Here is a 57,671-nt window from a genome sequence, read left to right as displayed (position 1 = left end):
ATGAAGCGGCGCGCTTTTGCCGATGCGACACGATGCAATCACGCGCGCAAAAGCAAAAGCCGCGAAGCCCACCGCCGCTTTCAAGCGGCGACAGACCTCGCGGCCTAATCAGACATCAAGCGTCGAGCGTCGAGCAATCCGCGCCGATGCGCTTCAGACAGCCGTCTGCTTCACGCGGCTCACCACCGGACGCAGTTGCGGCAGCACCTGCTCCGCGGCGCGCGTCACGTCGTTGGGGAAGTCGATCTCGATCCACGGCGCGCCGGTCACGTCCGCGGTCTCGAACTCGCTGCCGCGTTCGAGCAGCAGGTCGCGCAGCGCTTCTTCGTGCGGCAGGTTCGCGCGGCCCGTATCGACATAGCCTTCGACGATCTGCGCAAAGCGGCGCGCCGTTGCTTCGTTCAGGCGGAAGAAACCCACCGACTCGCCGATCGTGTCGTATTGCAGACCGACCGCCAGTTGCTTGCGCAGTTCGACGGGCACGCCGTTGCGCAGGCACAGCTTCACGGGCTCGTCGCCGGCTTCGAAGTCGCGGTCGATCAGCAGACGGTTGGCCGACGCGTCCCCTGCCACGAGCGGCGCGAACACGCGCTCGTCGTAGAGCACGTCGGCGTCCATGAGCAGCACGTCGCCGCCGCGCGTGAGCGCCTCGGCCGTGCGATGCACCGTGAGCACGCTGCCCAGGTCGAAGCGCGGATTCATCACGACCTCGACCTTGTGCGGCCAGCTGATGCGCTTGAGTTCGGCCTCGACCAGCTCAGGCTGGAAACCGAGCGCGAGCACGACTTCCGTGACGCCCGCCTCTTCCAGGAATTGCAAATGGCGTTCGAGCAGCGTCACGCCCTCGAACTGCAGCAGACATTTCGGAAACTGATCTCCAGCCGGTTGCTGAAGGCGCAGGCCAAGGCCTGCCGCGAGAATGATGGCGCGCATGCGCAAACGTTCCTTGGGAGAAAAAAGGTCAATCGGCGACTTCGACAGCACAGACGCGCGAGGCGCGGCGGCGTTGCCAGCTACGTTCGCTGAAATGCAGATACAGCAGGCCCGGCAAGCCGAGCAGGATTTCGCGCGCGCGCTTGGCGAGCGAGAGCGCGAGCGCCGCCTCGGGCGGCAGGCCGACGAGCGGCGCGAGCAGCAGGTAACCGCCCTCTTGCACGCCCAGCGAGCCAGGAATGGCGAAAGCGGCACCGCGAATGGCCTGACCGATGCTCTCGAGCAGCAGCGCATCGATCCAGCCTACGGGATGGCCGAGAAAGCGCAGCGCGAGCCACACTTCCACCGTGCCCACGAGCCAGCCCGCGAGGCTCAGCGCGAAGCTGGCCGCCACGCGGCCACGCTCGGCGTAAAGCGACTTCACGGCCTCGTCGACAGCATCGGCGCGCGTGGCAAGCGCCGACCAGTCGCGCTTGCCGAATACCTTCGAAGCCAGACGCAGCAGGCGGCCGAACAGACCACGGCGCTGCGCGACGTAGAACAGCGCGATCAGGCCGCCAAGCACGGCGGTCGCGATCAGCGCCGCGACGCCGAGATCACGCGGCGCGCCGTTCGCGGCATAGGCCGAAAAAAGCACGATGCCGAATACGGCAAAGACGATCTGCGCCACGGCCTGCAGCGTCGTGCTCACGGTGATGGCCGCCGCCGCGTCGCGCATCGACATGCCGCGTTGGGCAAGCTGGCGCACCATCGCCACGGGGCCGCCGATCTGGCCGGCCGGCAACAGGCTGTTGACCGATTCGCCGGTCCAGCGCGCGAGCAGCGCATCACGCTGGTCGACGCGTGCGTCTTTGCCAAAAAGCACGGCGATCGCACCCGCGTCGAGCGCGAGCGGCACGACGTGGAACGCGGCAACGAGCACGAGCCCCCAGCCGGCGGCCGCGAGCGCGCCCGTGACCGAGCCGAGGCCCTGCCAGGCGAGCAGCGCAATGAAGAGTGCCGTGCCGACCGACAGCAGCAGGATGGCAGCACGGCTCACGCCTTGCCTCCAAACGCCTTGCGGAACACCTGGCGGAAACCGAAGTACGCAATGGCGTCCTTCATGTTCGAGATGAAACGCCGCCACGGCCGCATGTTCGGGTTCGTCACGTATTCGAGCGTGAGCGACACGCGCACTTCGCCTTCGAGGCTCGGCGTGACGCGATGGCGAAGCTTGTCGCCGTCGAACACGATGAGCGCGCCCGGCGGGTACTGCACCGAGCCCGGTTCGTCGGCCTTGTTCGAATCTTTCGTGTGCAGCTCGTAGTCGAGCTTGCAGGACGACTCGTCGATCACGCCGAGCAACACCGTATAGCGGCGGCCGTCGTAGTACGACGTGTCGTAATGCCAGCCGATATGGTCGCCGGCGCGCGTGTAGTAATACAGCGCGTACGCGTGCGGGTCGTCTTCGGGCGAAAGCTGCAGGCGGTCGCCCGTGATCTTTTCGAGCCACGCGATCAGTTGCGGCGAGCGGTAAAGCTCGGCGATATACGGCGCGAGGCGGTCGATCGTGTGACGGCTCACGCTGCCGCCCGCCTTGTGGCCCGGCAGATAGTTGCGGTTGACTTCGGGGAGCAGCGCGTTGGCCGCGTCGATCAGCTGTTGCGTGGCGTCGGCGGGCAGGAAATCGGAGAGATACAGGAACGAGCCCTGGCTCTCGTAGTCGGCGCGCAGGCGCGCGGTGTTCAACGGTTGCAGCGCGCGGCCGATCGCGCCGTCCGGCTCGCCGGCCGCAGCGCGTGTGGCGCGAGCCGAAACGGGGACGGGAGGCGCTACGACCGGTTCTTGTTCTGCTTGCAAGCTCATCTGCTGCTCCACACCTGAGGGGTTTCCTTGGCGGGGCGCTGTCGGCGCGTCACGCGCACGTAGTCGAGCACCACCCAGATGGCGAACAACGGCGCCCCGATCGAAGCCGCGATAATGAACGGCGACACCACGCCCGTCAGCGTGACAAGGGGTAGCAGATACAGCACGTCTTCAGTCTCGAAACCGCCGGCGAACGCCTGCTGCGTGCCCGCCTTGCCGGCCATTTCCTCGATGCGCATGCGCAGGAAAAAAATCACGGCGACTGCAACGCCCGCGATACCGCCGAGCACGGCCGGCGGCACACGCCATTCGGCGCCCGTGTGGCCGGCCACGGCGCCAAGGCCATAGCCCATGCCGAAGAACAGCAGGACGGTGACGAGCGCGTCCGCTGCGAGATCGTAGAAATGTCCGATACGGCTGGTTTTGCCGCTGATACGCGCCAGTTCGCCGTCGGTATGATCAACAAAATTCGACAATACGATCAGAAATGCGCCAATATTGACGTGCAGAAAGCCGCCGCGCGCCAGATAGAACCCGCCGGCAACGCCAATCAGCAGTCGCAGCGTGGTCAGGTGATTCGGGGTAACGCGCGTGGGTACGAGCGGAGTGACGAGCCAACGCGCCGCGCGAGCATCCCACGTGCGCGGTAGTGGCACCTCTCGCGGAGCCGTTTTTGCAGGTTTATCTTTTTCGGTCATAACCGCGCAATATATACGCCTTCCAGAAAACTTGCAGGTATTCCGACGTTCGCGCCACATTAACTTTTCGTTTTGTAAGCCAAAGCGCCAGATCGGCCCGGCCAGGTCGGCCCGGCCAGGTTGGCTCGCGCAGCGCCGCAAGCGAGATCTCCCGAACACGCGTAGAGTGCAACCCTTTCGCGCCAGCCCGGGCGTTGTGCGCCTGCCGCATCCGGCCCCGCGCACGCACTTTCGCCAACCATGCAATGAAACGCTTTACGTTTGCCGCCCTTTTTCTCGCTGCGCTGACGCTTCTCGCCGGCACCGCCCGCGCCGCTGTCATCGATGATTCACTGACCTGCAGCGAGTCCGCCCACGACTTCATCTCGGGACTGATCACGCAAAACCTGATCGATCCGAAACCCATGAAGGTCGAAAGCAATTCGATCAACGCGTTCTGGCCCGCGCACGGCCAGCACATGACCGCCTACGGTTTCAGTGTGTTCGCCGTGGTGGGTTTCCAGAAAGACGACCCGCTCTTCAAGACCGGCAACGGCAAGCCCATCGCCCCTTCCGCCTACGGGGCCGTCGTGGTTGGCACCCAGGCCAAGGTGCAGGCGGCGCTCGCGGCGGCAGGCAATACCGCCATCGTCCACCATGCGGGGCCGCTATTGACCGCGATCTTCTGCCAGCAGGACTGAGCGGGCAGCCTCCGATAGTTACTCGATACGCCCGAAGCCGCCTTCAGCCCAGGCCTCGGCGCGCGCCTTCGTCAGCTTGAAATTCGGCGCGACGCGCGCCTGCGCGAGTTGCTCGCCAAACGCGTCGATCGCGCTGACGAGCGCATAAGGCTCGTACTCGTCGGGAACGATATCGAGCGTCACGTCCACATCGCCATCAGCGGTCTGCACGCTCACGCGCTTGTGCAGCAGCGCGCGCAATTGCTGCTCGTGCCTGCGCAATACCTCGGAAGCGGTCTTCACGAGTGTGTTGAATGCCGACGTGTCGAGCGGCTTGGGATTCTTCTTGTCACGGCCCATGGTCCAGGGCCCGACGAGCGCAGGCTCCGGCTCGCCGTCCTTGATCATTTCGACGGCCCAGCCATCGTCGTCCTCATTCTTGATCACGCGCGCGGTCCAGCCGTCCTTGCGCCACAGGCGCGCTTCCTGGATCACCTCGGCCTCGGCGGCGGTGTCGTCGGCGGGGAAATCGGGTTCGGCTGCGGGAGAGGAATCGGTCATGGCGGGGCTTTCATCGGGTTCTGCGCGGGACTTGCCCGTCGCGGGGCAAGGGCAGGATTCTACCCGCATCGCGCCGCGCGTCGAACGCCAAGTCTTCCCCGTGCAAAGTTCCGATTATCCCGCCACCGAAGCAGAATATCTGCCGCGATTTTAATCATTCCGCTTTCCGCAACGCACCATTCCGTTGCGCGCATTAATTGAAAATGATTTTCCGCAGGCAAAAAAAACGCGGCCCGAGAGCCGCGCAAAACAGATGAAAAAAGACCACCCTTGGTCGAGGGCTGAAGAAATTGTAGCGCCGCGCGATGCATGTGTTCAGCCCAGGATCTGGAACAGTACCTTTCACCAAACGACGAGAATCACGCTTGAAAAAGAAGTGCATTCGCGCTAAGCCCGCTCCTGCGCGGCTTTGCCGCATCGTCGCAAATGCGCAACGGATTATTCCCGAGGATCATTTTGCCGCACCGAATAACCGTTTTGTAAATCTCTTTAAATGCAACGACTTACGACGATTAATGCCATTCGAGAAATGAGGTGAATGCATTGTTGCGTCAATCCATGCAAATACTCCGATTACCAGACCTACACTTCGTTGCGAATCAACCGGGCACGAAATCGATTTTCAGAATATTCGGCCTTTGATTTCCCAGGTTCTGACCGGAGAAAAACATGAAAAAAGCACTCATTCTTGCAGGCGTCCTCAGCGCCTTCGCCATCAGCGCCCATGCGCAAAGCAGCGTCACCCTTTACGGCTCCCTCGACGCCGGCATCGTCTACGCGAATAACGCAGGCGGCCACAGCCTTTGGGCTCAGGGCAGCGGCGCTCTCTCCAACAACTACTTCGGCTTTCGCGGCGCCGAAGATCTGGGCGGCGGCCTGAAGGCGATCTTCACCCTGGAAAGCGGCTTCAATCTCAATAACGGCGGCTACAAGAACGGCGACAACGGTTTCAACCGCCAGGCCTACGTCGGCCTGAAGAGCGACCAGTTCGGCACGCTCACGCTCGGCCGGCAATACGACGCGATGGTCGATTACCTCTCGCCGCTCTCGGAAGCCGGCGCGGGCTTCGGCAACAACCTCGCGGGCCACCCGTTCGACAACGACAACCTCGCGCAGAGCGATTCGATCAAGAACTCGGTCAAGTACGCCAGCGCCAATTACGCGGGCTTCCAGTTCGGCGGCCTGTACGGCTTCAGCAACGACGCAAACGGCTTTGCGAATGGCCGCGCATGGAGCGTCGGCGCGTCGTACGGCAACGGCCCGCTGAACTTCGCAGCCGCCTATTCGCAGCAAAACAACTCGGGCGGCCTGGGCGCGGCGAACAGCGCGGCTTCTGCTGACCAGAACATCTCGGCACGGCTGCAGCGCTCGTTCGGCGCGGGCGTGAACTACGCCTACGGCCCGGCACAGGTTGGCTTCGTGTGGACGCACTCGCAAATCGACGGCATGCAGAGTCTCTCGAGTGGCGGCAGCGCGCCGCTGCCGGGCCTCTCCGGCCTGAACCTGCACGTCGACAACTATGAGATCAACGGCGCTTACCATCTGACGCCCGCACTCGCGTTCGTCGGCTCCTACACGTTCACCGACGGCACGGTCACGGGCAACGGCAACAACAACAGCCCGAAGTGGCACACCGTCGTGCTTGGCACCGACTACTCGTTGAGCAAGCGCACGGACGTCTATCTCGCCGGCGTCTACCAGCACGCTTCGGGCTCGCTCGGCTACAACGCCGACGGCTCGGGCATCGCGAACGTGGCTGCGATCAATACGCTCTCGCCTTCCTCGACGAACAACCAGGTGGCCGCAACGGTCGGTTTGCGCCACCGCTTCTGATCGCCGGGATTCGGTCAAACGCGGCGCGACCCGCCGCGCTGCCCTTCCTTCGCGAAACGCACATGCGCCACAAGCGCATGTGTTTTTTTTCTTGCTTGTTGTTGCATCTTTTTACGTCTGCGTGGACCTTGATTCAGATCAGGGTGCGTATACTCATTGGCATAATCCGCTGCTTCGATCCTGTCATGCCGCTTATGAAAACGCTCACGCTACGACTTCTTGCCGCTACCCCGCTCGCATTCATCGCCGCTTGCGGTTCGACACCGCCGTCCGGCACGGCCTCCAACGGCGAACCAATGATCTATGCTTCGTCGGCGCGTTCGGCGTCGTCGATCGCGAGTTGCCTCGAAGGCCGCTTGCCGCACGTTCACGCTTCGCGAGACGGCACGACAACCGAGCTGAGCGTGGGCTCGCGCTCGGATGCATCGTACTTCGTCACGCTCACGCCGAACGGCCACGGCTCGGTCATTCGCGTAACGCATGGCGCTTCCGCGTCGAATGATCCGCCTGAAGAAGAACTGCGCTTCGACGTAGCGCGCTGCACGACCTGACGCGCAAGTAGCAGGCGCGGGCACCGCCCGCGCCGCACGACGTACCGCGTGTCGCCTGCATGTCATCCGCGTTTCACCCCTGTCATAACGGCGACACATCTGCGAAGATTGCGCCCCCTTCGACTTCGCAATACACCGCTTCATGGCATCAGGCACCGCACATCACGCCACGGGTTGGGCCGCCGGCGTCATCGCCGCCGCAATCGTCACGCATCAGGGCGCCGATAGCGCCTGGCATCTTTACGCTGCGCTCGCATTCGCGGCCGGTGTCGCGGGCGGTTCGGCTCCCGACTGGCTGGAAGTCGCCTGGTGGCGCAAGAAGCGACGCCTCTGGATCACGCATCGCACGCTCACGCACTGGGGCATTGGCTGGATTGCATTGCTCGTATGGTCGTATCACAAGCTCGGGCACATGCCGCTCGCAGCGCCCGCGTTCGGCTTCGCTTGCGGCGGCATGATCCACCTGTTCGCTGACTGGCCCAATCCGCTCGGTGTGCCGTGGATCTATCAGCGGCACTCGTTGAACTGGTGGCGCAGCGGAAGTTGCGACCTGATCGTCGTCGCCGCATCGTGGATTGCCGCGTGGTTTTTCGCTGTGCATGGCGTGCCGCACGACTGGTCGCTCGCGCCGTTGCGCCGGCTCGTTTAATTGATCAGGTTTCCCAGGTAATCGCCGCGAACGCACAATCGCATTCGCGATTGAGTCACGCCGATGTGCTATTCGGCACCAGGTTTATTAACGAGTGAATACCGGCGGAAATGAAAAACGGCGTCCCGTTTAAAGGACGCCGCCCCCTAAATCGCTTCACGCGGTATTCAGGCGTTCTCTTCGCACTCCGCGCGGCCCATGCGGTAGCCGACGATCAGCCCGGCGTCATACGCCGACTCCAGCGCGCGGCCAATGTCCTCCACGCTCACGAGGTGGACGTCGGCCGTCGGCTTCCCGGTCAGCTCGAAACTTTCGATCCCAAGCGTTCTTCGCGAGATGGCTAGCAACAATTCGAGTCGTTCGTCATGCATTTTGCTCTCTCCACTTGATCTACATCATCTGATTACAATGATAAATATCAATTTCCGTGTGAGCCGCGACGCATGGACGCATTTTGAAGTGCCACTCTAATATCAAACTCAATAAATCTTTAAAATTTGTCAAATTAGCGGCGGATTAAGTTTTAAAAATCTTTAAATCGAGTTGTTTTAATTCATAATTAATTAGGGCATTAATGGGCGACGGGCTAGCGTCTGCCGCCCACCGGCGCCGAGGCTCCGGCCGGACCGTGCGATGCAGACATGGCTTTCACGCGGGCAAGCGTTTGATATGATCGGTAACACATTGCGCGGCCCAACCAGGGCTTTTCGTCAGTTTCCGAACGCAGCCCATGGACTCCACGCTCACCCCATCCGCCAGCACGGCGACCACCGACCTCGGCCGCCGCGTGCGTGCCGCTCGGGTCGCCCAGGACCTTACACTCGATTCGGCCAGCCGCCTGTGCGGCGTCTCACGCTCGACCTTGTCGAAGGTCGAAAACGGGCTGATGTCGCCCACCTTCGACGTGCTGCAAAAGATCGTTGGCGGGCTCAGGATCGACCTGGCCGAGCTGTTCGGTACCCCGCCCAAGCTCAATGCCGGCGGCCGCCGCGCGCTCACGCGCAACGGCGCCGGCCAGCGCCACGCCTATCGCGGCTATCAAATGGAATTGCTCGCCACCGATCTCGCACACAAGGCGATGCTGCCGTTTCGCATCCGCATCACCGCGCATTCGCTCGACGCATTCGACGACTGGGGCCGCCACGAAGGCGAAGAGTTTCTGTATGTGATCAGCGGCAGCGTGTGCCTGTATTCGGAGCTTTACGCACCCACCTACCTCGAGACCGGCGACAGCCTCTACTTCGACAGCCGCACCGGCCACGCAGCCATTTCGACGAGCGCGGAAGACGCCGAAGTGCTGTGGATGGCCACGAGCGCGCGCCTGCCCGGTGTCGCGCCGGAAGCATCGGCTACGTCGAAGCCGCGCGCCAAGGCGAAGCTCTCTACCGGCTGAATCTGGCGCGGTTTCGCGTCTGCAGGAACAGGAAGCCTCAACGTTTCGCGCCGGGTGAATCCTTGTCAGCGGAAGCGTTCGCGGCACGCGCACGCCGCTTGCGCGGCGCGGCGGAGCCATCCGGCCGCGCTTCACGCTCGCGCGCCGCGCGCCGAACGGCCTCGATCAACGCGCGACCGGCAGGCGTAGGCTGCGTATCGGTCCGCTGAATCACACCTACCGGCTCTTCGCCGCCAGCCGCAGGCAACGGCAGCTGCACCAGCGTGCCGCGCCGCAGGTCGTATTCGACGGCGCCGGCGGGCACGAACCACACCGCGTCGTTCTGGAGCGCAAGCGCGCGCCCCACCGAAACCGAAAGCAACTCGACGAACGCGGACAGCGGCGGCGCGCCCCACGCCGCGAGCAGGCTATCCGCCGCCTGGCGGATCAACGTGCCGAACGGCGGCATCACGAGCGGAAACGATGCGAGTTGCGCCGGCAGGCCCGCCCCCTGCGCAAGCGGGTGCCCCGCGCGCACCACTACGGCGAGCGGCTCGTTATACAACTGCTCGAAGCTCAGGCCCACCATCCGTTCGGGGTCGGCAAGCCGCCCCACCGCAAAGCTGATCGCCCCCGTCTTCAACCGCTCGAGCAGTTCGGTGTTGGCTCCCGTCACGAGCCGCACGCTCACGCGCGGCCATTCCTCGCCGAAATGTCGCAACGCGCCGGGCAGCAGCGCCGTCGCCACCGTCGGCAGCACGCCGATATCGAGCGTCGCGGTCACCGCGCCCTCGTCGCGCGCAAGCAGAGCCACGCCCTGGCGCAGCGCGCTCACGCAGGCGCTCGCGTGCGGCATGAAAAGCTGCCCCTCGCGCGTGGGCACGGCGCCGTGGCGGCCGCGCTCGAACAGCTTCACACCCAGCACCAGCTCCAGCTCGGCGATCGTCTTCGACACGGCAGGCTGCGTGACCGAAAGACTCTCGGCGGCCTGCTGCACGCTGCCCATCTGGGCCACGGCAAGGAAACACTGTAGATGGCGGAATTTGACGCGTCCGTCCGCGAGCCGGTTTTGCATAACGGTTCGTTATACGAGATGCGAAAAAACATCATTTTGCATAACTTTTCGCTTTGGATAAAGTGCATGCATCGGCTCGCCGCGCCAACCGCTTCCGGCGGCGAGTCCTTCCCCCAATAATCCACTCCAGGAGACACCCCATGGACGAGTCCATCCTGTCGCCGCGCGACTTCGACTCGCATCCCGCGTATGTTTATCCGCCGTATCGTTCGTCGGTCAAACGCGGCCCCACGCTCCCGCTCATTCCCCTGAAGGAAAAGCTGCGCAACCAGCATGCGCCCGTGTACGGCACCGACGACCTCGGCGCGCTCGATCACGATCTCACGCGCAACGCCGCGAAAAACGGTGCGCCGCTCGGCGAGCGCATCATCGTGACGGGCCGCGTGCTCGACGAAGGCGGCAAGCCGGTGCGCAACACGCTCGTGGAAATCTGGCAGGCCAACGCTGCCGGCCGCTATGTGCACAAGCAGGACCAGCACGACGCGCCGCTCGACCCCAACTTCCTCGGCGCAGGCCGTGCGATCACCGATAACGACGGCCGCTATCGCTTCCTGACGATCAAGCCGGGCGCGTATCCCTGGGGCAATCACCCGAACGCGTGGCGACCGAATCACATCCACTTCTCGCTGTTCGGCGACTACTTCGGCTCGCGTCTCGTCACGCAGATGTATTTCCCCGGCGACCCGCTGCTCGCGTTCGACCCGATCTATCAGGGCACGCCCGAGGACGCACGCGAACGCATGATTTCGCGCTTCTCGCTCGACACCACCGAAGAAGGCTTCGCACTCGGCTACGAATTCGACATCGTGCTGCGCGGCCCGAACCAAACCCCTACGGAGCGTTGAACCATGGCACTCAAGGAAACGCCTTCGCAAACCGTCGGCCCGTACTTCGCCTACGGCCTGTGTCCGCAGCAATACGACTTCGATCTGAAGAGCCTCTTCACCGCCGACGTCGTCGGGCCTGAAACGCCGGGCGAGCACATCACGCTGATGGGCCGCGTGATCGACGGCGACGGCAACGCCGTGTTCGACGCAATGCTCGAGTTTTCGCAGGTCGACGCAAACGGCCACTATCCGGCTTCGCGCGAGGAAATCGCGAAAGACGGCTTCCGCGGTTTTGCGCGCGTGGGCACCGGCACGGATGCGCACCGCCGCTTCGTCGTGCACACCGTGAAACCGGGCGTCGAGAACGCCGGCGAAGCGCCGCATCTGAATGTGATCGTGATGATGCGCGGGATGCTCACGCACACCTTCACGCGCATCTACTTCGAAGACGAAGCCGCCGCCAACGCCACGGACCCAGTGCTCTCAGCCGTACCGGCGGCGCGCCGCGACACGCTCATCGCGCGCCGCAGCGAGCAGGCCGGCAGCATCGTCTACACGTTCGACATCCGCATGCAGGGCGAACAGGAAACGGTGTTCTTCGATCTGTAATGCATCGACGGATAGACGCGCCGAATCGCGCGGACTTTCACGGGGCTTTCACGAACTGGCCCTATGATCGTGCCGCTGCGATCTGATCGCGGAACTCCGAGCTGTACCTTGCGAAGCCTGCCATGCGCAGGCTTCTTTTTTTGCAGCGCGTGTGCGGTCTGCGGCGCGCTCAGCCGAGTGGCCGCACGCCAATCAGCACGCCGTGTAGCCAGAAGGCGAACACGGCCCAGGCCACGAGCCCGACCACGACGACGATAACATCGCGCGACGCCTGCCCGTCGGGATAGACGACACCGGCCTCGCGATCGCGGCGATTCTCTCCTCTAAGCTCGAACAGCGCCCAGACGAGGAAAACCGCGAAGAGAATGATGGCGTTGAGCGTGCCGTTGGCGAGCAGATGCGCGAACGCCCAAAGTGCAACACCGCTCACGAAGGGCTGGCCGAGCGCGCGCTTGAAGTGATTGCCCGGCACATAGGCCGCGACGATCATGATGAAGGCAATGGCGGTGAGAAGCGCCGCAACGTGGGCCATCCAGAACGGCGGCAGCCAGATCGGCACGGGGTAGCGGCGTGACAGCCCGTAGCCATACACGATCAGCACGAAACCCAGAATGGAGAGCAGCGCGAACGCGCCTCGCCAGGCACGCGGACCGAAATGCTCGATCTGCGCGGCGCGCCAGGGCGCCGCCATGATGCGGATCGAATGGACGCCAATGAAAATCACGAGGCCCAGCACGAGTATCGCCATGACAACCTCCCTGCCGCAGCAAGAACGGAATGGGCGAGATTGTCGCGCAGGTTGATCGCGTGGCCAACCCGAGTTTTCAAAAAAACTGACTAATTACGCGCGTGCAAATGCCAACAAAAACAATGCCTAAACCGGCGCTGCACATTAGCGGGCGCAATTAATCCCCGGCTCGCACCGAAAGGCAATTTAAAACTATGCTGAATAATACTGGGCGCCGCGCCAATGCGCGGGCTTTGCGGCATGCGCCGCGTACGGTCTGGCGGTCGAACGGCAACACCGGCGCGCATTCACGCACCGTCACGGCTAGCAGCGAAAATGCTCGATATCCTGTCCCGCGTGCTTATAACGCAACAGCCAGGCCGGCATATCGCCCTCGCCATTCCATGTATTCCCGTATGCGTCGCGGTACTTGGGTAGTTTTTCGCTTTCGGCAATAGACGCTTCAAGCTCTTCGAACGTAATGCCGTACTCTTCCATGCGGCGTCGAATCCACACGATGAGCCGTTCGCGCGCCTCTCCATCGAGGTCGAACATCGATTAATTCCTCTCGCTTCATCTGGGGCAAGGCACCGATTCAACAATCGGCAAAGAATCGTCTTCCCTGAAAAGACAAAGGCTTCGCGAACAGACTGCGAAGCCTTGCTGCACTGATGAGTTGGTCTGGGTGTGGAGCCCGCGACCGGTTCGGAGGGGATCTGCAGTCCGCTGCTCCGCTCTCAGGTGACGCCGCTACAGGTGAGCGAACGTTTGCTGCAAGCGGAACCCATGATACCTTGCGCTCGCGGCACAGATCAAGCGGTTTCAAGGCGGAGCGGGCCTCTGCGGCCCGCTCCGTTTTCCTATCGCGAACCCGCTGTATCCCTTGCGCGCCGCTCTGATGCAGGTTTCCTTTCGGCACCGTTCGCGTCGCCCTGGCCACGTGCCAGCACGGGCGCGAGCGCCGCGCCGGTATGGCTCGAGCGCACCTTCGCGAGCGCTTCGGGATCGGCAGCGGCGACGATGGTGCCGCCGCCCACACCGCCTTCCGGGCCGAGGTCGATGATCCAGTCGGCCTCGGCGATCACGTCGAGGTCGTGCTCGATCACGACGACGCTATGCCCCGCGTCCGCGAGCCGGTGCAGCACGCTGATGAGGCGCGCCACGTCGGCCATATGCAGGCCCACGGTGGGCTCGTCGAGCACGTAGAGCGTGTGCGGCGCCTTCTGCCCGCGACGCGTGATGTCGTCGCGCACCTTGGAAAGCTCGGTCACGAGCTTGATGCGCTGCGCCTCGCCGCCCGAGAGCGTGGGCGAAGGCTGGCCGAGCGTGAGATAGCCGAGACCCACGTCCTTCATGAGCTGCAGCGGGTGCGAAATGCTCGTGATCGAGCCGAAGAACTCCACGGCCTCGTCGATTTCCATCGTCAGCACTTCGCCGATGTTCCGGCCGCGCCACGTCACAGCCAGCGTTTCCGGATTGAAGCGTTGGCCGTGGCACACGTCGCACGGCACCTTCACGTCGGGCAGGAAGCTCATGCCGATGGTGCGCACGCCCTGGCCTTCGCACGCGGGGCAGCGTCCGTCGCCGGTATTGAAGGAGAAACGCGACGCGCTATAGCCGCGGGCACGCGCCTCGAGCGTATCGGCGAACAGGCGGCGGATCGCGTCCCACACGCCGATATAGGTCGCGGGACACGAGCGCGGCGTTTTTCCGATCGGCGTCTGGTCCACTTCGAGCACGCGGTCGATGCTTTCCCATCCGCTAATCGAATCGCAGCCCTGCCACGCATGCGCAACCTCGAGCTTCGGCTTGGCGCTCGTGCGCGCGAGCACGCTCGAACGGCGCTCCGCCACGCTCGGCGCCTTCTCCTTCACCGCTTTGCGCGCGCGGCGCTCGGCGGGCGAGGACAGCACCGAGCGCCCCACGGCGTCGAGCAGATTGGAAAGCAGCACGTCGCGCGCGAGTGTGGACTTGCCCGAACCGCTCACGCCCGTAATCGCCACGAGGCGGCCCAGCGGAATTTGCGCGGTCACGTTGCGCAGGTTGTGCAACTTGCCGCCGTGGACGGTGAGCCATTGTCCCGGCACCGCTTCACGCCCGGCGCGCGCAGGGCGCACTTCGCGGCGCGGTTGCAGCGGATGCTGGATCGGCTGTGCAAGATAGCGCCCGGTGAGCGAATCGGCCTGCGCCGCGAGATCGGCGACACTGCCTTGCGCCACCACGCGGCCGCCGCGCTTGCCCGCGCTCGGGCCGATGTCGATGATGTGGTCGGCACGCCGGATCGTGTCCTCGTCGTGCTCGACCACGACGAGCGTGTTGCCCTTCTCGCCGAGGCTGCGCAACGCGTCCAGCAAGATCTTGTTGTCGCGCGGATGCAGGCCGATGGTCGGCTCGTCGAGCACGTAGCACACGCCCTGCAAATTGCTGCCCAGCTGCGCCGCGAGACGAATGCGCTGCGCCTCGCCACCCGAAAGGCTCGGCGCGGCGCGATCGAGGCTCAGATAGCCGAGCCCCACTTCCTCCAGGAACTGCAGACGGCTGCGGATTTCGCTCACCACGTCACGGGCGATTTGCGCATCGCGGCCGTTAAGCTTCAGCGTATCGATCCAGCGGCGCGTGTCCGCCACGGTCCACTGCGCGACGTCGACGATAGGATGCGCGTCGAACGTCACAGCGCGCGCCACGGGATTCAGGCGCGTGCCGCCGCAATCGTGGCACGGCTCGTCGACCACGCCTTCGGGCTCCTGCTCCTCCGAAGGCAAGGTTTGCTCGCGGCCACGGCCGTCTTCGGCCACGATCGTATCGTCGTAGGCGGCGCGCTGCTCGCGCGTGAGCGCGAGGCCCGTGCCCACACAGGTCGTGCACCAGCCGTGCTTGCTGTTGTACGAGAACATGCGCGGATCGAGTTCGGGATAGCTCGTGCCGCACACCGGGCACGCGCGCCGCGTGGACAGCACCTTCACCTCGCCGATGCCCGCCGTCGAACCACCATTGCCAATCACATGATCGAGACCGTCGAGCGGCGCGAGCAAATGCACGATGCCCTTGCCCGCTTCTAGCGTCGTGCCGAGCATGGCGCGCAATTGCGCCTCGTTTTCAGGCTCGATTACGAGATCGCCCACGGGCAGCTCGATCGTGTGTTCGCGGAAGCGGTCGAGCTTGGGCCACGGCGCGACCGGCACGAATTCGCCGTCCACTCGCAGATGCGTGTTGCCGCGCGCCTTCGCCCACTTCGCGAGATCGGTGTAGACGCCCTTGCGATTGACGACGAGCGGCGCGAGCAAGCCGACATGCTGGCCGCGATGTTCGCGCAGCAGTTGTGCGACGATCGCATCGACGCTTTGCGACGTCACGGGCGTGCCGTCATGCACGCAGTGCTGCACGCCGAGCTTCACATAGAGCAGCCGCAGGAAGTGCCACACCTCGGAGGTCGTGGCGACGGTACTCTTGCGACCGCCGCGCGAGAGGCGCTGCTCGATCGCGACGGTCGGCGGAATGCCGTACACGGCATCGACTTCGGGACGGCCCGCCGGCTGCACGATCGAACGCGCGTAGGCATTGAGCGATTCGAGGTAGCGCCGCTGGCCTTCGTGAAAGAGGATGTCGAACGCGAGCGTGGACTTGCCCGAGCCCGACACGCCCGTAATGACGTTGAAGCGGCCATGCGGAATATCGACGTCGAGCGCCTTGAGGTTGTGCTCGCGCGCATTCACGATGCGCACCACATCCTCGCCCTGCACTTCACGGCGCGCCTGCGCGGCGCGCAACGCGGTTTGCAGCGCCACACCCTCTTCTTCGGCGAGCAGTTCGGCGCCGCTGCCGAGCGCCGCTTCGTAGCGTTCGAGCGCCGCGCCCGTATGCGAGCGCGGGCACGCGATCACATCCGCGGGCGTACCGACGCACACCACTTCGCCGCCCGCGTCGCCGCCTTCGGGGCCGAGATCGATCAGCCAGTCGGCGGCGCGGATCACGTCGAGGTTATGCTCGATCACGAGCAGCGAATGACCGCCTGCGAGCAGCTTGCCGAAGGCGCGCATCAGCTTGGCGATGTCGTCGAAATGCAGGCCCGTGGTCGGCTCGTCGAACATGAAGAGCCGGCCGCCTGCGTCCTTGCCGCGCGACTGCGCGGTTTCCGCGAGATAGCCCGCGAGCTTGAGACGCTGCGCTTCGCCGCCCGACAGCGTCGGCACCGGCTGGCCGAGCTTCACGTATTCAAGGCCCACGTCCACGATAGGCTGGAGCACGCGCAATACTTCGGCATCCTCAGCGAAGCATTGCACCGCTTCGCTCACCGTAAGGTCGAGTACGTCCGCCACCGAAAGCGAGCGGCCCGCGCGCTCGATCTTCACTTCGAGCACTTCCGGGCGATAACGGCTGCCGTCGCAATCGGGGCAACGCAGATACACGTCGCTCAGGAACTGCATTTCGATGTGCTCGAAGCCCGAGCCGCCGCAAGTCGGGCAACGGCCTTCGCCCGAGTTGAAGCTGAACATGCCCGCCGTATAACCGCGCTGCTTCGCGAGCGTCGCCTTGGCGAACAGCTTGCGGATCTCGTCGAACGCGCCCACGTAGCTGGCCGGATTCGAGCGCGCCGTTTTGCCGATCGGCGACTGGTCGACGAACACGGCGTCACTGATCTGCTCCGCGCCGCCCAGCTTGCGGAACGTGCCCGGCGCTTCCGTCGCCTTGCCCAGATGCCGCGCGAGCGCGGGATACAGCACGTCCTGCACGAGCGTCGATTTGCCCGAGCCCGAGACACCCGTCACGCAAACGAGCCGCTGCAGCGGGATTTGCACGGTCACGTCGCGCAGGTTGTGCTCGCTCGCGCCTTCGAGCAGAAGATGCGGCGTGGACGCGTCGACCGGGCGGCGCTCCCAGTGCGAAGCGTCGGCAACGGCGCGGTGGCCGCCCAGATACTCGCCCGTCAAGGTGCCCGAGGAGCGGATATCGTTCGGCGTACCGTCGTAGACGATCGTGCCGCCGCGCTCGCCGGGACCGGGGCCCATGTCGATAAGGCGGTCGGCCGCGAGCATCACGGACGGATCGTGCTCGACCACCACGAGCGTATTGCCGGCGTCGCGCAGACGCTGCATCGCCTCGACAATGCGGTTGAGGTCGCGCGGATGCAGGCCGATGCTCGGCTCGTCGAGCACGAACAGCGTTTTTGTGAGCGACGTGCCGAGCGCCGTGGTCAGATTGATACGCTGGACTTCGCCGCCCGACAGCGTGCGGCTCTGGCGGTCGAGCGTGAGATAGCCCAGGCCCACGTCGCAGAGATACTTCAGACGCGTGCGCACCTCCTCGAGCAGCAGCTTGAGCGCGTCGTCGAGCAATGCTGAGGAAAGCGAAAGATTGTCGAAGAAGCGGCGAATGCGCTCGATCGGCAGCAGCATCACGTCGTGCACGGTGAGGCCCGGCAGCGCCTCGAGCTGCGCGCGCGTCCAGTCCACGCCGTGCGGCAGGAAGCGCCCCGATGGCGCCAGGACTTCGTCGGCGTTCTGCTGCGTGCCGAGACGCCACTGCAAGGCCTCGGTTTTCAGGCGCGCGCCGCCGCAGGTTTCGCACGGAGTGTAGCTGCGGTACTTCGACAGCAGCACGCGAATGTGCATCTTGTAGGCCTTCGACTCCAGATACTGGAAGAAGCGTTTCACGCCGTACCACTGCGTTTGCCAGCTTCCCTTCCAGTCCGGCGCGCCGTTGATGACCCAGTCGCGCTGCGCCTGAGTAAGCTCGGTCCATGCGGTATCGCGCGGAATGCCCGCCTTTGCGGCATAGCGCATCAGGTCGTCCTGGCATTCCTTCCACGCCGGCGTTTGCAGCGGCTTGATCGCGCCGCCGCGCAGCGTCTTGCGCTCGTCGGGGATCACGAGGCCCCAGTCCACGCCAATCACGCGGCCGAAGCCGCGGCACGCGTCACAGGCGCCGTAGGCCGAGTTGAACGAGAACAGCGCGGGCTGCGGATCGGCGTAGCGCAAATCGCTGTCCGGGCAATGCAGGCCGGTAGAGAAGCGCCAGATCTGCGGCTCGGCCGCCGTTTCGGCGTCGCCGCTTTCCAGCACGTAGATGTTGACGCGCCCGCTGCCGCGCTTGAGCGAGGCTTCGATCGCCTCGATCGCGCGGCTCTTCTCCACGTTCTGCATGCGGAAACGGTCGGCGACCACATCGAGCAGCTTGCGCGTGCCTTCGGCGGTCTTCACCTCGCGCTGCGCCTGCACGCGCGTATAGCCGCTCGCGGAAAGCCACTGCGCGACTTCCTCCTCGGTGGTCGTGTCGGGCAACTCGACCGGGAATGTGACGACGAGACGCGGGTCGCCCGCGGCCGTGCGCGCCATCAGTTCGGCGTAGATCGTCTCAGGCGTGTCGTGCCGCACGGGCTGCGCCGTGACGCGGTCGAACAGATTCGCGGCGCGCGCGTAGAGCAGCTTCAGGTGGTCGTTCAACTCGGTCATCGTCCCGACCGTGGAGCGCGAACTCCGCACCGGGTTGGTCTGGTCGATGGCGATGGCGGGCGGCACGCCGTCCACGCGGTCGACCTGCGGCCGGTCCATGCGATCGAGGAACTGGCGCGCATAGGCGCTGAACGTTTCAACGTAGCGGCGCTGGCCTTCCGCGTAAAGCGTGTCGAAGACGAGGCTCGACTTGCCCGAGCCCGATGGCCCGGTGACGACCGTCATTTCACCGGTGTGCAGGTCAAGGTCGAGGTTCTTGAGGTTGTGCTGGCGGGCACCACGGATTCGGATAGATCGGTTTTCGCTCACTTGCGCTGGCATTCCGGCTGGGATCACACGCGTGGGGCCGGGCGGCGCGCGAATTGGGGCAAATGCCGGCGCGGCCCGGAAACTTGCAGCGCGGCGCGCGCGGAAAATCGGCGCGCGGCCCTGGCTGTCAGGCTAGGATTCTACTGTATATTTATACAGGACGCTGGATGGCCATCTGGCCGAGGACAGGACGCCAGAGGCCCCGTATCTACGGGCCAGATCGCCCTACTTTGCCGCGGCGCGCCACATGCCTTCGTACGCCGCTTCGACGCCGCGCGCGAAACGCTCGCCGTCCATCAGCGGCGAGGCCGCCATGCGCTCGCGCAGCGTCGAGCGCAGATTCGCAAGGCGCGGCAGGTCGTTCGCGAGACTCACCGCCGTCTCCACGAACGCGTCGTCGGAATCGGCGGCCAGTTCGGTCAGGTCAAGGTTCGCCAGCTGGCTCAAGCCCGCGCGCCCCGCCACCGTCGGCCCGACGCGCGTGACGACGGGCACGCCCATCCACAGCGCGTCGAGCGACGTGGTATGGCCGTTGTACGGCAACGTGTCGAGGCCGATATCGATCTCGTGATAGCTGCGCAGGTAATCCGCGCGCGGCCTGAACGGCAGGAAGCGCACGCGCGCCGCGTCGATGCCTGCCTGAGCGAGCCGTTGCACGAGGCGGCGCCGCGCTTCACCCTCGGCGGCCATGAGCACGAGGCGCGCATCTGGCAAGCGGGCGAATACACGAGACCACACATTCAGCGTCGAATCGGTGAGCTTGCAAGGGTTGTTCAGGCTGCCGAACGTGACGTGTCCCGTACTCGATGCAGGCAGCGCATTCACTTCGGGCTCCGAAGCCAGCGCGTCATAACACCAGAACGTATGCGGCAAGCGCCACGACTTTTCGCTGTAGTGGCTGTCGTGCGCGGGCGGATCGAGCCACGGATCGGTGAGCCGCCAGTCCATCGCGCCGATCCCGGTCGTGCCGGGATACGCGAGCCAGGCGACCTGCACCGGCGCCGGCTTGCGTGCGAACAGCAGAGGCCGGCCATCGGACATGTGCATCGTCAGATCGACGAGGATATCGACGCCGTCCGCGCGGATCTGTTCCGCCAGCGCCGTATCGCTCAACGTGCGTACGTCGTGCCACTTTTCGACGTGTGCGGCGAGACGTGCCGTCGTCGCATCGGGCCGCACCACGCTCGAATACGCGTGAATCTCGAAGCGCTCAGCGTCGTGATGTGTCAAGAGCGGCGTCATGAACAATGCCTGGCAATGCTCACGAAAATCGCCTGATACGTAGCCAATGCGCAAGCGCCTTCCCGCCGCGGGTTCGACCCGCGCGTGCATGCGTTCCGCGCTGAGCGGCGCTTCGTGATGCGCAGACCAGCGTCTCGCCTCATCGAGAATCACCTGCGGATCTGTAGCCTGAAACGACAACGCATAGAGCAGGTTGCTGTGCGCGATGAGGTTGCCGGGCTCGCTCGCCACAGCCCGGCGAAAACATTCGATGCCTTCGTCCAGCCCCCCGCTGTCCTTGAGCACGTTGCCGAGATTGTTGAGCGTGGCCGAGCGCGATGGATCGAGGTCGAGGGCCTGGCGCAATAGCGCTTGCGCTTCGTCGAGGCCGCCGAGCGTGCGCATCAGGTTGGCCGCGTTATTGAACGCGTCGACGAAATCGGGCCGCGCGCGCATGGCCGTTTCGTACGCCGCCTGGGCGGCCCGATGTTCGCCGAGATCGCGGCAAACATTTCCGAGGTTATTGGCCGCTTCCGCGTGCGCGGGGTCGAGCGCGAGCGCGCGGCGATACTGCGCTTCGGCCTCGCGCAAACGGCCACATGCCTGAAGCGCGACGCCATAGTTGTAGGCCGCATGCGCGATTTGCGGTTCGATGGCCACCGCACGTTCGAGCAAGGGCACGGCTTCGTCCAGACGCCCGAGGCGTGTCAGGAGCACACCGAGGTTGATCATCGCGACTGCGCTGTCCGGTGCGACAGCAAGCGCCGCCCGCAAACGTTCGAGCGCCTGGTCGTCCCGTCCCTCTTCCTGCAGCAGCGTGCCGAGGTTCGTCAATGCATTGACATCGCCCGGTTGCAAGTCGAGCGCGCGACGATACGCCGCCTGAGCCTCGCCGGAGTCGCCCAGCAAACGCAGGCAATTACCGAAGTTGTTCCAGATGTCGGCCCGGTTCACTTCTCGCTCAAGCGCCCCTCGCCATGCCTTCACCGCCTCCGCGTGCGCACCCAGCGCCTGCAACGCCGAGCCGAGCCCGCACCAGAGATCGGCGGACGAAGCGTCTTCCGTCAACAGGCCGCGATAGGTCTGCGCCGCTTCGGCATGACGCGCGGCCATGGCATAGGCCTGCCCCAACGCTTCGCGGTAGCGCCGCTCGCCGGGGTTTGCGTCGAGCGCACGCTGCAGCCAACCAATCGCAGCGGCCGGCGCACCTTCCTGCAAGCCGATCACGCCGAGGCGAAACATCGCACTCGCGTGCGTTGCATCGACGGCAAGCAGTTGCACGTACAACTGACGCGCACGCGGCAGGTCGCCTGCGAAATGGCTCTCGCTGGCGCGCTCGTAGAGGGACTCGTTGTGCATCGGGCTCACTGAATTCGTGCAACAGAGGGCGTTACCAAACCTTACCCAATATTAACGGCAGTTTCTTTCGAAAACTTCTGCTCATTTTTATTACCAACCATTGAGCACGTTCATCGCACGCGAAAACCCTTTCCTTCAAACTTGAAAGGCAGGCGGGCGTGCGGCGACACCGCGATGCGCAACGCATCCGGCCGCGCGCCGCCATTTCGCTTCGACAGGAGCCCGACGATGAGCAAGACGATGCAAGCCGCAGTAGTCCGCGCATTTGGCAAACCCCTCGTGCTGGAGGAAGTGGCCGTTCCCACCCCGGGACCCGGCGAACTGCTCGTGAAAATCGAAGCGTGCGGCGTGTGCCACACGGACCTGCACGCCGCACACGGCGACTGGCCCGTGAAGCCGCAGCCGCCGTTCATTCCCGGTCACGAGGGCGTGGGTTATGTCGTGGGCGTAGGCGCGGGCGTCACGCACGTGAAGGAAGGCGATCGCGTGGGCATTCCGTGGCTCTATTCGGCATGCGGCCATTGCGAACATTGCCTCGGCGGTTGGGAAACGCTGTGCGAGCAGCAGCAAAACACCGGCTATTCGGTCAACGGCGGCTTCGCTCAATACGCGAAAGCCGACGCGAATTACGTGGGGCTGCTGCCGAAAGATATCGATTTCATCGAAATTGCGCCCGTGCTTTGCGCCGGCGTCACGGTCTACAAGGGCCTGAAGGTGACGGACACGCGCCCGGGTAACTGGGTCGTCATTTCCGGCGTGGGCGGCCTCGGTCACATGGCCGTGCAATACGCACGCGCAATGGGCCTCAACGTCGCCGCCGTCGACGTCGACGATACGAAACTCGAACTGGCGAAACGTCTTGGCGCGACCGTAACGGTCAACGCGAAAACCACCGATCCGGCTGCGTATCTAAAGAAGGAAATTGGCGGCGCGCACGGCGTGCTCGTCACCGCGGTCTCGCCCATTGCGTTTTCGCAGGCGCTCGGCATGGTGCGCCGGGGCGGCACGGTGTCGCTGAACGGGCTGCCGCCCGGCGACTTCCCGCTGCCGATCTTCGACATGGTGTTGAGCGGCGTGACGGTGCGCGGTTCGATCGTCGGCACGCGTCTCGACCTCGAAGAGTCGCTGATGTTTGCGCAGGAAGGCAAGGTCAAGGCGACCGTCTCCACCGACAAGCTGGAGAACATCAACGACGTGTTCGCGCGCATGGAACGCGGCGCGATCGAAGGCCGCGTCGTGCTCGATATGGCAGGCTAGGCCGCGCACGGCGGCCCAATGAAAAAAGCGCCGGACAGCGCTACGTCGCGCTGTCCGGCGCCAGCCGGTCACGAAGACGAATGCGGCGTCAGTCCGCCACGTCCACGCCCGTCAACGTCTTCACCTCCGGCGGCTGCGCCACCAACGCACCGATCTTCGCGCGGTACGCCGCATAGTGGGCGCTGTCGCGATGCGCCTGCACCGCGGCTTCATCGACATAGGCTTCGTAGAGGTAAAAGCCCGGCGCGCCGTCCGCGCGGCGCAGCAGGTCGTAGCGCAGATTGCCTGGCTCCTTGCGCGTCTGCGCGACCATGTCGCGCGTGAACGCTTCCACTTCGGCGACATGCTCGGGCTTGGGTGTGATGCTTGCGATCAGATAGATAGTCATCGGAACTCCCTCATCGTCAACGGATTTGCCGTCAGGTAATTTTCAGCCGACCTTGTAGCGCTCGAGCCAGTGTGCGTACGGCGCGGGCAAGGTCCACGCGGCGCGCTCGACGCCCAGTTCCTGCGCAGCGTAGTACGGCCAGTGCGGGTTGGCGAGATGCGCGCGGCCGACCATCACGACGTCGAGCTGTTCCTTCGCTACCGAGCGCTCGGCGAGTTCCGGCGTGCCGATACCCCACGCGGACGACACCGGCAGACCGGTTGCGCGACGCACCTTCTGCGCGATCGGCGCGAGGAACGCGGGCGCCCACGGAATCTGCGCGGCGGGCGTCGAGAAACCGACGCTCACGCCCAGCATATCGAGACCTTCGCGCTTGAAACCCTTGGCCAGTTCGATCGATTCGGCCAGCGTTTCCTCGTCGCGGCCGTCGTACTCGATCACGCCAAAGCGCGCCGTCAGCGGCAGATGCTCCGGCCAGACCTTGCGCACGGCGGCCAGCGTTTCCAGCAGGAAACGGCTGCGGTTTTCGAGGCTGCCGCCATACGCGTCGTCGCGATGGTTCGAGTGCGTCGAGAAAAAGCTCTGGCCGAGATAGCCGTGCGCAAAGTGCAGTTCGAGCCATTCGAAGCCGGCTTCGAGCGCGCGTTTCGCCGCGGCCACGAAGTCCTCGCGCACGCGCGCGATGTCGTCGAGCGTCATCGCCTTCGGCACTTTCGGCAGATGCGCGCCAAACGCAGCCTCGGAAGGCGCGATGGTCTGCCAGCCGCGCGCGTCGCCTTCGGCAATGTGGTCGTCGCCTTCCCACGGGCGGTTCGCGCTCGCCTTGCGGCCCGCGTGCGCAATCTGGATGCCGGGCACGGCGCCCGCCGCCTTGATTGCGGCAACGGTCGGCTTGAACGCCTCCATCTGCGCGTCGTTCCACAGGCCCGTGCAAGCCGGCGTGATGCGGCCTTCAGGCGAAACCGCCGTCGCCTCGACGATCACGAGGCCCGCGCCGCCGCGCGCGATCTGCGCATAGTGGACGTGGTGCCAGTCGTTGATCATGCCGTCGACGGCCATGTACTGGCACATCGGCGGCACGGCGATGCGGTTGCGCAGGGTCACGCCCTTGAGCTTGAACGGTTCAAACAATGCGGACATCTACAGCTCCTTTCTTGGCGCAGGTCGCGCATCGCGCGGCGCCTGCGCCGGTTGGCAAAATGGGCATTTCCTTGCGGCAACGCGCAGGCGGACACGCGCTGCGAGAACGGCTCGCAGCGTTGCCGAAAGGAAATAGAGGGAAGCGAACGCGCTCGCAGACATGCGACCGCGTTCGCGCGGCATCAACCGCGGCGCAGCGCCGCGAGCAAAGCCTCGGCAACCGGCTCGGACGAAGCCGGGTTCTGGCCCGTGATCAGCAGGCCGTCGGTTGCGACGTGCGGCTGCCAGTCGGGGGCCTTCGAATACTGGCCGCCGCTGGCCTTCAACATGTCCTCGACGAGGAACGGCACGACATCGGTCAGTTGCACCGCCGCTTCTTCGTCATTCGAAAAACCGGTGACCGACTTGCCGGCCACGAGCGGCTTGCCATCCGCACCCTTCACGTGGCGCAGCACGCCCGGCGCATGGCAGACGGCGGCGACAGGCTTGCCTGCGGCGATGGTCTTTTCGATCAGCGCGATCGAAACCGGATCTTCGGCCAGATCCCAAAGCGGGCCATGGCCGCCCGGGTAGAACACGGCGTCGAATGCGCTCGCGTCGATATCGGCGAGACGTTTCGTATTGGCAAGCGCCGTTTGCGCCTCGGTATCGGTTGCGAAACGTCGCGTCGCATCGGTTTGCGCGGAAGGATCGCTGCTCTTCGGATCGAGCGGCGGCTGGCCGCCCTTGGGCGATGCGAGCACGAGTTCAGCGCCGGCGTCGCGCAGCGCGTAGTACGGCGCGGCGAATTCTTCGAGCCAGAAGCCCGTTTTCTTGCCCGTGTTGCCGAGGTCCTCATGCGAGGTCAAAACGATCAGTACCTTCATCGGCGTTCCTTTATCGGTGAGGTTCGGGCGCTCGCGCACCCTTTGGATACCGGCCTCTTCATGATCTATTAGACCGGTCGTCTAGCACTTCCGCACAATGCGCGACAATCGCGCGCAGTTCACGCGCTGCGCACTACCGTCGCTTTGCGTTCGATTAACCGCCCGGAGGCAGGTTCAGCAGAATTCGTGTGGTCGCCATGGCCGCATCGAGCGGCTTGCGGTCGCGGTGGATCTTTTCGAGCAGCGTCGCGCCGAGCCACAGTTCGTAGAGCGTCACTGCCATCGTCGCGGCGTTGTTCACCCCCGCGAGCGAGCCGTCCGCGCGCCCTGCCTCGATACACGCGGCAATGCGCGAGATCGTCGCATCGGTGCCAAGACGCAGCGCCTCGCGCATGGCCTCGGAAAGGTCGCTCACCTCCGCGCCCAACTTGACCGCGAGACACTTGCCTACGGGATCGTCGGCGCACTGGATCAGGCGCCAGTCGTCCCAGTAGCGCATCAGCTTTTCGGCCGCGGTGCCCGGCGCGCGCAGGAGCATGTCGTCGAGACGCTCCGCATATTCGGCGAAATACGACGTGAGCAACGCTTCGCCGAACGCTTCCTTCGAGCCGAAATAGTGATAGAACGACCCTTTGGGCACGCCAGCGGCCGCGAGGATCTCATTGAGACCGACCGCGGAAAACCCCTTGCCCAGCAGAATGGGCATGGCGGTATCGAGGATGTGTTGCCGCACTTCAACGGCTGCCGCTGCATTCATGAGGTGAGATGTTACAGAGCGATTAGACCAGTCGTCTAGTAATCTCCCATGACGAGTAATGGCATTACAGCGGGCATCGCATCGCAACCGGTCACATCAACCCAGAGAGAGGCAATCCATGACGTCACGCACCCTGCTCTGTTACGGCGACTCCAATACGCACGGCACGAAGCCGCTGACCGTGCCCGGCGTGTCCGAGCGATTCGGCCCCGCCGACCGCTGGCCCGGCGTGCTGCGCGAAGCGCTGGGCCCGGGCTGGACGATCATCGAGGAAGGCCTGCCCGCGCGCACCACGGTTCACGACGACCCCATCGAAGGCCGCCACAAGAACGGGCACGCTTATCTGCGCCCATGCCTCGAAAGCCAGTTGCCGGTGGACGTGGTCGCACTGATGCTCGGCACCAACGACCTCAAGGCGCGCTTTTCCGTCACGCCCACCGACATCGCGAACTCGGTGGACGTGCTGCTCGAAACGCTGGTGGCGTGCCGCGCGGGTCCGGGCGGCGCCACGCCACACGTACTGCTCATGTCGCCGGTGCCGATCGAAGAGATCGGCTTCCTCGGCGATATCTTCACGGGCGGCGCGGCCAGGTCGCGCCTGCTTGCGCCGCTCTACGAGCGCGTGGCCGTGAAGTACGGCTCGGCGTTCCTCGATGCCGGCGAGTTCGCCACGGTCAGCACGACAGACGGCATTCACTACGAAGCCTCTCAGCACCATCGCCTCGGCAAGGCCGTCGCGGAAGTCGTACGCCAGCGCTTTAACGCCTAACCGCGCACCAAGCCGCCAAAAAGAAAAACGCCGCCGGCCCGAAGGCCTGGCGGCGTTTTTCGTTTGCGCTTCACTCGCAGCGAGCGAAGCGCACGTCCAGCAACGATGCGCGCTTAACGCGACATCATGTTCATGCTGACGTTGTGCATGACCCACAGCGTACCGACGACCACGATCAGGACCGTCAGCACCGTAAAGCCAAATGCCGTCACGTTCCAGCGCTGGCCCGACGACGTGTTCATGTGCAGGAAGAACACGAGGTGGACCACGATCTGCACCACAGCCAGCACGGCGAGGCCGAGCAGCGCGGTTTCGCGCGGGAAGCCGCCGTGCAGCACGAGCCAGAACGAAGCGGCCGTGAGCACCACCGCCAGGACGAAACCGGCCAGGTAGCTGCCTACGCTGCCGTGGCTTTCTTCTTCATGGATGGAATGAGCACTCATTTAGATCACGCTCGCAAGATAAACAAAGGAGAACACGCAGATCCAGACGATGTCCAGAAAGTGCCAGAAGAGGCTCAGGCACGTCAGGCGGCGGATTTCACGCTCGCCCAGGGTCGGGGCCTTCACGGCCTGAACCATCAGGACGATCATCCAGATCATGCCCATCGTCACGTGGATACCGTGGGTGGCAACCAGCGTGAAGAACGACGAGAGGAACGCGCTGCGGCTCGGGCCGTTGCCCTCGGCGATCATGTTCGCGAATTCATGCAGTTCGAAGTACAGGAACGTTGCGCCCAGCAGGAAAGTGATCGCCAGCCAGACCAGCACTTGACCCTTGCGCTGCTTGTGCGCGCCGATCATCGCGAAGCCGTACGTAATGGACGACAGCAGCAGCACTGCCGTTTCCATCGCGACGCCCTGAATGTCGAACAGGTCCTTGCCCGTCGGGCCGCCTGCAAACTGGTTCTGCATCACGGCGAACACTGCGAACAGCGAGCCGAACAGAATACAGTCCGTCATCAGGTACAGCCAGAAGCCGAACACCGAGTGTGACGGCGGGTGATCGTGGTGATCGTGCTCCGCGAGTGCGGCCGCACTAGTTTTCGTCAACATCAGTTGGCCTCCAGTGCTTCTTCAACCTTGCCACCGCGTTCAGCGAACGCCTTGACCAGTGCGCGGCTACGCGCTTCTTCGTCTGCCCGGACCTTGGCGGCCGGGATGTAATAGCCTTCGTTCTTCTGGAAGCTGTAGGCGATGGCCGTGCCGAGAATGCCGACGAAGCCAACGATCATGAGCCACCAGATGTGCCAGATGCCAGCAAAGCCGAGCACCAGGCTGAAGAAACCGATAAACAGACCTGCGCTCGTGTTCGAGGGCATGTGAATGTCGGTGTACTTCGTGTTCGCGACGTCCACGGTTTCGCGGCCGGTTTCCTTCAGGTGCTGGAACTCATCGAGTTCCGACACATGCGGGATGATCGCGAAGTTGTACGACGGCGGCGGCGACGACATCGCCCACTCCAGCGTACGGCCACCCCACGGATCGCCCGTCAGGTCGCGGTTTTCCGGCAGGTTGCGGTCGCGGATCGACACGTACAGCTGCAGCAGTTGATGCGCGATACCGATTGCCACGAGCACGGCGCCAACCCATGCGATGACCATCCACGGATGCCATGCCGGATTGTCGTAGTGGTTCAGACGGCGCGTTGCGCCCATGAAGCCGAGCACGTACAGCGGCGTGAAGGCGACATAGAAGCCCGAGAGCCAGAACCAGAACGCGCGCTTGCCGAGCTTTTCGTTGAGCTTGAAGCCGAACGCCTTCGGGAACCAGTAGTTGAAACCGGCGAGGTAGCCGAACAGCACGCCGCCGATGATCACGTTGTGGAAGTGAGCAATCAGGAACAGCGAGTTGTGCAGCACGAAGTCCGCGCCCGGGATCGCCATCATCACGCCGGTCATGCCGCCGATGGTGAAGGTGACCATGAAGCCGATCGTCCAGAGCACCGGCGAGGTGAACTCGAGGCGGCCGCGGTAGATCGTGAACAGCCAGTTGAAGATCTTCACGCCCGTCGGGATCGCGATGATCATCGTCATGATGCCGAAGAACGCGTTGACGTTCGCACCCGAACCCATCGTGAAGAAGTGGTGCAGCCACACGAGGAACGAGAGCACCATGATCGAGCAGGTCGCGTAGACCATGGTCTTGTAGCCGAACAGCGGCTTCTTCGCGTAGGTCGCGACGACTTCCGAGAAAATACCGAACGCCGGCAGGATCAGGATGTACACCTCGGGGTGACCCCAGGCCCAGATCAGGTTCAGATACAGCATGGCGTTACCGCCGCCGTCATTCGTGAAGAAGTGCGTGCCGATGTAGCGGTCGAGGCCGAGCAGCGCGAGCGTCACGGTCAGGATCGGGAACGCGGCCATGATCAGCACGTTCGTGCACAGCGCCGTCCACGTGAACACCGGCATCTTCATCATCGTCATGCCGGGGGCACGCATCTTGATGATGGTGACGAAGAAGTTCACGCCGGTCAGCAGCGTGCCGACGCCGGAGATCTGCAGCGCCCACAGGTAGTAATCCACCCCTACCCCGGGACTGTACGCAAGCTCCGAAAGCGGCGGATACGCGAGCCAGCCGGTCATCGCGAATTCACCCACGACGAGCGAGATCATCAGCAGGATGGCGCCGACTGCGGTCATCCAGAACGACAGCGAGTTCAGGAACGGGAACGCGACGTCGCGTGCGCCGATCTGCAGCGGCACGATGATGTTCATCAGGCCGACCATGAAGGCCATGGCCATGAAGAAAATCATGATCACGCCGTGCGCCGTGAAGATCTGGTCGTAGTGGTGCGGCGGCAGAAAGCCCGGCGCGTTGTACGCGAGCGCAAGCTGGGTACGCATCATGATGGCGTCGGCGAAGCCGCGCAGCAGCATGACGAAGGCGAGGACGATGTACATCACGCCCAGACGCTTGTGGTCGACGCTCGTCAGCCACTCAGTCCACAGATACTTCCACTTACCGAGGTAAGTGATGGCACCGAGCACCAATGCGCCGATGACTGCCATGCCGATCATCGTGCCGACGATAATCGGCTCGTGATACGGAATGGCGTCCAGTGTAAGTTTTCCGAACATGCCTGGTTTACCCCTTGGTCACGCACGACGGGTCACTGAAATTCGTGACGTGGCCGTTGTTGTACTTCGCGATGATGTTGTTGAAGAGCTTCGGGTCGACCGTCGAGAAGTACTCAACCGGAGCCTTTTCGCTCGGCTTTGCGACCGTCGCGTATTGATCCATCGAAAGCTGCGTCTGCGACGCCTTCACCTTCTGGACCCACGCGTCGAAGTCTTGCTGGCTCGTGGCGAGCGTGCGGAACTTCATGTCCGAGAAGCCCGCGCCGCTGAAGTTCGCCGAGAGGCCGGCGTAGTCGCCAGCGTGGTCGGCGATCAGGTGCAGACGCGTCTGCATGCCAGCCATCGCATAAACCTGGGTGCCAAGCTGCGGGATGAAGAACGAGTTCATCACCGAGTCCGACGTGATGCTGAAGTTCACCGGCGTGCCAACGGGCACGGCCAGCTGGTTCACCGTCGCGATGCCGAGATCCGGATAGATGAACAGCCACTTCCAGTCGAGCGCCACAACTTCGACGTTGATCGGCTTGACGTTGGATTCGAGCGGCTTGTACGGGTCGAGCTCGTGCGTGGTGTTCCACGTGAGCACGCCGAGGAACAGAATGATCAGCGTCGGGATGGTCCAGACGACGACTTCGATCGCCGTCGAGTGCGACCACTTCGGCGCATAGGTGGCGCTACGGTTCGACGCGCGATAGCGGTACGCGAACCAGAGCGTCAGGACGATCACAGGGATCACAACAATCAGCATGGCCCATGTGGAGGTTGCGATCAGCTGCTTTTCCGCCACGCCCACACTGCCCTTGGGGTCGAGGAGCTCCATGTTGCATCCGGAAAGACACAAGGCCAATCCGGCGCTTACGGGAAGCAGTAACCTTTGAAAGGTCGTTCTTTTCATCACGTTTGCCTGAATTTCATTCATTGAATAGTTCCGGACGCGTCCCCTGACATCCGACAAAGGAAGCGCGCCCGCATCATACAGCCGCTTTGATATTTCGCAATCAATGAATGTGGAAAATGACCTTTGTCAAAAGAAGATTGAGACACTTTGTCGCATGTGTTCGCGAGGTTTGTCGCGCCTCGGAAACACACGCACATCGCGCCCTTCTCCGCCCTTGACAGCAGTCCGCCGCGGCTATTTTTCGAACCGAAATTCGAAACCATCTGGACGCACAAACGCGCCGCGCCGCCCGAAAGGCGGTGCGGCGCGTTGGTTGCGCCGTCAATCTTTAGCGATCACGTCGGCGAGTGCTGAGCACGAACGTCCGTGCCCGCGCGCACTGCGTCGGCAGGCGCTGCTTCGTCGACAGGTTGCTTGCTGCGACCGGCCTGGGTGACGAGGTTCGCCGCCGAGAGCTCGATCGCGTCGGTCATCGGCTTCGGGTAGAGGCCGATCGCGAGCACGAACGCTGCGAGCGAAGCGAAGATCAGCGTTTCGCGGCGGCCGATGTCGGCCAGCTTCGCAACGCCCTTGTTCGCCACAGCGCCAAAGATCACGCGCTTGTACATCCACAGGGTGTACGCAGCGCTCAGAATGACGGTCGTCGCGGCGATCGCGCCGACCCAGAAGTTCACGCGGATCGCGCCCATGATGACCATGAACTCGCCCACGAAGCCCGACGTGCCCGGCAGGCCGAGGTTGGCCATGCAGAACAGCATCATGAAGGCGGCGTAGCGCGGCATCACGTTGACGACGCCGCCGTAAGCCGAGATCGTGCGCGTCTTGGTGCGGTCGAACAGCACGCCGATCGAGAGCAGCATCGCGCCCGACACGAAGCCGTACGAGATCATCTGCACGATCGCGCCTTCGGTGCCGATCTGGTTGAAGAGGAACAGGCCCAGCGTGACGAGACCCATGTGGGCGACCGTCGAGTACGCGAGCAGCTTGGTCATGTCGGTCTGCGCGAGCGCGAGCAGGCTCGAGTAGACCACGGCCACGAGCGAGAGCGTGATGATGGCCGGCGCGAAGAAGTGCGCGGCGTCAGGCGTGATCGGCAGCGTGAAGCGCAGGAAACCGTAGCCGCCCAGCTTCAGCATGGCCAGCATCACCGTCGCGCCGGTCGGCGCTTCGAGGTGGACGTCGGGTAGCCAGGTGTGGAACGGCCACATCGGGACCTTCACCGCGAACGCCGCAAAGAAGCCGATGAATACCAGGATCTGCGGGATGAAGCCGAGCGTGAGGTTGTGCCACACCGACATGTCGAAGGTGTGCGACTGGCTGTACAGGTACAGCATCGACACCAGCATCATCAGCGAGCCGCCGAACGAGAAGAAGAAGAACTTGACCGCGGCGTAGGTGCGGCGTGCATTGCCCCACGAGCCGATCAGCAGATACAGCGGAATCAGCGTCGCTTCGAAGAACACGAAGAACAGCATGCCGTCGGTCGCCGCGAAGGTGCCGACCATCAGGCCCGAGAGAATCAGGAACGCGCCGAAGTACTGGGCGACGCGCACCGTGATCGATTCCCACGAGGCGATCACGATCACGAGCGTCGTGAACGCGGTGAGCACCACGAGCCACATCGAAATACCATCGATCCCGAGACGCCATGCAACGCCGAACTCAGGCAGCCATTCGCGGAATTCGACGAACTGCATGCCGGCCGCGTGGTTGTCGAAGCCGGTAATGAGCGGGAGGGTCAGCAGCAGGCCGACGACGGCGCCAACGAGCGCCAGCCAGCGGGCGCGCTGCGGATGACGATCCGACCCGACGCGCAGCACGGCCACGCCGAACAGGATGGGAATCCAGATCGCCAGACTCAGGAATGGAACGGATTGCATTTCAACAGGACCTCAAAAATGCGGAGCAAATAGCTTCCACGGCGCACGTTCAGGTGCGCAAGCAACTTGAAAGATTGACGCGGGGTGAAAATCGAACCAGGCTGGCTGTAATGTATTTGTCAGCGACGAGGCGAAATGCAACACACGTTCAAGGGTTAACGAGGGTAAACGGAATACGGAAGTTTTGCAGCGCAACAACACGGGCCGGATCGATGATTGACGCAAGTCATTGTTTTTATTCAGAAACGTACTAAGAGAAAAAACAACAAACAGGCCGTTACAGCCCATTTTTGATCGCGAAAACAGCGCTTTCGACCGCCGGGGCGCGATGACGCGCGGCAGGCTGTCGCGCTGCGCGGCCCGAATAATACCTTACTTGTTTCTTTCGGTTCAATGACTTATGCATCGGGGTGTGGCCCCCTTCGGCCTCCAGGACGCGTGCCAGGTCCGCCCCGCGTGCCCTTGCGCGGTGCAAAAAAAAGCCCCGGCCTTCATGGGGCCGGGGCCAACTCTCACGTTGCGCCAGAACACTGGAACACGCATGGCCGGCACTTTAGCGGCTTGTGTCCCTGTCATTAAGGGCGCGGGCTGGAACAGTCCCTTCCCGGTTCTGGCAGGCCGTGTTTTCGCCGCACTCGATCTCTCTTTACAAATGAGAATCATTTGCATTTACTGGAAATTTGTCCCAGAATAGAGCCCATGCCGGACGACCCGGCGCCACCCGAATGATTTGTGCGGGACCGGAGGCTCCATGAACTACACCGCCCCTTTCGCAAGAAATGACACGCTGATCGACGACACCTTCGTCCATCACCCCGACACCGCCGAGCAAACCGTGCTGCGCGCAGTGCGCACCTGGCTGCGCCCGCATTGCGACGCCTACGCCAAGGCCGAAAGCTGGCGCGGCGTGCTCGCCGACGCCGGGCTCGGCGCAGAAGGCTTCGGCTATTTCGATCTGCTGATGGGCACGCTGTGCCGCGCCTCGTGCCGCCCGTTGGACACGCGCTGCCGCTGCGCCTCCGAACTGGCGAAGGACGAAGGCTCGCTGCTGCAGGTAATCGCGCTTTTGCAGTCCACGCGCAGCGAAGCCGCCGTGCAACTCCTCAACGACTGGCTGCCGATGCAAAGCGTAAGCGGCATGCTCAAGACCGCGCGCTGGTTCGCCATCGCGCTGCTCGACGCGGGATTGCAGTTGAGCGACCGCTCGCGCCGCGTCACCTACATGCACTGACTGGACACTGGCATGCACGAAAACTTGCACAAGGTTGCAGGACACCCGCGGCACGGCATGAGCTCATAACCAAAAACGATTTGGGCGCGAACCGCGCGGGGGTTAGCATCACGCGCTTTGCCGCTAATCGCGCGCCCGCTCGCGCCGCCTCGCATGTCTGCCTCAGCTTCCCCCGCTTCGTTCAGCCCTTCCGGCCGCCCGGTGATCCGCAGCGCAGCCGACGTCTCACAGCTCGTCAACGCAGGGGCCGCCACTGGCAGCAACGCGCGCATCGTCGTGGCCATCGCGCTGGGCGGTGTGTTCCTCGATGCCTACGATCTCGGCGCCCTCGCCTTCGGCCTCAAGGACGTGGCGCGCGAGTTCTCGCTCACGCCGGCGGGCACCGGCTTCGTCGCTTCGGCCATCACGTTCGGCGCCATCGTCGGCGCGTTTCTCGGCGGCTTCCTCACCGATCGCATCGGGCGCTATCGCGTATTCATGGCCGACATGTTCTTCTTCGTCGTGGCCGCGATTGCCTGCGCACTCGCGCCCAACGCCTGGGTGCTCGGCGGCGCGCGCTTCGTGATGGGACTGGGCGTCGGCATCGACCTGCCCGTGGCCATGGCCTTTCTCGCCGAGTTCTCACGGCTCAAGGGCCGCGGCAACAAGGCCGCGCGCGTGGCGATGTGGTGTCCCGTCTGGTATGCCGCGATCAGCGTGTCGTATCTGCTCGTGCTCGCGTTCTATGCAGGCTTGCCCGCCTCGCACTCGCACCTGCTCTGGCGTCTCACGCTCGGCTTCGGCGCCGTGCCAGCGCTCGTCATCATCGCGATCCGCAGCCGCTATATCAGCGAGTCGCCGGTATGGGCCGCGAACCAGGGCGACCTCGCGGGTGCGGCGCGCATTCTCAAGCGCTCCTACGGCATCGATGCGCAGGTCGCGCCCGAAGCCGCCGCTGGCACCGCTGCCAAACCGGCGCGCGTGGCGTCGTGGAAGAACTACGGCGCGCTGCTGCGCGGCGTCTACACACGGCGCACGGTGCTCGCCACCGTTATCGGCGTGGCCTCTTCGTTTGCGTACAACGCGGTCGCGTTCGGCCTGCCTGTGATCATCTCGAGCTTCCTCGCGCAGTCCATGCTCACGACGATCCTCGCCTCGCTCGTGCTCAATCTCGGCTTCGCCTTCGTCGGCGGGCTGATCGCCGTGCGGATCGTGCCGCGCTTCGGCGCGTGGAAGCTTACCGTCTGGGGCTACGCGATCCAGTTCGCGGCACTCGTCGGCCTGGCGATCGTCGGCAAGCCGGCGACGACGCCCGAAGTCGTCAGCGCAGTCGCCCTGCTCGCCGCCTTTCTGTTCGGCCAGGGCGTCGGCCCCGGATCGCACAGCATGACGTTCGCCTCGCTCGGCTACCCGACCTCGCTGCGCGGCGTGGGCGTCGGCTTCAACCAGACGCTGATGCGCGCCAGCTCCACGGTCTCGCTGTTCCTGTTCCCTGTGCTCGCCGCCGCGCTCGGCACGCGCGTGTTCTGGATCATCGCGGTCGCGCCGCTCGCGGGACTCGCGGCGCTGCTGTCGATTCGCTGGGAGCCTTCGGGCTATGACGTCGATGCGGAAGACTTCGACGCCGCAACGCCCGCGCAAGCGCTAGCCGGGCGGGACGTAGAAACGGTGCAGTGAAGGTGGATGAAGGGCGGTGCATGTGGAGCACCGCCTTTTTTTTGTTTGGCCGAGCGGCACTTGCCAGGCGCTAGTTCCGCTTGCTCCGCCGCTCGCGCAGATAACGCCGCACGGCGCGCGCCATTTTCGGATACTGCTCGCCGGGCACGGCGAACAACACGAGCGCACAGAGCGCGAGCAGGCTGCAAAAAACAAACGTGCCGCGATAACCGAACGCCTGCACGAGCATGCCGGAAAGCACGCCCGAAAGAATCGAGCCAAGCCGCGACGCATTGAAGAAGAGCGCCGTCGCCCGCCCCGGCGACGAGGGCATCAGATCCTGCACGAAGGTCATACCGAGGCACGACGTGACGGCCACCACGAAGGCGTTGAGAATCTGCATCGGGATCAACGCTTGCACGCCGGGCGCCAGCGACATCGCGACGAAGTAGACCGCATGCACCACGGCGCACGCGGCCAGCCACCATGTCTTGTTCAGCACCGAGGCGCGCGCGCCGAGCGCGAGCATCATCGGGATCTCCATGAACGCGCCGAGGCCGAGCATGATCGACACATCGATGCGCGTGCCGTGCAGGCCATGCACGATGTAGAGCGGCAGCACGATCATCGTCGCATTGGCCGCGAGGCCGATGAGTGTGAGCGCAACGATCGCGCGCATGATGTCTTTCTGCGAGCCCTCCGCGGCGGGCGCGGCCTTGGCCTTCGCTTTTGGCGTGCCCGCCGCTGTTGCAAGCGTTGCAGAGTCACGTGGCGCACCCGGCTGCACTTCGGCCTGGGTCAGCGGCTGGCCCTCGTACTGCGCAGCGCCTTCGGCGCTCATCTCCTGCGCGACTTCGGTGGCGGTGGGACGCGCCATCAAATGCTGCGTGGCGTGTTCGTCGTGGCGCGGCTCGCGCATGCGCCAGACAATCGTGCCGCACGCCGCGAAGCTCGCCGCCGCAAACAGGAAAAGCCCGTAGAAGTTCGTGGCCGCGAGCACGAGCGCGCCAACCGCTGGCCCGAAGACCCAGGCAGCGGAGAGAATCGTGCGCAGCGTCGCGCTCGCGAAGGTCCGCTCGGCGTCGTCTCTTGCAGGCAGCGCCGCGCGGCTGAACGAGAACACGAGCGAAAGCGCGCAACCGCCCGCGCCGATGAACGCAACGCCCACCAGGAGCAGAAGCCGGTAGTCGCGCACGACGCACAGGCAGAGATAGCCGAGCGTGGCGGCGCACAGCGAGACGAGCAGCAGGGTTCGGTGCTTGCCGGTGGCGTCGCTCCAGCGGCCCGCGACGGTGCTCGCGATGACGCCGCTCGTGGCAATGGCGGTCATGAACACGCCGAGGCGGAACGGCGTCATGCCGACGCGCTCGACGCCGAATAGCGAGAGATAAGGCGCGGTGAAGGACATCGCCACGCCCAGCATCAGGGTGGCGCCAGCGAGCGGCAGGAAACCAGGAATATGCAGAAGACCGGCAAAGCGCGAGTTTTTGAGCACGGCGCGGCGGGTAGTGGCGAGGAGAAAATTGCCCGTGCACGCGCGGTCACGCGACGGCCATATCGACGAAGATTATCGGGGCGAACTCCCACACTGTGCAAGGTTGATTGGGCAACGATCAACATTTGGGTGCGCTATCCACAGGTTTCGTGGACAGGGTTGTGCGTAACCTTTGGACGACTACGCCAAGTGCTTGACGCGATTCGGTTTGTCCGCAAAGTTGCCGATTGCGGCACTGACGGCGCAGCGCGAGAAAACGCGCTGGGGCGTTGTCCACAGATTCCGTTGACAGCCCTGTGGGCAACTTCTGGACATCCGCACCAACCCCCTGATTAGAAACGGAAAGCTCGCAAACGACACAGAAAATGCATGTTTTTTGCGCAGCAAAGTTGTCCACAGTTTTTGGTGACAAACCTGTTGATAACCGCCTGGAGAGCGCGCCAACTCATTGATCGGATGGAAAGTTCGTCGCTTGTGTCGCGCTTGCATCAATTTGCGTTTCCGATGGGCAACCGGGGGCGGCGGCGCAAACGTTTCGCGGCAGCCACCGCCCCTTCCCCATCGATGCGCGCAGCACTCAGGCCAGATCGAGCGCCGCCGTAAGATCGCCTGGCGGCGTCTGCTCTCGCGAGACGAACGCCTGATCGCGCGCGGCCACGCCGTCGAGCGGCGCGAGCCCATGCACGCGGCTGATGAAGCGCAGGACCGAGACCGTGTCGTAGAACGTGTGATCGACATAGCCCTTCTTCGCGAACGGCGCGATCACGAGCGCCGGAATGCGCGAGCCCGGGCCCCAGCGGTCGCCCACGGGCGGCGCGACCGGATCCCACCAGCCGCCGTTCTCGTCGTGCGTCACCACGATCATCGTGTTCGCCCATTGCGGCCCGCGCTGAATGTGCTCGATCACGGCCGTGATGTGGCGGTCGCCCGATTCGACGTCCGCATAGCCCGCGTGCATGTTCAGGTTGCCCTGCGGCTTGTAGAACGTGACGGCAGGCAGCCGCCCAGCGTCGATGTCCGCAATCAGGCGGTTGGTCGACGGATCGTCGCCCACGCCCGCATCGCGCAGGTGGCGCGAGCGCGCGGCCGTGCCGGGCGCGAAGTTGGCGAAGTAGTTGAACGGCTGATGGTGGTACTGGAAGTCGGGCACCGCGCCCGTGTCCTGATGATCCAGCGCGTACTGCCAGGCCCCGCTGTACCAGGCCCAGTCGACGCCCTTCGCCGAGAGCCTGTCGCCGATCGTCGCGTAGGTCTGCGGGCGCAGCACGCGCGGATTGGACGGATCGGCGAGCGCGGGATTGCCGTCTTGCGCCGGGCGCACGTTGCTCGGCTGATACGGCGGCGCCATCGTATTGACGGCGTAGCCGTCGGGCGTGAAGAGGCCATCGTTCACGAACTTCGGCGGGCCGTCGAGCGCCGACGCCGGCGACTTCGCCGCGACCTTCAGGCGCGTGCCGGTGGGATCGTCGCCCTCCACGACCGAGGCGAGATGCTTGGCGGCGCTCGTCTGGATATCGGCGTATTGCGGCACCTGCGCCGAGATCAGGAAGATGTGGTTGAGCCACGAGCCGCCAAACGCGGCCATGAAGAAGTTGTCGCAGAGCGTGTATTGCTGCGCGATATTCCAGAGTCGCAGCGTCTGCGCGGAATTCTCGTAGTAGCCCATGACAAGGCCGCCCGAATCGCCCCACGCGGCGAACTGGTTGTTGCGCCCCGCGTTGATCTGCATCTGGTTCTGATAGAAGCGATGAACCAGATCGCGCGTGATGATGCCGTTCGGCAACGGATTGCCGTGCGTATCCACGATCAGAAACGGACCGTTCGAGAGGCCCGTGATCTGATGCTCCGCAATCATGTAGCGCTTGCCATCCAGCTCCTGCGCCTGGGGCACGAGGCCGCCCCAGATCTTCGGCAGTTGCGGCAGCGGTGTCTTGCCGTCGCGATCGAGCTGCGCGTAGCGCTCGGCGCTCACGCCCGCCAGCGGCGTTTGCACGCCGGGATAGTTGCCGTACAGATTGACGAAGCTGCGATTCTCCGCGTAGATCACCACGATCTGGCGCACCTGGTCGCGCAGCGCCGCATCGACACGCGCGTCGGCGGCGCTGCGCGGCGCGCTCGCCGCGCTCTGCACCGGCGTCTCGCAGCCGCCGAGCGCGAGGCCCACGCCAACCGCCGCCAGCCCGCCGAGCACACGGCGGCGCGCGGGGTCGTCCGGACCAGCGGGAATGGAAGGTTCTTCGGGGCGCCCGTTCTTTGGGTCGTCGTTCTGCTTCATCAGCCTGCCTCCATGGTCGAGGGGACGCGCATGACGCGCGGCATACCGCGAATATTACGCAGGAGGATACCGGTTCGGCAGTGAGCGCGGCAAAAGGGAACGGAAGCCGTCCTTTTAACCGTCGCGCGGCATGCGCGGCGTGGTCGAAGCACCTTGCGGCTGGGCTTGCGCGAGCGTTTGCGCGGGCCGCGGTTCGTTCACGTGCCCGTCATGCGCGGGGCGCGGCGCGCTCGGCAGCGTCGTGCGCTCGTGGCGCGGCACGTTGCCTTCGTCGGTCCACAGCGGATCGGGAATCTCGCCGAACACCTGGCGCAGCCGCTCGCCCCAGGTCGAATGAATCATCTGGAAATACGCATTCGACTGGTCGATCGACGCGTATCGCGTGACACGCAGCGCGTCGCGCTCGTACACGAGCAGGTCGAGCGGCAGGCCGACCGAAAGGTTCGAGCGCAGCGTCGAGTCCATGGAGATGAGCGCACACTTTGCAGCCTCGTCGAGCGGCGTGTACGGCGTCAGCACGCGGTCGATGATCGGCTTGCCGTACTTCGACTCGCCGATCTGGAAATACGGATTGACGCTCGACGTCTCGATGAAATTGCCGGCCGCGTAGATCTGGAACAGCCGCATGGCATGGCCGCCGATCTGGCCGCCGAGGATGAAACTGCAGTTGAAGTCGACGTTGAACGTCTTGAGCGCCTCCGCGTCGCGCCGGTGCACTTCGCGCACGGCTTCGCCCACCACGCGCGCAGCCTCGACCATGGTTGGCGCGTTCCAGAGCGTGGCGCGCCCCGCTTCCTGCGGCTCGGTCAACACCTGGAGCGTAGCCTGAGTAATGGCCAGATTGCCCGCGACGAGCAACACCAGCACGCGCTCGCCGGGTTCTTCGAACACGGCCATCTTGCGCGACGTGCTGATGTGATCGACACCCGCATTCGTGCGCGTGTCCGAAAGAAACACGAGCCCCTCTTCCACCGCCATTGCCACACAGTACGTCATGCGCCTCCTTGCCCGTCCCTGTCTTCGCCGCTGTATTTGTTATAGCGGGAAAACTACTGCTGCGACTGCTGCGCGCTCACTTGCACGCTGACATCGAGCGTTTCCCCCGCACCGCCAACGCGACGGCCGCGAACCGGCGCGGCCGCGTCGTAGTCGCGCCCCACCGCGATCCGGCAATATTTTTCGCTGGCGAAGCACGCGTGCGTGACGTCCACCGTCACCCAACCGTTGTCTAGCCACACGTCTACCCACGCGTGGCTCGCCATCTCGGGCACGTCGCCTGGGTCGATATAGCCGCTCACATAACGCGCCGGCACGCCGCGCGCGCGGCAGACCGCGAGCATCACATGGGCATGATCCTGGCACACGCCACGCCCTAGCGCCAGCGCGTCCGCCGCACTGTGCGTCACATCCGTGACACCGGACTCGTAGCGCACGCGTTCCGTAATGCGCGAAGCCGCGTGGAGAATCGCCGCTGTGTCGTCCAGCGGCGGCAGGCTGAACGCGAATTCCGTGAGGGCCGCGTCGGCCTCGGTAAGACGCGTGGGCGACGTGAAATGGTGCATCGGCACCGTGCCCTCGCCTTCGGGCAAGCGGCCATCGGGCAGCGCCACCGTCTCGACTTCGCCGCGCACGCTCAGGCGAATCTCCCGATGGGGTCGCGTGAGCACGAGCGTCATCAGTGCATTGCCATAGGCGTCGCGGCCCGCGTCGACCTTACCCGGCGCCTCGACATGCCACTGCTTGACGATCTGCGTGGGCGTGGTAAGCGGCGAAAGCCGCAACTGCTGGATCGAATAGTGCACGGGCGCTTCGTAGCGGTACACCGTGTCGTGCCGGATTGCGAGTTGCATGAGGTGAATCCTCCATCGAGACGTTCTGGATATCGATGAGCGCGCAATCGCGCTAACCAACCGGCAACATCAAATAGGTGCGCGCAACCTGGTTGCCCAGCTCGTACACGCGCGCGAGAAACTGCGTGAGAAACGTATGCACGCCCATCGAGAAAATCTGCCGCAGGTCCGCGTAAAGCAGCTCGGCGCGCAACTTGCCCGCGGTGCGCTCGACTTCGCGCGAGCTATCTGTGCGCAGCATCGCGAGATTCGTGCAGACACCGTCCAGCGACGCCAGCAGCGAGCGCGGCATTTGCTGGTTGAGTATGAGCAGCTCGACCACGCGCGCGGGCGTCACCACGTCGCGGTACACCTTGCGATAGATTTCGAGCGCCGAAACCGAGCTGAGAATCGAAGTCCAGTAATAGAAGTCTTCGAGCTGACGCGCGGCCGAGCGCGAGTCGGCGTTCTCCACGTCGACGAAACGCACATCGAGAATGCGCGCCGTGTTGTCCGCGCGTTCGAGGAACGTGCCGAGCTGCGTGAAGAACAGCGCGTCGTCCTGCAACGCCGTGCCGAGGCGCACGCCGCGCGAAAGATGCGAGCGGAACTTCACCCACTCGAACAGCGCATCGGGACGGGACTCCAGTTCGCTCCCGCGCAACAGTTCGACGAACTGCAGCCACGTGTCGTTGATCGTTTCCCACCATTCCGTCGTGAGCGTGCCGCGCACCGCGCGCGCGTTCTCGCGGGTCGCCTGCAGGCACGAGTAAATGCTCGACGGATTCGTTGGGTCCGCAACGAGAAACTTGAGCACATTGCTGCTGGTCGTTTCCTCGTGGCGGGCGTCGAAGGCGGGCTCGAGCTCCGAGATGCGCAGCATCGCGCGATGCGTGCGCGCCTCCGCGTCCGCGCTGCCAGGCAGCAGGAGCGCCTTCAGGTTGATGTCCAGCATGCGCGCGGTATTCTCCGCGCGCTCCATGTAGCGGGCCATCCAGAACAGATGATCGGCGGTGCGGCTCAGCATGATCGAACCTCTTCTTGTACGTGCATCATGGCAATGGAAATCATTCGAGCACCCAGGTGTCCTTGGTCCCGCCGCCCTGCGACGAGTTGACGACGAGCGAACCTTCCTTGAGCGCCACGCGCGTGAGGCCGCCGGCCGCCATCTGGATCGTCTTGCCGGAGAGCACGAAGGGCCGCAGATCGATGTGACGTGGGGCGATGCCCGCCTCGACGAAAGTCGGGCAAGCGGAAAGCGACAGCGTGGGTTGCGCGATGTAGTTGCCTGGCCGCGCGAGCAACCGCGCGCGAAACGCCTCGATTTCGTCGCGCGTGGAAGCGGGCCCGACGAGCATGCCGTAGCCGCCTGCACCGTGCACCTCCTTCACGACGAGGTCCGGCAGATGTTCGAGCGTCCATGCGAGATCGTCAGGCCGGCGGCATTGCCACGTCGGCACGTTCTTCAGGATCGGCTTTTCGCCGAGATAGAACTCGATCATGTCGGGCACATACGGGTAGATCGATTTGTCGTCGGCCACGCCCGTACCCATGGCATTCGCGAGGACGACGCGGCCCGCGCGATACGCCGTGAGCAGCCCCGGCACGCCGAGCGCGGAGTCGGGACGAAACGCCAGCGGATCGAGAAAATCGTCGTCCACGCGCCGATAGATCACGTCCACGCGGCGCGGTCCCTGCGTCGTGCGCATGAATACGTAGTTATCCTCTACGAAGAGATCCTTGCCCTCCACCAGCTCGACGCCCATTTGCTGCGCGAGGAACGTATGCTCGAAATACGCGGAGTTGTACATGCCGGGCGTGAGCAGCACCACGGTCGGATCGTCCACGCCTTCGGGCGCCACCGAGCGCAGCGTATCGAGCAGCAGATCGGGATAGTGCGCGACCGGCGCCACCTTGTGCTGGACGAACAACTCGGGAAAAAGCCGCATCATCATCTTGCGGTTTTCGAGCATGTACGAGACGCCGGAGGGCACGCGCAAATTGTCTTCGAGCACGTAGAACGCACCGTCGCGCCCATCGCGCACGATGTCGATGCCCGCGATATGCGCATACACGCCGAGCGGCAAGTCGATGCCCTGCATCTCCGGCCGGTACTGCGCATTGGTGTAGACCTGCTCGGCCGGAATCACGCCGGCGCGCACGATATCGCGCTCGTGATAGACATCGTGCAGGAACAGGTTCAGCGCCTGCACGCGCTGGCGCAATCCGCGCTCGAGCAGCGCCCATTCGTCTGCAGGAATGATGCGTGGAATGAGGTCGAAAGGAATCAGACGCTCGGTGCCGGAGAGGTCGCCATTCACCGCGAACGTAATACCGACCCGCCTGAACAACAGGTCCGCCTCGGCGCGCTTGCGCGCCATCGTCTCGCCAGTCTGCCTCTCCAGCCATTGCTGGAAGCGTTCGTAGTGCGGGCGCACCGCGCCCTCGTCGCGCATTTCGTCATGGACTTGCATCGGTTCGTTCTCGCGCGTGAGTGCAACTGCGTCAGCGGCGCTGCCTCGTTTCGTCTCATGATTGACGCGAGAGGCATTGCGCGCTGCGGTACAGGCTAAAAAGCAAGGCGTATGCCATCGCGATCGGGCCTTGTTTCATGCGCTCGATTGGTGCAACTCGGGCATGATCGGCAGTATCGAAACAGGGCATGTCAATGCTGTGTCACATTTGCGCTTCACGCTGGTGCAGCGCGCTTACGCGGCACGGTATATGCAGGAACGACGGGCAACCGAACGCGCCCTGGTCCCCCATGACCGAAGCGACCTGCGTGAACGAGCGTCCTACGAAAATCGCCGCGTGGCAAGCGTTTGGCGCGATCGTGTTCGTGCTCATGCTCGGCGCATGCACGAATGTGGGCGGCCCCTTGTCCGCCGCGATCGCCCCTGTGGCCGATGGCCCAGCGCGCCCGTACGCTTGCGTGCGCACGACGTCGATGCCGGGTCGCCGACCTTGCGAGCGGCCTCGATGGCGCCACGGTTCTGTGCTTGGGCTTTGGGGAACAGCAGTATGTGGTGGAACGCCGCCGCGCGCCTGGCGCGGCCGGCTAACGTGGGAGCTTGCGTAGCAGCAATCCGAACGCCGCGGAAATCAGATCATTGCGACGCCGCGCTCTCGCGGTTGCGCGCAGCCGCGAGGCCCGTGCGGTTTTGCACGCCCCACTTGCGCCGCCCGAGCAGGAAATGCAGCCAGCCGAGCGCCGCGCCGCTGTGGCGCATCAACTGGAACGAGAACGGCTCGAAGATGGCGGCAAGGAACGCCATGCCGAAGCTCGAGTGAGTGCGGTCGCCGCTCCAGCGCCGGTAAAGATGGACCGAGTACATGTGAAACGCGAGGTCGATCGCGATCTTGCCGACGATCACGCCGAGCACCGGCAGCACGATCGTAAAGCGGCCGTCGAACAAGAAGCCGATCAACAGCGCGAACGCGGTCAGTCCATAGATGGGCTGTACGGTGTCGAACGCCTTCACGGGCAGCATCATGAGACCGAGCTTGCCATACAGGCGATTGCCGGTCATGTCGCGATACCAGTACTGCGTCTGCAGGAAGCCCGCGAACCAGCGGCGGCGCTGACGCAGGAAGGTCGTGAGCGTGCCGGGCGCGTCGGTGCGCGCGCGGGCCGTGCCGAGCACGCGCACGTCCCAGCCCAGGCCATTGCGCGCCGAGTAACGGCGCAAGCGGTGAATCAGTTCGTAGTCCTCCACGAGACAATCCGCATCGAAGCCGCCCACGGCCATCACGGCATCGCGGCGAAAGCCGGCAAACGCGCCCGAGATCAGCAACAGGCTGTCGGCGCGCATCCACGCGAAGCGCGAGATGAAATTGCGGATGTACTCGTAGGTCTGGAACCACTGGAAAAAGCGCCCGCTGAGCGTATGGTCGCAAACCGGCGTGAGCAGGCCCGCCGCTGCGACCAGCGCCGGCTCGCGGCCAAATGCGCTCGCCATCGCCGCGCAGGCGTCGGGTTCGAGCAGCGTGTCGGCGTCCACGGTCATGACCGTTTCCGTTGCGATTGCAAGCAACGCCGCGTTGAGCGCGCGCGCCTTGCCGCCGTGCGCGAGCTTCAGCCAGCGCAGGTTCGGATACTGGGGCGAAGGCGCGCTCATCTGTCCAACGCCTGGATCGGCCAGTCCATAGCGCTGCGCGAGCAAGGCAGCCGTGCCGTCGCTCGAGCCGTCGTCGGCAATCACGATCTGCTGCGGGGCGCGGGTTTGCGCGAACAGCGCGTCGAGCGTAATCGGCAGCACGGCCGCTTCGTTGTGCGCGGCAACGATCACGCCGAGCGTCGGCAGCTTCGCCTCGCCCGCGGCGGCCGGCGTGGCCGCAGGCGCAAGCAGCACGCGCGCCTTCCAGGCGACGAACAGCAGCAGCACCGTGTCATAGACGACATAGGCAATGCCGGTGGACCACGCCACCACGCCTTGCAGGAAGAACGCGCGCGCGAACAGCACGAACCAGAGCGCCATGACGCCCAGATGAATCGCAATGCTCGCGAACGGCGTGGGAGGCGGCACGAGGCGCGGCGACGTGCGGGCGAGCGCCTCTTCAAGCGTGTTTTTCAAGTCGTACCCTTCTCGTGTTGCTCACGGCATCATCCGGCGCAGCACCGAATGACGATCGATCCATTGATGCTTGAGCGCGCCCGCCACATGCAGCGCGAGCACGCCATAAAGCGCGTAGCTGCACGCCGTGTGCAGCGCGCCGAACTGGCTGTGCAACTGTTCCTTCGTGGCCGCATCGAGATTCATGATGAAGCCGATGCGCGGCCATTGCACGAGGCCGAACAGATACATGGGATGCGAGGCGGCGGCGACCCAGGCGGAGTCGTGCAGCCACCCCGAGAGCGGCATCGCGAAGATCAGCACGTAGAGCGCGACGTGCGCGGCGTGGGCCGACGCGCGCTCCCAGCCTGGAAACTCGGCGGGCAGCGGCGGCGGGCGATGGGTGAAACGCCACAGCACGCGCAGGATCGCCAGCCCGAGCACGGTAATGCCGATCGACTTGTGCGTGTCGATCACGAAGCGGATGGCTGTATCCGATAACGCGCCGTCGGGCAGCAGCGCGGCGCTCAGGCCCAGCGCGACGTTCGTGAGAATCAGTAGCGCGATCAACCAGTGCAATAGCACGGCAACGCGCGTGTACTTCTGCGCGCGGGTGGCGGCATCGACAAACGGGGATTCGGCGGAAAGGGAGGTTTTCACGTGGGCTTGGCCGTTGCGGATCAGTACGGATAACGCACGGCGCGGCAGATTTATTCCGGCCGCGCGTGGCACGCCGGCGGGGTTGCGCAATGCTGCCCACACAGCGACCCGCGCATTATGCCCCCTCGTCCCTGACGCTGCAGAATCCGCTAGATGGCGGTTCTGCCAGTTTGGCGGTGGTCGACCGTCATGTAGCGCCGGTGAAATGACGTGGCGCACAGGAGAAGCCGGATCGGTCGTGAAGACGGCTCCGGTTCGTTCGCAGCCCGAGCTTCGATCTGGCCGCCCCCACTTCGGTGTCGATCGTCTTCCAGCTGCCAAACACGCGCTCGCGCACAGGCCTGCCCACACCATTCAGGCGCGCTGCTTGTCGTTGCAGACGTTGCGAGCCACCCTGTTGGAAATTTCCACCCAAAATCAGGCGTTTACATAATTGTTGCGACGCACAAAAACTTCTTGACACGATTTATGGATGGGTTACCATGAAGTCGATTGCTGCATCGCACAAAACCTTCTCTGCGCGAACCGGTGATCGAACCGAAAGTTTTCGCATTTTCGTAACCGAAACCGACGCGTAGCGTCCATCTAAAGGAAAGAGACATGAACCTGCCGACCCCCGAACAATTCGCCGCCAACCAGAAAGCCGGTCTAGAGGCCCTCTTCGGCCTGACGAGCAAGGCATTCGAAGGCGCGATCAAGCTCGCCGAACTCAACATCGAAACGGCCCGCTCGGCGTTCGCCGAAGGTCAGGAACACGCCCAGCGCGCGCTTTCGGCCAAGGACCCGCAAGGCTTCTTCGCCGTGCAAGCCGGCTTTGCCCAGCCCGCCGCTGAAAAGGCGCTCGCCTATGGCCGCAGCGTCTACGGCATCGTCTCGGCCGCGCAAGCCGAATTCGCTACCGCCGCCCAGTCGCAGTACGAAACGCAGCAGCGCGCGCTCGAAACGCTCGTGGACAACGCCGCGAAGAATGCGCCGGCCGGCTCGGAAGCCGCTGTCGCCGCGATCAAGTCGGCACTGAGCGCCGCCAACAACGCGTACTCGTCGGTGAACAAGGCTGCGAAGCAGGCTGTGGAATTCGCGGAAAGCAACTTCGACGCCGCCGGCAAGGCCGCAACGAAGGCCGTCGCCCAAGCGTCGGCACGCGCCACCAAGCAAGCTGCTTAAGCGTTACGCTTCGCTTTCCGCTGGCGGCGGCAACACCTGCCGCCGGCTGGACTGAAAACGGGCGTGAACCTCGTGCAATGCGAGGTTCACGCCCGTTTGTTTATTCGGCTCCGCGCGACGCCGCGTGAGCCGTCAAGGCGCGCAGCCTGCCGTATCGAACATCGTCGCGAGTGCGCAACTCGATGTGAGCATGCGCGCGCCGTCGTGCCCCACGCCAGGGACGACGTGAAACGTCTGGTTCAAGCCGTCCGTGTGACGGGATTGCAGGTAGCGATAGAACCCCTGCGCGCGCGCCACGCGTTGCGCGCCCTGCGCCTGCGCGGCGCAACGCTTGTCGAGTGAGACCGAGGCTGGGTCGTCGTCATTGCCGCCCACGAGATAAACGATGCGCCGCTTCACGTAGTCCGCTTCGAGCTGCGCGGGCGTGCGGTCGGCGATGAACGCGGGCCGGTTCTCCATACCGTATTTCCAGTGGTCGAAGGCCGCGCAGCGCGAGGCGTCGAATGCCGCTGGCGCGCCGTTCGCGTCGGGCCGCTGCGCATCGAAATACGCGTACGACGACGGACTCGCCACCACGAAACGCACGTCGATCCCCCTGGCGGCAAGCGCGTCCGCGCGAGAGGCGATCGCGTAGCGCTGCAACACCTGGGCGCCGCCCGAATGCCCCGCGAACACGATCGTTTTCAGATTGGGAAAGAGACGCCGGTCGGCGAGATGCCGCGCAATGTCGTCGAGCACGGCGTATGAACTCACCGGCGCCCCGCTCCTGGCGTTCGACCCGGCCATCCACGCGTTGCCGCGCCAGCTCAGGAGATCGCTGGGCGCGTGGTGCGCGCTCACGTCGTCGGTGGCGAGAAACTGCGGCGCAACGAGCAGCGTGCTAGCGGGATCGACGCCCGCTCGCTCGCGCGCATGCTGTGCGGTGCGAAAGTAGGTATCGGCGTTACGCAGCCGCCCATGGACGATGATCACCGCGCGCTGCACGGCGGGCTGCGGCGTGTTCCAGTCGGCGCTCACATACAGCGGAAATTGCGCGTGGCCTTGCGGGGTATCGACGGGCATGCGCGCGTCGGCGATCACGCTGACGGGGCGCACGGGACGCGCCTGCGCGAGTGCTGATGCAACGGCGAACGCGCTCGCCGCGAGCGCGACTGCCAGTTGCCGCACAACGTTTGAACGCATGAAGGCACTCGCCGCGAATTTCAGCCCAAGGGAAGCTGCGCGCGAGAGGAGAAGCGCGCGAGCGCGTACGGGCGGCACGCGCGCCGCCCTGACAAGCCGGCAAAAAGCTCAGGAGCCGAACATCCGGTTCACGGCGCGCTCGAGATGCGCGCGCATGGCGGTCGCTGCGCGCTCGGCGTCGCGCGCCTGAATGGCTTCGAGCACTTCGAGGTGTTCCTGCTGCACGAGGCGCTGCCGCTCGATCGACTTCACGAGCGAGAGGTTGCGCGACAGGTTCATGCTGAACACCATCTGTTCCTGGATGCCCGAGAGCGCCGTGATGAAGAACTGGTTCTTCGAGGCGCGCGCGACGGCCATATGGAACGCGAAGTCGTCCTTCGCGCCAATGCCCGAGGTCTCGATGATGGTCTGCAGGTTGTCCCACTCGCGCTGGATCGCGGCGATGTCTTCGTCTTCCGCCTTTTGCGCGGCGAGCGAGGCCGCCCCGGCTTCGACCACCACGCGGTATTCGTAGCAGCGGCGAATATCCGACAGCGTTTCGAGCGGCGCGAAGCGGCGCACGTCCGGATCGGGGCGCCGCATGACCGTCGTGCCCGAACCGTGGCGCGTGGCGATGATACCGTCCGCGCGCAGCTGGGCGAGCGCCTCGCGCACCGTGGGGCGCGAGGTCGCGAAGCGCTCCGCGAGCATGTGCTCGGTCGGCAGGCGCTCCCCTTCCTTGTACTCGCCTTCGATGATGCGATTGAGGATGTCGCTGTAAATCCGCGCCGGCATATTCGGCGCTTTCTGCTCAGACATGATCGGACGGTGCACTTTGGGTTGTCAGGAGTGTCGTCAATTGTAAGTCATATGGCGGGCCGATAGCGCTCTTGCGCCCCCGGCAAGCCCCGTTTTGCGGCTGTTTCAGCCCGCTCGGGCCCGTTGCGGCCCGCTTTACCACTTTGTGGCCAATTTACGGCCGGTCCCGCTTTTGCACTGCTTAGCCCTGCCGCAGCGCGCTCACACGGATGCGCAACTCCGCTTTCTGTGTCTGCCCCGGCTCCAGCCAGCGCAGGCCGAGCCCGGTATGAATCGCGTCGGGCAGGCCGAGCCACGGCTCGACGCAGTAGAAGTCCGAATCGGGCGCGAGCGTCCAGGTCGTCACCGCATACCACGACGCCGATCCGGGCCGCCGCAGATCGATTTCGATCGCGCGCTGTTGCGCCGGCATTTCGATACGCACCGGCACCTCCGGCTCGCCGTCGAGGCAATGAAAGCGGTCGATGATCTGCGCGTCGTCGAAGCGGTATTGCGTCGCGCCCGGCGCGGCTGCGGTCGTCGTGCCGTCCGGCAATTGACGCCGATGCACGTTGCGCGGCAGCGTGATCGTCGCCTCGCCGCGCTGCGCGTGCGGCAGCGCGAAATAGAAGTGATGGCCCGCGTAGTACGGCATGCGGGCGTCGCCCGTGTTCGTCGTGGTCAGTTCCACCTCGAGCGTCGTTTCGTCGGCAAGGCGGTAGGCGGCCTCTAAGCGAAAACCGAACGGGTACATCACGCGCGTCGCCGCGCTGTCGCCAAGCGTCATGCGCACGGCGTCGCCTTGCGGCTCGATCTGCGCCACGAACGGCAGATCACGTGCGAAGCCGTGCAGCGGAATCTCCCGCACGACGCCCTGCGCGTCGCGCCACCGGCCCACCTGACCATCCACCCACTGCCGCGCGATAAACGGAAACAGTAGCGGATTGCCGCCGCGGATCAGCCCCGGTTTGCTCCAGTCCGGCGCGTCGGGCCAATGGATGATGGGCGCGCCGCCGATCGTCCACGAAAGCAGACGCCCGCCTGCCTGCGGCGCGAGCAGCAGCCGCGAAGCGCCGCGCTCGAGTTCGACGACGTCCTGGTTCTGAAATTGCGGCATATCGTGTCGCTTAATCAGCAAAAGTCTGGGGCAAGGGTCAGGCAGCCGCGCGCAACGAGCCCGCGAAGTCCGGTTCGGGCAAACCGCGCACACCGGCGTCGATGGCGAACACGAGGCCATCCTGCTCGCCGGTTTGCGGCGGGCAGATCGTCGTGACGTAAAGCACGTCGAGATTCGCACCGCCAAACGCGCACATCGAAGGCTTCGCAACCGGCACGGCCACGCTGCGCTCGAGCCGCCCTTCGGGCGTGAAGCGCAGCAACCGGCCCGCGTCGTTCGCGCAGATCCAGTAGCAGCCGTCGGCGTCCACGGCCGCGCCGTCCGGGCGCCCCGTGTAGTCGTGCAGATCGGCGAACACGCGGCGATTGGTGGGCACGCCGTCGTCGATGTCGTAGTCGAACGCCCAGATCAGGCGGCTCGACGCATGCGAATCGGAGAGATACATCGTGCGGCCGTCCGGCGACCATGCGAGGCCGTTCTGCGTGCACAGGCCTTCGACCACCGGCGCCGACAAGCCTTCTTGCGCCGTGTAGCGATAGAGCTTGCCCGCCGGGTTCGGCTCCGCCGCGTCCTGCACCATCGTGCCGGACCAGAACCGGCCCTGGCGGTCGCAGCGGCCGTCGTTGAAACGCATGCGCGCGGCCTCGTGCGCCACGCTCGCGAGCGGCCGCACGCTCACCTCGCCTGCCCGCGCGTTCGTGGCCGGTTCGTGCAGCGTCACCGCGAAAAGTCCCGTCTCCAGCGCCGCGAGCACGCCGCCATCGCGCGCAAACGCAAAGCAGCCAATGCGCTCCGGCAGCGCCCACTCCGTGCGGCGCGCCGTATCGAGCGCATAGCGCACCAGTGTTTGCGCGGGAATATCGACCCAGTAAAGCGCGCCTTCCTTGGCGCCCCACACGGGGCACTCGCCCACCGACGAGCGGCGCGCATCCTGCGCTTCAAGCGCACGCACTGGCGGTGTCGACACAGCGTCTGCCGTCACTTCCTGCTGCGTGCTCAACGCTGCTCCTTCTTCCAGGCTTCGTAGGCGGCAAGCGTGGCCTCGTTCGGCGGATAGGTGCCCGGCAGCGCCGCGCCCGCCTCGATGCGCTCGGTAATGAAGCGTTCGAGCGTTTCCTGCTCCGTGGCGTCGCGCGCGACTTCCTCGGCGAGATGGCGCGGAATCACGACCACGCCGTCCGCGTCGCCGACGATGATGTCGCCCGGAAACACGGCCACGCCGCCGCAGCCGATCGGCACGTTCAGATCGACCGTGTGGTGCTTGCACAGATTGAGCGGCGCCGAGGCGCCCGCGCAGAACACCGGAATGCCGAGCGCCGCGATGGTCGCGCTGTCGCGCACCGGGCCGTCCGAGACCATGCCGGCCACGCCGCGCACCTTCATGCGCGTGGCGAGGATCGAGCCCATCGAGGCGGCGTCGGTCACGCCGCGGCAGTCCTGCACGAGCACCGCGCCCGCGGGCACGGTCTCGACGCCCTTGCGCTGCGGATGCTCGGGGTTCTGGAACGCGCTCAACTGATCGAGGTCCTCGCGCGCCGGGATGTTGCGCATCGTGAAGGCCGGGCCGACCAGGTTCGGCGCGCCGGGCGCCGGTGCGGCGAGCGGCTTCACGCCCTGCAGGAAGACATTGCGCAGGCCGCGCTTGAAGAGCTGCGTGGTGAGCGTGGCGTTGGAAACGTGGCGCAGTTGTTCGAGCGCGGCGTCGCTCACGGGGATGGCGGGGGAATTCATCGTGTCTCGTCCGTTGTCGTGTGTCGTGGGGCGCGTGGCGCGGGCGGCGGCTCGAAAAAACTGTCGAGCGGATGGGTCGCATTGTTGTAATACAACACGGAAATTGTCAACCCACCATTGCCCTGCGGCTCGCACGAGGATGTATGACGACCAGCCTTCGGACAGGCGCGAAATACATCGTAAAATTCGGCGCGCGCGACAGGAGACAACACGATCCAGGTCAAGAAACCCGCGCCCAGAAGCCTCCGCGGGCGTCCGACCCCGACTTCACACTAGGGAAACCCCCAGCACATCAATATTTGCTTTACAACTTTGCTCCAAATAGAATGATGTCTTACATGAAGGGCCCGATGCGCACCGGCACCGCCCTTCATCCCGGCCAGCGGGAGACCAGCAACGCGGCTACCAGGCTACCAACGGACGCCACGCACAGAAACACAGCCATTCGGGCTCACCTTCCGGCACAGCTTCACGCCAGAGCCCGCCAACAGCAGGAGACGAGCAGTGCAACGCAAGACAATCAAGGGGGTGCGGTGGTGGATCATCGGCCTCATCATGATCGGCACCATCTTCAACTACCTCGCGCGCAGCTCGCTCGCGGTGGCCGCCCCCACGCTGACTGAAACGCTTCACATGACCACGCAGCAGTACTCGTACGTGGTCACGGCTTTCCAGGCCTGCTATGCCCTCGCGCAGCCGGTCGCCGGTTTCGTGCTCGACTCCGTGGGCGTCAAGATCGGCTTCGCGATCTTCGCGTTCGGCTGGGCCATTGCCAACATGCTGCACGGCCTCGCCGGCAGCTGGCCCGCACTCGCAGTTTTCCGCGGCATGCTCGGCATGACCGAAGCCGCGATCTTCCCGGCCGGCATGAAGTCCATCAGCGCATGGTTCCCGGCCAAGGAGCGCTCGGTCGCGACCGGCTGGCTCAATACCGGCACCTCGATTGGCGCGATGCTCGCTCCGCCGCTCGTCGTGTGGTGCATTCTCAAGTTCAACTGGCAGTTCGCGTTCGTGCTGACCGGCGGCGTCGCGCTCATCTGGGTGGCGCTGTGGCTCGTGTTCTTCAAGATGCCCGCCGAACACCCGCGGCTCTCGCAGGAAGAAGCCGACTACATCCGCGAAGGCCAGACCGAAGCGCAGAAGTCGACCAAGGGCCGCCGCGCCTCGTTCAAGGAAGTGCTCAAGACGCGCCGCTTCTGGGGCATCGGCATTCCGCGCATGCTCGCGGAACCGGCATGGCAGACCTTCGGCGCGTGGATTCCGCTCTACATGGTCACCGTGCGCCACATGAACCTGAAGGAAATCGCGCTGTTCGCGTGGATCCCGTTCCTCGCCGCCGACCTCGGCTGCCTGGTGGGCGGTTACCTCGCACCGCTGTTCATCCGCTGGTTCGGCTGCTCGCTCATCACCTCGCGCAAGCTCGTCATCACGACCGGCGCGCTGCTGATGATCGGACCGGCCTGCGTGGGCCTCGTTGCGAGCCCGTACGCTGCCATCGCCCTCTTCTGCGTCGGCACGTTCGCCCACCAGACCATTTCGGGCGCGCTGTTCACGCTGGCTTCGGACGTGTTCGGCCAGCATGAAGTCGCCACCGCCACGGGTCTCTCGGGCATGTTCGGCTACCTCGGCGCGACGGTGTTCTCGCTCATCGTCGGCATCGTGGCCAGTACCATCGGTTATAACCCGTTGTTCGTGTGCCTCATGCTGTTCGACATCATCGGCGCCTGCGTGGCATGGCGACTGATCTCGAACGAGCAGAACGACAACGCGGCCAACCCGGCGCTTCAGTCCTCGCATAAAGTGAAGGCCTGATCGCCCTGTTCACCGGCCGGCGCCCGCGAGGGTGCCGGCTTTAGGCATTTCTACGTGAGGACAATCACAGTGAAGAAAGTTGCATTGACCGGCGCAGCCGGCCAGCTCGGCACCGTGTTGCGCAAGGGCCTGCTCGAACGCGGCGTGAACCTGCGCTCCGCGGCCGGCTCGAAGCCGCTTGAACCGCTCGTCGCGGGCGAAGACGTGATGCACGGCGACCTGCGCGACCCCGCCGTGGTCGACCGCCTGCTCGACGGCGTGGACGTGCTGATCCACATGGCCGGCACGAGCGTCGAGCGCCCGCTGCCCGAGATCATCGAAAACAACCTGCGCGGCCTCGTCGAAGTCTACGAAGGCATGCGCCGCCACGGCACGAAACGCATTTTGTTCGCAAGCTCGAATCACGCGATCGGCATGTACCCCGTGGAAGAAAAGCTCACGCTCGACTGCGCGTTCCGCCCGGACGGCTTCTACGGTCTTTCCAAGGCATGGGGCGAATCGCTCGCGCGCCTGTACTGGGACAAGCACGGCATCGAGACCGTGAACGTGCGCATTGGCAGCTGCCTGCCGAAGCCCACGGAGTTCCGTCAATTGAGCACGTGGTTCGGCCACGAGGACCTGTTCCATCTCGTCGATCGCGTGATCAACGTGGATGAGATCGGCTTTGCCGTGGTGTGGGGCGTGTCGAACAACACGCGCAGCTACTGGATTCAGGAAGGCGCGAACGACGACGCGAAGCGCCTCGGCTATGAGCCGAAGCAGAACTCGGAAGACTGGGCCGCTGAAATTCTCGCGCAAAAGAATCCGCTCGACGCCACGGCGCAGCGCTATCAAGGCGGCAGTTTCGCCAGCTTCGATTTCACGCCGGTGGACAAGCGCGGCAAGCATTCGTGAAACGCCGCTTCTCCGGTGTTTGCGTTTTGGCGCCCCATGCGGGCGCTTTTTTTTGGTTCTTCGCGGATTTTCGGGGAGACCGCGTCAACGGGAACGATTCCGACTCAAGAAATTGCGCTGCTGCGCCGTTAGTCAGAGAATCACGCCGCGATCGGCAAGCGTCGCGGGAACTGCGTCGACACATGACTGGAAACAGCGAACGCTCGTCGACAGCGCACGCCCTCGGCGACCTTATCGGGTACACCCAACATATAACAACGCATCCAACCCTGTGATCAACCCTGCAACTTCAACGTCGCGCGCAACGGCCGCCTCTTCCGTCTTGTGCCTGCTGCTTGCCGCCTGCGGCGGAGGCGGTTCGACTGCCTCAAAAGCAGGTTCCTCGGCGGCAGCCCCTGTGACTGCCTCCTATACCATCGGCGGTTCCGTTAGCGGCCTGTCCTCGAACGCAAAGCTGACTCTGCTGGACAACGGAACCGATCTGCTGATGCTGGCCGCTTCCGGCGCCTTCACCTTCGCCGCGCCGGTCGCCTTGAACGCTGCCTACGCCGTGACTGTCGGCACGCAGCCTCTCTGGCAATATTGCGCGGTGAGCAACGGCAGCGGAACCGCGACAGCCAATGTGTCCAACGTGGACATCGCGTGCGCGACGGCTCTAGCCGATGTCGCGACATTCGCGGGTTCCGGCGCGCACGGCTCGGCCAACGGCATAGGCGCCGCTGCTTCGTTTGATTTACCTGACGACGTCGCGGTGGACACCGCGGGCAACGTCTATGTGGCGGACACAGGAAACAATCTGATCCGCAAGATCACGCCCGAAGGGAACGTCACCACGCTTGCCGGGTCAGGCGCCGCAGGCGCGGCCGACGGCACGGGTGCAGCGGCTTCGTTCAATGGTCCTAACGGCCTCGCGGTTGATGCGGGGGGCAACGTGTATGTCGCCGATACGTTCAACCATGAGATCCGCAAGATCACGCCTGCGGGTGTCGTCACCACCCTCGCGGGGTCTACAACTGCGGGCTCGGCCGACGGCACGAGCACGGCCGCTTCGTTCAACTCCCCGTTTGGGGTAGCGGTGGATACGGGCGGCAGCGTCTTTGTCGCGGACACTGTCAATAACGAGATCCGCAAAGTCACTTCCGCTGGCGTCGTCACGACCATCGCGGGATCGCCAACTGCAGGTTCGGCAGACGGCGCGGGTGCCGCTGCATCGTTCAACACGCCGTTTGGGTTGGCGGTCGATAGAAGCGGCAACATCTATGTCGCGGATTCCTCGAACAACGAGATCCGCAAAGTCACGGCATCAGGCGTCGTCACAACGTTTGCCGGAAGCACGACTGCCGGCGCGGCAGACGGTAACGGCACCGCTGCGTCATTCCACCTGCCGTACAAGGTGACGTTCGATGCGAGCGGCAACCTGTACGTTGGCGACACCATGAACTATGCGATTCGCCACATTACGCCCACCGGCGACGTCGCGACGATCGCAGGTTCGGGATCGCGCGGCTCAGCTAACGGCATTGGAACCGCTGCCTCGTTTGCTGGCCCGACCGGCGTGGCCGTCGATGCGAACGGCAATCTCTACGTCAGCGACTACAGCAACAGTGAAATTCGCCTCCTCACGCCAGCGGCCGCAGCCAAGTAGCGAATCGTTGGCCAGGCCGGGTTCCGTTCTCGATAAGCGGTTTGGCGACTTCCGGACGTATTCGTCCACGGTATGCGCGCGTGGACGACTCGGCCCGTCAACGGAAAGTGCGCATCAGGCTAGCACTGTCGTATCGGTGATTGATTTACAGGCTTGGCGCAGCTTTCGCGAATTTTCGTTGATGAGCCTGGTATTGTGAGTTTTACTATTCCAACGTTGCCGGTGGAATACGCCGACGTCGTGACCGACCCCAAAAGCACGCCCGCGCGAGGTCTTGCCGTGCCCCCCTCTGAGTTCACAATCAGATGCCTACAGCGAGACGAATGGCGTTTATTGAAGGCGCTTCGTTTGAGGGCGCTTGCGTGCGACCCTCAGTCTTACTGGGAGAGTGTGGAAGACGCCAGCGCTCGCGACGACGCGTACTGGAATACCTGCGCCGGCATAGTCACGACGCCGGCGGGGTCCCGAATGTTCCTCGTCGAGCATCCTGAAAGCGTTGCCGCATTCGTTTTCGGCATTAAAAAGGACGATGACGCATATAGCGTCGGGGGCCTTTGGGTCGATCCGGTTCACCGACGAAAAGGATTGGGCAGCTTGCTGGTGCAACAGGTCGTCACAGGGGCAAGAGCAGATTCGCATGCTGCGAAAATCCGCCTCTGGTGCCATACAGGACCGCCGCTATCGTTCTATCAGCGAAACGGCTTTCAATCTTTGGACAGATTTCGGACCAACGACCTGGATGGCCGCCAGATAGTTGAGATGGAGTGGCGCGGCACTTGATGGTTCTGCGCGCCATCGTCGATCACGCAACCGTGCTCGATCGGCCCATCGACATACTGAACGTCCTGCCGCTTGTTCACACGGTCAACTCGCCGTCACGCACGACGACGCGTCCGTTCGCGACGACAAGCTTGCGCTTTGGCCGCGCGACGACGGCATGCGCAACGCTCTCCGCCT

General features: G+C 64.4%; 51 protein-coding genes (1 of these 51 cut by a window edge). 16 read left to right on the top strand and 35 right to left on the bottom strand.

The window, feature by feature from the left end; translation table 11 throughout:
* Positions 1-153 precede the first annotated feature (153 nt).
* Genes U5A57_RS11290 through U5A57_RS11275 form a run of 4 tightly spaced genes read right to left on the bottom strand, consistent with a single transcriptional unit; the run spans position 154 to position 3,476 of the window.
* On the bottom strand, positions 154-933 hold the full coding sequence (locus tag U5A57_RS11290; protein ID WP_321910819.1) for a phosphocholine cytidylyltransferase family protein: 780 nt from the start codon (positions 931-933) through the stop codon (positions 154-156).
* A gap of 28 nt (positions 934-961) precedes the next feature.
* On the bottom strand, positions 962-1,972 hold the full coding sequence (locus tag U5A57_RS11285) for a flippase-like domain-containing protein (protein WP_321910816.1): 1,011 nt from the start codon (positions 1,970-1,972) through the stop codon (positions 962-964).
* A complete protein-coding gene (locus U5A57_RS11280) occupies positions 1,969-2,778 on the bottom strand; it encodes a 2OG-Fe(II) oxygenase (RefSeq protein ID WP_321910814.1) in 810 nt (269 codons plus the stop codon). The genes U5A57_RS11285 and U5A57_RS11280 overlap by 4 nt, the downstream gene beginning before the upstream one ends.
* The gene (locus U5A57_RS11275; RefSeq protein WP_321910881.1) at positions 2,775-3,476 is read right to left on the bottom strand and encodes a CDP-alcohol phosphatidyltransferase family protein; all 702 of its coding nucleotides are present in this window, start codon (positions 3,474-3,476) and stop codon (positions 2,775-2,777) included. Before U5A57_RS11275 ends, U5A57_RS11280 begins: the two co-directional genes overlap by 4 nt.
* Positions 3,477-3,721: 245 nt before the next feature.
* Here U5A57_RS11275 and U5A57_RS11270 point away from each other — a divergent pair, with 245 nt between their 5' ends.
* The gene (locus U5A57_RS11270) at positions 3,722-4,156 is read left to right on the top strand and encodes a hypothetical protein (RefSeq protein WP_321910812.1); all 435 of its coding nucleotides are present in this window, start codon (positions 3,722-3,724) and stop codon (positions 4,154-4,156) included.
* 18 nt (positions 4,157-4,174) lie between these two features.
* On the opposite strand, the gene U5A57_RS11265 is transcribed toward U5A57_RS11270, so the two are convergent.
* Positions 4,175-4,696: a hypothetical protein gene (locus U5A57_RS11265; RefSeq protein WP_321910810.1), complete on the bottom strand. Its 522-nt coding sequence runs from the start codon at positions 4,694-4,696 to the stop codon at positions 4,175-4,177.
* A gap of 669 nt (positions 4,697-5,365) precedes the next feature.
* On the opposite strand from U5A57_RS11265, the gene U5A57_RS11260 reads away from it, so the two are divergent.
* The 3 genes from U5A57_RS11260 to U5A57_RS11250 all read left to right on the top strand — a co-directional run bounded on the left by U5A57_RS11260 (position 5,366) and on the right by U5A57_RS11250 (position 7,729).
* Positions 5,366-6,529 carry a porin gene (locus U5A57_RS11260; protein WP_321910809.1) on the top strand — a complete coding sequence of 388 codons (1,164 nt, stop codon included), beginning with the start codon at positions 5,366-5,368 and terminating at the stop codon, positions 6,527-6,529.
* A 185-nt stretch (positions 6,530-6,714) separates the two neighbouring features.
* A complete protein-coding gene (locus tag U5A57_RS11255) occupies positions 6,715-7,080 on the top strand; it encodes a sugar ABC transporter ATPase (protein ID WP_321910808.1) in 366 nt (121 codons plus the stop codon).
* A gap of 142 nt (positions 7,081-7,222) precedes the next feature.
* Positions 7,223-7,729, top strand: a complete 507-nt coding sequence (locus tag U5A57_RS11250) for a metal-dependent hydrolase (RefSeq protein ID WP_321910807.1) — start codon at positions 7,223-7,225, stop codon at positions 7,727-7,729.
* Between the two features lie 167 nt (positions 7,730-7,896).
* Here the strand turns inward: U5A57_RS11250 and U5A57_RS11245 are convergent, their stop codons facing one another.
* Positions 7,897-8,100, bottom strand: a complete 204-nt coding sequence (locus U5A57_RS11245; RefSeq protein WP_321910806.1) for a DUF6900 domain-containing protein — start codon at positions 8,098-8,100, stop codon at positions 7,897-7,899.
* A 359-nt stretch (positions 8,101-8,459) separates the two neighbouring features.
* Between U5A57_RS11245 and U5A57_RS11240 the strand changes: the two genes are divergently transcribed.
* Positions 8,460-9,122: an XRE family transcriptional regulator gene (locus U5A57_RS11240; protein ID WP_321910805.1), complete on the top strand. Its 663-nt coding sequence runs from the start codon at positions 8,460-8,462 to the stop codon at positions 9,120-9,122.
* A gap of 37 nt (positions 9,123-9,159) precedes the next feature.
* Here the strand turns inward: U5A57_RS11240 and pcaQ are convergent, their stop codons facing one another.
* Entirely contained in the window at positions 9,160-10,176 is a 1,017-nt protein-coding gene (gene pcaQ / locus U5A57_RS11235) for a pca operon transcription factor PcaQ (protein ID WP_321910804.1), read from the bottom strand.
* Positions 10,177-10,316: 140 nt separating this feature from the next.
* Here pcaQ and pcaH point away from each other — a divergent pair, with 140 nt between their 5' ends.
* Together pcaH and pcaG are read left to right on the top strand one after the other, a co-directional pair.
* Entirely contained in the window at positions 10,317-11,021 is a 705-nt protein-coding gene (gene pcaH / locus U5A57_RS11230) for a protocatechuate 3,4-dioxygenase subunit beta (protein WP_112177053.1), read from the top strand.
* Positions 11,022-11,024: 3 nt separating this feature from the next.
* Positions 11,025-11,612 carry a protocatechuate 3,4-dioxygenase subunit alpha gene (gene pcaG, locus U5A57_RS11225; protein WP_321910799.1) on the top strand — a complete coding sequence of 196 codons (588 nt, stop codon included), beginning with the start codon at positions 11,025-11,027 and terminating at the stop codon, positions 11,610-11,612.
* A 169-nt stretch (positions 11,613-11,781) separates the two neighbouring features.
* Here the strand turns inward: pcaG and U5A57_RS11220 are convergent, their stop codons facing one another.
* From U5A57_RS11220 to U5A57_RS11205, 4 genes are all read right to left on the bottom strand, one after another.
* Positions 11,782-12,360, bottom strand: a complete 579-nt coding sequence (locus tag U5A57_RS11220; RefSeq protein ID WP_321910796.1) for an NnrU family protein — start codon at positions 12,358-12,360, stop codon at positions 11,782-11,784.
* Between the two features lie 303 nt (positions 12,361-12,663).
* Positions 12,664-12,894: an H-NS histone family protein gene (locus U5A57_RS11215; RefSeq protein ID WP_069267441.1), complete on the bottom strand. Its 231-nt coding sequence runs from the start codon at positions 12,892-12,894 to the stop codon at positions 12,664-12,666.
* A gap of 305 nt (positions 12,895-13,199) precedes the next feature.
* Positions 13,200-19,109, bottom strand: coding sequence for an excinuclease ABC subunit UvrA (gene uvrA / locus U5A57_RS11210; protein ID WP_415774604.1), 5,910 nt, complete (start codon positions 19,107-19,109; stop codon positions 13,200-13,202).
* A 213-nt stretch (positions 19,110-19,322) separates the two neighbouring features.
* Positions 19,323-21,677: a tetratricopeptide repeat protein gene (locus U5A57_RS11205; protein WP_321910792.1), complete on the bottom strand. Its 2,355-nt coding sequence runs from the start codon at positions 21,675-21,677 to the stop codon at positions 19,323-19,325.
* A 228-nt stretch (positions 21,678-21,905) separates the two neighbouring features.
* Between U5A57_RS11205 and adhP the strand changes: the two genes are divergently transcribed.
* A complete protein-coding gene (gene adhP / locus U5A57_RS11200) occupies positions 21,906-22,934 on the top strand; it encodes an alcohol dehydrogenase AdhP (protein ID WP_321910791.1) in 1,029 nt (342 codons plus the stop codon).
* Between the two features lie 88 nt (positions 22,935-23,022).
* Here the strand turns inward: adhP and U5A57_RS11195 are convergent, their stop codons facing one another.
* From U5A57_RS11195 to U5A57_RS11180, 4 genes are all read right to left on the bottom strand, one after another.
* Positions 23,023-23,322, bottom strand: a complete 300-nt coding sequence (locus tag U5A57_RS11195) for a putative quinol monooxygenase (protein ID WP_321910789.1) — start codon at positions 23,320-23,322, stop codon at positions 23,023-23,025.
* 42 nt (positions 23,323-23,364) lie between these two features.
* Positions 23,365-24,462 (bottom strand): NADH:flavin oxidoreductase/NADH oxidase, encoded by a 1,098-nt coding sequence (locus U5A57_RS11190; protein ID WP_321910787.1) that lies wholly within the window; start codon positions 24,460-24,462, stop codon positions 23,365-23,367.
* Between the two features lie 182 nt (positions 24,463-24,644).
* Entirely contained in the window at positions 24,645-25,328 is a 684-nt protein-coding gene (locus tag U5A57_RS11185; RefSeq protein WP_321910785.1) for a type 1 glutamine amidotransferase domain-containing protein, read from the bottom strand.
* Between the two features lie 154 nt (positions 25,329-25,482).
* Positions 25,483-26,085: a TetR/AcrR family transcriptional regulator gene (locus U5A57_RS11180; protein WP_321910784.1), complete on the bottom strand. Its 603-nt coding sequence runs from the start codon at positions 26,083-26,085 to the stop codon at positions 25,483-25,485.
* Positions 26,086-26,203: 118 nt separating this feature from the next.
* Between U5A57_RS11180 and U5A57_RS11175 the strand changes: the two genes are divergently transcribed.
* Entirely contained in the window at positions 26,204-26,854 is a 651-nt protein-coding gene (locus U5A57_RS11175) for an SGNH/GDSL hydrolase family protein (protein ID WP_321910782.1), read from the top strand.
* Positions 26,855-26,967: 113 nt separating this feature from the next.
* Here the strand turns inward: U5A57_RS11175 and cyoD are convergent, their stop codons facing one another.
* From cyoD to U5A57_RS11150, 5 genes are all read right to left on the bottom strand, one after another.
* The gene (cyoD, locus tag U5A57_RS11170; RefSeq protein ID WP_158759630.1) at positions 26,968-27,297 is read right to left on the bottom strand and encodes a cytochrome o ubiquinol oxidase subunit IV; all 330 of its coding nucleotides are present in this window, start codon (positions 27,295-27,297) and stop codon (positions 26,968-26,970) included.
* The gene (gene cyoC, locus U5A57_RS11165) at positions 27,298-27,909 is read right to left on the bottom strand and encodes a cytochrome o ubiquinol oxidase subunit III (RefSeq protein WP_158759629.1); all 612 of its coding nucleotides are present in this window, start codon (positions 27,907-27,909) and stop codon (positions 27,298-27,300) included.
* Positions 27,909-29,936 (bottom strand): cytochrome o ubiquinol oxidase subunit I, encoded by a 2,028-nt coding sequence (gene cyoB / locus U5A57_RS11160; protein ID WP_321910779.1) that lies wholly within the window; start codon positions 29,934-29,936, stop codon positions 27,909-27,911. The genes cyoC and cyoB overlap by 1 nt, the downstream gene beginning before the upstream one ends.
* Before the next feature lie 7 nt (positions 29,937-29,943).
* Entirely contained in the window at positions 29,944-30,831 is an 888-nt protein-coding gene (gene cyoA / locus U5A57_RS11155) for a ubiquinol oxidase subunit II (protein ID WP_321910777.1), read from the bottom strand.
* Positions 30,832-31,169: 338 nt separating this feature from the next.
* Positions 31,170-32,714, bottom strand: coding sequence for an NADH-quinone oxidoreductase subunit M (locus tag U5A57_RS11150; protein ID WP_321910775.1), 1,545 nt, complete (start codon positions 32,712-32,714; stop codon positions 31,170-31,172).
* A gap of 751 nt (positions 32,715-33,465) precedes the next feature.
* On the opposite strand from U5A57_RS11150, the gene U5A57_RS11145 reads away from it, so the two are divergent.
* Both U5A57_RS11145 and U5A57_RS11140 read left to right on the top strand, forming a co-directional pair.
* Positions 33,466-33,945: a hypothetical protein gene (locus U5A57_RS11145; RefSeq protein WP_321910773.1), complete on the top strand. Its 480-nt coding sequence runs from the start codon at positions 33,466-33,468 to the stop codon at positions 33,943-33,945.
* 153 nt (positions 33,946-34,098) lie between these two features.
* Positions 34,099-35,601, top strand: a complete 1,503-nt coding sequence (locus tag U5A57_RS11140; protein ID WP_321910770.1) for an MFS transporter — start codon at positions 34,099-34,101, stop codon at positions 35,599-35,601.
* 70 nt (positions 35,602-35,671) lie between these two features.
* On the opposite strand, the gene U5A57_RS11135 is transcribed toward U5A57_RS11140, so the two are convergent.
* The 9 genes from U5A57_RS11135 to U5A57_RS11095 form a co-directional block, all read right to left on the bottom strand.
* Positions 35,672-37,075, bottom strand: coding sequence for a sugar efflux transporter (locus U5A57_RS11135; RefSeq protein WP_321910769.1), 1,404 nt, complete (start codon positions 37,073-37,075; stop codon positions 35,672-35,674).
* A 577-nt stretch (positions 37,076-37,652) separates the two neighbouring features.
* Positions 37,653-39,350 carry an acid phosphatase gene (locus U5A57_RS11130; RefSeq protein ID WP_321910767.1) on the bottom strand — a complete coding sequence of 566 codons (1,698 nt, stop codon included), beginning with the start codon at positions 39,348-39,350 and terminating at the stop codon, positions 37,653-37,655.
* Between the two features lie 114 nt (positions 39,351-39,464).
* Entirely contained in the window at positions 39,465-40,346 is an 882-nt protein-coding gene (locus tag U5A57_RS11125; RefSeq protein ID WP_321910765.1) for a proteasome-type protease, read from the bottom strand.
* A gap of 53 nt (positions 40,347-40,399) precedes the next feature.
* Positions 40,400-41,200, bottom strand: a complete 801-nt coding sequence (locus U5A57_RS11120; protein WP_321910763.1) for a transglutaminase family protein — start codon at positions 41,198-41,200, stop codon at positions 40,400-40,402.
* 52 nt (positions 41,201-41,252) lie between these two features.
* Positions 41,253-42,206 carry an alpha-E domain-containing protein gene (locus U5A57_RS11115; protein ID WP_321910761.1) on the bottom strand — a complete coding sequence of 318 codons (954 nt, stop codon included), beginning with the start codon at positions 42,204-42,206 and terminating at the stop codon, positions 41,253-41,255.
* 40 nt (positions 42,207-42,246) lie between these two features.
* Entirely contained in the window at positions 42,247-43,653 is a 1,407-nt protein-coding gene (locus tag U5A57_RS11110) for a circularly permuted type 2 ATP-grasp protein (protein ID WP_321910760.1), read from the bottom strand.
* A 202-nt stretch (positions 43,654-43,855) separates the two neighbouring features.
* Positions 43,856-44,026 carry a hypothetical protein gene (locus U5A57_RS11105; protein WP_321910758.1) on the bottom strand — a complete coding sequence of 57 codons (171 nt, stop codon included), beginning with the start codon at positions 44,024-44,026 and terminating at the stop codon, positions 43,856-43,858.
* Between the two features lie 260 nt (positions 44,027-44,286).
* Positions 44,287-45,753 carry a glycosyltransferase gene (locus tag U5A57_RS11100; protein WP_321910756.1) on the bottom strand — a complete coding sequence of 489 codons (1,467 nt, stop codon included), beginning with the start codon at positions 45,751-45,753 and terminating at the stop codon, positions 44,287-44,289.
* Between the two features lie 21 nt (positions 45,754-45,774).
* Positions 45,775-46,392, bottom strand: coding sequence for a cytochrome b (locus U5A57_RS11095; protein ID WP_321910754.1), 618 nt, complete (start codon positions 46,390-46,392; stop codon positions 45,775-45,777).
* 600 nt (positions 46,393-46,992) lie between these two features.
* Here U5A57_RS11095 and U5A57_RS11090 point away from each other — a divergent pair.
* Complete coding sequence (locus tag U5A57_RS11090) at positions 46,993-47,556, top strand: phasin family protein (RefSeq protein ID WP_321910752.1); 564 nt, start codon at positions 46,993-46,995, stop codon at positions 47,554-47,556.
* A 132-nt stretch (positions 47,557-47,688) separates the two neighbouring features.
* Here U5A57_RS11090 and U5A57_RS11085 read toward each other — a convergent pair whose 3' ends face one another.
* From U5A57_RS11085 to U5A57_RS11065, 5 genes are all read right to left on the bottom strand, one after another.
* Positions 47,689-48,738: an alpha/beta hydrolase gene (locus U5A57_RS11085; RefSeq protein ID WP_321910751.1), complete on the bottom strand. Its 1,050-nt coding sequence runs from the start codon at positions 48,736-48,738 to the stop codon at positions 47,689-47,691.
* A gap of 108 nt (positions 48,739-48,846) precedes the next feature.
* Entirely contained in the window at positions 48,847-49,536 is a 690-nt protein-coding gene (locus U5A57_RS11080) for a FadR/GntR family transcriptional regulator (protein ID WP_254340484.1), read from the bottom strand.
* Between the two features lie 181 nt (positions 49,537-49,717).
* Entirely contained in the window at positions 49,718-50,632 is a 915-nt protein-coding gene (locus tag U5A57_RS11075) for an aldose epimerase (RefSeq protein ID WP_321910747.1), read from the bottom strand.
* A gap of 37 nt (positions 50,633-50,669) precedes the next feature.
* The gene (locus tag U5A57_RS11070; protein WP_415774603.1) at positions 50,670-51,632 is read right to left on the bottom strand and encodes an SMP-30/gluconolactonase/LRE family protein; all 963 of its coding nucleotides are present in this window, start codon (positions 51,630-51,632) and stop codon (positions 50,670-50,672) included.
* Positions 51,629-52,363: a ribonuclease activity regulator RraA gene (locus U5A57_RS11065; RefSeq protein WP_158759609.1), complete on the bottom strand. Its 735-nt coding sequence runs from the start codon at positions 52,361-52,363 to the stop codon at positions 51,629-51,631. Before U5A57_RS11065 ends, U5A57_RS11070 begins: the two co-directional genes overlap by 4 nt.
* Positions 52,364-52,918: 555 nt before the next feature.
* Here U5A57_RS11065 and U5A57_RS11060 point away from each other — a divergent pair.
* The 4 genes from U5A57_RS11060 (at position 52,919) to U5A57_RS11045 (ending at position 57,494) form a co-directional block, all read left to right on the top strand.
* Positions 52,919-54,175: an MFS transporter gene (locus tag U5A57_RS11060; RefSeq protein ID WP_321910877.1), complete on the top strand. Its 1,257-nt coding sequence runs from the start codon at positions 52,919-52,921 to the stop codon at positions 54,173-54,175.
* 69 nt (positions 54,176-54,244) lie between these two features.
* Positions 54,245-55,069, top strand: coding sequence for an NAD(P)-dependent oxidoreductase (locus U5A57_RS11055; protein ID WP_321910744.1), 825 nt, complete (start codon positions 54,245-54,247; stop codon positions 55,067-55,069).
* 322 nt (positions 55,070-55,391) lie between these two features.
* A complete protein-coding gene (locus U5A57_RS11050) occupies positions 55,392-56,714 on the top strand; it encodes an NHL repeat-containing protein (RefSeq protein ID WP_321910742.1) in 1,323 nt (440 codons plus the stop codon).
* A gap of 195 nt (positions 56,715-56,909) precedes the next feature.
* A complete protein-coding gene (locus U5A57_RS11045) occupies positions 56,910-57,494 on the top strand; it encodes a GNAT family N-acetyltransferase (protein WP_321910875.1) in 585 nt (194 codons plus the stop codon).
* A 76-nt stretch (positions 57,495-57,570) separates the two neighbouring features.
* Here U5A57_RS11045 and U5A57_RS11040 read toward each other — a convergent pair whose 3' ends face one another.
* A protein-coding gene (locus tag U5A57_RS11040) for an amidohydrolase family protein (protein WP_321910741.1) crosses the window boundary here: on the bottom strand, positions 57,571-57,671 show its end. Its footprint extends 1,090 nt past the window's final position; only the last 101 of its 1,191 coding nucleotides appear in the window; its start codon lies off the right edge, out of view — the gene reads right to left on this strand; the stop codon is at positions 57,571-57,573.

The sequence above is a fragment of the Paraburkholderia sp. J11-2 genome, from assembly GCF_905220185.1.
Classification (GTDB): Bacteria; Pseudomonadota; Gammaproteobacteria; order Burkholderiales; family Burkholderiaceae; genus Paraburkholderia.
Note: the sequence above shows the minus strand (reverse complement) of the source record. Positions and strands in the feature narration are given on the sequence as shown.

Excerpts from the sequence above, each read along its gene's own strand:
- U5A57_RS11290 (WP_321910819.1), bottom strand. The coding sequence starts at position 933 with ATGCGCGCCATCATTCTCGCGGCAGGCCTTGGCCTGCGCCTTCAGCAA.
- U5A57_RS11280 (WP_321910814.1), bottom strand. The coding sequence starts at position 2,778 with ATGAGCTTGCAAGCAGAACAAGAACCGGTCGTAGCGCCTCCCGTCCCC.
- U5A57_RS11275 (WP_321910881.1), bottom strand. The coding sequence starts at position 3,476 with ATGACCGAAAAAGATAAACCTGCAAAAACGGCTCCGCGAGAGGTGCCA.
- U5A57_RS11270 (WP_321910812.1), top strand. The coding sequence starts at position 3,722 with ATGAAACGCTTTACGTTTGCCGCCCTTTTTCTCGCTGCGCTGACGCTT.
- U5A57_RS11265 (WP_321910810.1), bottom strand. The coding sequence starts at position 4,696 with ATGACCGATTCCTCTCCCGCAGCCGAACCCGATTTCCCCGCCGACGAC.
- U5A57_RS11260 (WP_321910809.1), top strand. The coding sequence starts at position 5,366 with ATGAAAAAAGCACTCATTCTTGCAGGCGTCCTCAGCGCCTTCGCCATC.
- U5A57_RS11255 (WP_321910808.1), top strand. The coding sequence starts at position 6,715 with ATGCCGCTTATGAAAACGCTCACGCTACGACTTCTTGCCGCTACCCCG.
- U5A57_RS11250 (WP_321910807.1), top strand. The coding sequence starts at position 7,223 with ATGGCATCAGGCACCGCACATCACGCCACGGGTTGGGCCGCCGGCGTC.
- U5A57_RS11245 (WP_321910806.1), bottom strand. The coding sequence starts at position 8,100 with ATGCATGACGAACGACTCGAATTGTTGCTAGCCATCTCGCGAAGAACG.
- U5A57_RS11240 (WP_321910805.1), top strand. The coding sequence starts at position 8,460 with ATGGACTCCACGCTCACCCCATCCGCCAGCACGGCGACCACCGACCTC.
- pcaQ (WP_321910804.1), bottom strand. The coding sequence starts at position 10,176 with ATGCAAAACCGGCTCGCGGACGGACGCGTCAAATTCCGCCATCTACAG.
- pcaH (WP_112177053.1), top strand. The coding sequence starts at position 10,317 with ATGGACGAGTCCATCCTGTCGCCGCGCGACTTCGACTCGCATCCCGCG.
- pcaG (WP_321910799.1), top strand. The coding sequence starts at position 11,025 with ATGGCACTCAAGGAAACGCCTTCGCAAACCGTCGGCCCGTACTTCGCC.
- U5A57_RS11220 (WP_321910796.1), bottom strand. The coding sequence starts at position 12,360 with ATGGCGATACTCGTGCTGGGCCTCGTGATTTTCATTGGCGTCCATTCG.
- U5A57_RS11215 (WP_069267441.1), bottom strand. The coding sequence starts at position 12,894 with ATGTTCGACCTCGATGGAGAGGCGCGCGAACGGCTCATCGTGTGGATT.
- uvrA (WP_415774604.1), bottom strand. The coding sequence starts at position 19,109 with ATGCCAGCGCAAGTGAGCGAAAACCGATCTATCCGAATCCGTGGTGCC.
- U5A57_RS11205 (WP_321910792.1), bottom strand. The coding sequence starts at position 21,677 with ATGCACAACGAGTCCCTCTACGAGCGCGCCAGCGAGAGCCATTTCGCA.
- adhP (WP_321910791.1), top strand. The coding sequence starts at position 21,906 with ATGAGCAAGACGATGCAAGCCGCAGTAGTCCGCGCATTTGGCAAACCC.
- U5A57_RS11195 (WP_321910789.1), bottom strand. The coding sequence starts at position 23,322 with ATGACTATCTATCTGATCGCAAGCATCACACCCAAGCCCGAGCATGTC.
- U5A57_RS11190 (WP_321910787.1), bottom strand. The coding sequence starts at position 24,462 with ATGTCCGCATTGTTTGAACCGTTCAAGCTCAAGGGCGTGACCCTGCGC.
- U5A57_RS11185 (WP_321910785.1), bottom strand. The coding sequence starts at position 25,328 with ATGAAGGTACTGATCGTTTTGACCTCGCATGAGGACCTCGGCAACACG.
- U5A57_RS11180 (WP_321910784.1), bottom strand. The coding sequence starts at position 26,085 with ATGAATGCAGCGGCAGCCGTTGAAGTGCGGCAACACATCCTCGATACC.
- U5A57_RS11175 (WP_321910782.1), top strand. The coding sequence starts at position 26,204 with ATGACGTCACGCACCCTGCTCTGTTACGGCGACTCCAATACGCACGGC.
- cyoD (WP_158759630.1), bottom strand. The coding sequence starts at position 27,297 with ATGAGTGCTCATTCCATCCATGAAGAAGAAAGCCACGGCAGCGTAGGC.
- cyoC (WP_158759629.1), bottom strand. The coding sequence starts at position 27,909 with ATGTTGACGAAAACTAGTGCGGCCGCACTCGCGGAGCACGATCACCAC.
- cyoB (WP_321910779.1), bottom strand. The coding sequence starts at position 29,936 with ATGTTCGGAAAACTTACACTGGACGCCATTCCGTATCACGAGCCGATT.
- cyoA (WP_321910777.1), bottom strand. The coding sequence starts at position 30,831 with ATGAAAAGAACGACCTTTCAAAGGTTACTGCTTCCCGTAAGCGCCGGA.
- U5A57_RS11150 (WP_321910775.1), bottom strand. The coding sequence starts at position 32,714 with ATGCAATCCGTTCCATTCCTGAGTCTGGCGATCTGGATTCCCATCCTG.
- U5A57_RS11145 (WP_321910773.1), top strand. The coding sequence starts at position 33,466 with ATGAACTACACCGCCCCTTTCGCAAGAAATGACACGCTGATCGACGAC.
- U5A57_RS11140 (WP_321910770.1), top strand. The coding sequence starts at position 34,099 with ATGTCTGCCTCAGCTTCCCCCGCTTCGTTCAGCCCTTCCGGCCGCCCG.
- U5A57_RS11130 (WP_321910767.1), bottom strand. The coding sequence starts at position 39,350 with ATGAAGCAGAACGACGACCCAAAGAACGGGCGCCCCGAAGAACCTTCC.
- U5A57_RS11125 (WP_321910765.1), bottom strand. The coding sequence starts at position 40,346 with ATGACGTACTGTGTGGCAATGGCGGTGGAAGAGGGGCTCGTGTTTCTT.
- U5A57_RS11120 (WP_321910763.1), bottom strand. The coding sequence starts at position 41,200 with ATGCAACTCGCAATCCGGCACGACACGGTGTACCGCTACGAAGCGCCC.
- U5A57_RS11115 (WP_321910761.1), bottom strand. The coding sequence starts at position 42,206 with ATGCTGAGCCGCACCGCCGATCATCTGTTCTGGATGGCCCGCTACATG.
- U5A57_RS11110 (WP_321910760.1), bottom strand. The coding sequence starts at position 43,653 with ATGCAAGTCCATGACGAAATGCGCGACGAGGGCGCGGTGCGCCCGCAC.
- U5A57_RS11105 (WP_321910758.1), bottom strand. The coding sequence starts at position 44,026 with ATGAGCACGAACACGATCGCGCCAAACGCTTGCCACGCGGCGATTTTC.
- U5A57_RS11090 (WP_321910752.1), top strand. The coding sequence starts at position 46,993 with ATGAACCTGCCGACCCCCGAACAATTCGCCGCCAACCAGAAAGCCGGT.
- U5A57_RS11085 (WP_321910751.1), bottom strand. The coding sequence starts at position 48,738 with ATGCGTTCAAACGTTGTGCGGCAACTGGCAGTCGCGCTCGCGGCGAGC.
- U5A57_RS11080 (WP_254340484.1), bottom strand. The coding sequence starts at position 49,536 with ATGTCTGAGCAGAAAGCGCCGAATATGCCGGCGCGGATTTACAGCGAC.
- U5A57_RS11075 (WP_321910747.1), bottom strand. The coding sequence starts at position 50,632 with ATGCCGCAATTTCAGAACCAGGACGTCGTCGAACTCGAGCGCGGCGCT.
- U5A57_RS11065 (WP_158759609.1), bottom strand. The coding sequence starts at position 52,363 with ATGAATTCCCCCGCCATCCCCGTGAGCGACGCCGCGCTCGAACAACTG.
- U5A57_RS11060 (WP_321910877.1), top strand. The coding sequence starts at position 52,919 with ATGATCGGCACCATCTTCAACTACCTCGCGCGCAGCTCGCTCGCGGTG.